This window comes from Sphingobacterium humi, from assembly GCF_009768885.1.
In the GTDB taxonomy this organism is placed as follows: domain Bacteria; phylum Bacteroidota; class Bacteroidia; order Sphingobacteriales; family Sphingobacteriaceae; genus Sphingobacterium; species Sphingobacterium humi.
Window position 1 is genome coordinate 1 of sequence record NZ_WSQA01000003.1, and the last position, 57,671, is coordinate 57,671.

45 protein-coding genes (1 of these 45 running past the window's edge) are annotated in these 57,671 nt (G+C 43.5%); 20 read left to right on the forward strand and 25 right to left on the reverse strand.

The features are described 5' to 3' along the window. Nucleotides 1-726: 726 nt before the first annotated feature. From GQF63_RS04235 to GQF63_RS04245, 3 genes are all read right to left on the reverse strand, one after another. Nucleotides 727-1,956, reverse strand: a complete 1,230-nt coding sequence (locus tag GQF63_RS04235; RefSeq protein ID WP_160367874.1) for a type II toxin-antitoxin system HipA family toxin — start codon at nucleotides 1,954-1,956, stop codon at nucleotides 727-729. Next, the gene (locus tag GQF63_RS04240; protein ID WP_212592466.1) at nucleotides 1,953-2,261 is read right to left on the reverse strand and encodes a helix-turn-helix domain-containing protein; all 309 of its coding nucleotides are present in this window, start codon (nucleotides 2,259-2,261) and stop codon (nucleotides 1,953-1,955) included. The genes GQF63_RS04235 and GQF63_RS04240 overlap by 4 nt, the downstream gene beginning before the upstream one ends. A gap of 293 nt (nucleotides 2,262-2,554) precedes the next feature. Further along, a complete protein-coding gene (locus GQF63_RS04245) occupies nucleotides 2,555-3,175 on the reverse strand; it encodes a hypothetical protein (protein WP_160367875.1) in 621 nt (206 codons plus the stop codon). A 932-nt stretch (nucleotides 3,176-4,107) separates the two neighbouring features. Between GQF63_RS04245 and GQF63_RS04250 the strand changes: the two genes are divergently transcribed. The 6 genes from GQF63_RS04250 (at nucleotide 4,108) to GQF63_RS04275 (ending at nucleotide 13,096) form a co-directional block, all read left to right on the forward strand. Further along, complete coding sequence (locus GQF63_RS04250; protein ID WP_160367876.1) at nucleotides 4,108-5,097, forward strand: LacI family DNA-binding transcriptional regulator; 990 nt, start codon at nucleotides 4,108-4,110, stop codon at nucleotides 5,095-5,097. 96 nt (nucleotides 5,098-5,193) lie between these two features. Further along, entirely contained in the window at nucleotides 5,194-8,301 is a 3,108-nt protein-coding gene (locus tag GQF63_RS04255) for a SusC/RagA family TonB-linked outer membrane protein (RefSeq protein WP_160367877.1), read from the forward strand. Nucleotides 8,302-8,304: 3 nt separating this feature from the next. Then, nucleotides 8,305-9,765 carry a RagB/SusD family nutrient uptake outer membrane protein gene (locus GQF63_RS04260; protein ID WP_160367878.1) on the forward strand — a complete coding sequence of 487 codons (1,461 nt, stop codon included), beginning with the start codon at nucleotides 8,305-8,307 and terminating at the stop codon, nucleotides 9,763-9,765. 3 nt (nucleotides 9,766-9,768) lie between these two features. After that, complete coding sequence (locus GQF63_RS04265) at nucleotides 9,769-10,935, forward strand: glycoside hydrolase family 130 protein (RefSeq protein ID WP_160367879.1); 1,167 nt, start codon at nucleotides 9,769-9,771, stop codon at nucleotides 10,933-10,935. A gap of 4 nt (nucleotides 10,936-10,939) precedes the next feature. Continuing rightward, on the forward strand, nucleotides 10,940-11,791 hold the full coding sequence (locus GQF63_RS04270; RefSeq protein ID WP_160367880.1) for an ROK family protein: 852 nt from the start codon (nucleotides 10,940-10,942) through the stop codon (nucleotides 11,789-11,791). A 24-nt stretch (nucleotides 11,792-11,815) separates the two neighbouring features. Further along, the gene (locus tag GQF63_RS04275) at nucleotides 11,816-13,096 is read left to right on the forward strand and encodes a sugar porter family MFS transporter (protein ID WP_160367881.1); all 1,281 of its coding nucleotides are present in this window, start codon (nucleotides 11,816-11,818) and stop codon (nucleotides 13,094-13,096) included. Between the two features lie 18 nt (nucleotides 13,097-13,114). Here the strand turns inward: GQF63_RS04275 and GQF63_RS04280 are convergent, their stop codons facing one another. After that, nucleotides 13,115-14,410, reverse strand: a complete 1,296-nt coding sequence (locus GQF63_RS04280; RefSeq protein WP_160367882.1) for a serine hydrolase domain-containing protein — start codon at nucleotides 14,408-14,410, stop codon at nucleotides 13,115-13,117. A gap of 182 nt (nucleotides 14,411-14,592) precedes the next feature. On the opposite strand from GQF63_RS04280, the gene GQF63_RS04285 reads away from it, so the two are divergent. The 4 genes from GQF63_RS04285 to GQF63_RS04300 all read left to right on the forward strand — a co-directional run bounded on the left by GQF63_RS04285 (nucleotide 14,593) and on the right by GQF63_RS04300 (nucleotide 21,397). Then, nucleotides 14,593-15,153: an RNA polymerase sigma factor gene (locus GQF63_RS04285; RefSeq protein ID WP_246163296.1), complete on the forward strand. Its 561-nt coding sequence runs from the start codon at nucleotides 14,593-14,595 to the stop codon at nucleotides 15,151-15,153. A 91-nt stretch (nucleotides 15,154-15,244) separates the two neighbouring features. Next, entirely contained in the window at nucleotides 15,245-16,351 is a 1,107-nt protein-coding gene (locus GQF63_RS04290) for a FecR family protein (RefSeq protein WP_160367883.1), read from the forward strand. Nucleotides 16,352-16,524: 173 nt separating this feature from the next. Continuing rightward, a complete protein-coding gene (locus GQF63_RS04295) occupies nucleotides 16,525-19,803 on the forward strand; it encodes a SusC/RagA family TonB-linked outer membrane protein (RefSeq protein WP_246163298.1) in 3,279 nt (1,092 codons plus the stop codon). Nucleotides 19,804-19,816: 13 nt separating this feature from the next. Continuing rightward, nucleotides 19,817-21,397, forward strand: coding sequence for a SusD/RagB family nutrient-binding outer membrane lipoprotein (locus GQF63_RS04300; protein ID WP_160367885.1), 1,581 nt, complete (start codon nucleotides 19,817-19,819; stop codon nucleotides 21,395-21,397). Nucleotides 21,398-21,470: 73 nt separating this feature from the next. On the opposite strand, the gene GQF63_RS04305 is transcribed toward GQF63_RS04300, so the two are convergent. The 13 genes from GQF63_RS04305 to rplM all read right to left on the reverse strand — a co-directional run bounded on the left by GQF63_RS04305 (nucleotide 21,471) and on the right by rplM (nucleotide 38,602). After that, nucleotides 21,471-22,034 carry a hypothetical protein gene (locus tag GQF63_RS04305; RefSeq protein WP_160367886.1) on the reverse strand — a complete coding sequence of 188 codons (564 nt, stop codon included), beginning with the start codon at nucleotides 22,032-22,034 and terminating at the stop codon, nucleotides 21,471-21,473. Nucleotides 22,035-22,115: 81 nt separating this feature from the next. After that, nucleotides 22,116-23,705, reverse strand: a complete 1,590-nt coding sequence (locus GQF63_RS04310; protein ID WP_160367887.1) for an ABC-F family ATP-binding cassette domain-containing protein — start codon at nucleotides 23,703-23,705, stop codon at nucleotides 22,116-22,118. A 133-nt stretch (nucleotides 23,706-23,838) separates the two neighbouring features. Beyond that, complete coding sequence (locus tag GQF63_RS04315) at nucleotides 23,839-24,441, reverse strand: alpha-ketoglutarate-dependent dioxygenase AlkB family protein (RefSeq protein WP_160367888.1); 603 nt, start codon at nucleotides 24,439-24,441, stop codon at nucleotides 23,839-23,841. Further along, nucleotides 24,428-25,297 (reverse strand): methylated-DNA--[protein]-cysteine S-methyltransferase, encoded by an 870-nt coding sequence (locus GQF63_RS04320; protein ID WP_160367889.1) that lies wholly within the window; start codon nucleotides 25,295-25,297, stop codon nucleotides 24,428-24,430. The genes GQF63_RS04315 and GQF63_RS04320 overlap by 14 nt, the downstream gene beginning before the upstream one ends. A gap of 163 nt (nucleotides 25,298-25,460) precedes the next feature. Further along, nucleotides 25,461-27,185 carry an FAD-dependent oxidoreductase gene (locus GQF63_RS04325; RefSeq protein WP_160367890.1) on the reverse strand — a complete coding sequence of 575 codons (1,725 nt, stop codon included), beginning with the start codon at nucleotides 27,183-27,185 and terminating at the stop codon, nucleotides 25,461-25,463. Between the two features lie 18 nt (nucleotides 27,186-27,203). Continuing rightward, the gene (locus tag GQF63_RS04330; protein ID WP_160367891.1) at nucleotides 27,204-29,009 is read right to left on the reverse strand and encodes a RagB/SusD family nutrient uptake outer membrane protein; all 1,806 of its coding nucleotides are present in this window, start codon (nucleotides 29,007-29,009) and stop codon (nucleotides 27,204-27,206) included. Nucleotides 29,010-29,019: 10 nt separating this feature from the next. Then, nucleotides 29,020-32,310 carry a TonB-dependent receptor gene (locus tag GQF63_RS04335; protein ID WP_160367892.1) on the reverse strand — a complete coding sequence of 1,097 codons (3,291 nt, stop codon included), beginning with the start codon at nucleotides 32,308-32,310 and terminating at the stop codon, nucleotides 29,020-29,022. 463 nt (nucleotides 32,311-32,773) lie between these two features. Beyond that, nucleotides 32,774-33,517 carry an SDR family NAD(P)-dependent oxidoreductase gene (locus tag GQF63_RS04340; protein WP_160367893.1) on the reverse strand — a complete coding sequence of 248 codons (744 nt, stop codon included), beginning with the start codon at nucleotides 33,515-33,517 and terminating at the stop codon, nucleotides 32,774-32,776. Between the two features lie 1,171 nt (nucleotides 33,518-34,688). Further along, nucleotides 34,689-35,741: an AI-2E family transporter gene (locus GQF63_RS04345; RefSeq protein WP_160367894.1), complete on the reverse strand. Its 1,053-nt coding sequence runs from the start codon at nucleotides 35,739-35,741 to the stop codon at nucleotides 34,689-34,691. Between the two features lie 129 nt (nucleotides 35,742-35,870). Continuing rightward, complete coding sequence (gene tsf, locus GQF63_RS04350) at nucleotides 35,871-36,707, reverse strand: translation elongation factor Ts (RefSeq protein ID WP_160367895.1); 837 nt, start codon at nucleotides 36,705-36,707, stop codon at nucleotides 35,871-35,873. Nucleotides 36,708-36,935: 228 nt separating this feature from the next. Next, nucleotides 36,936-37,742 (reverse strand): 30S ribosomal protein S2, encoded by an 807-nt coding sequence (gene rpsB, locus GQF63_RS04355; protein WP_160367896.1) that lies wholly within the window; start codon nucleotides 37,740-37,742, stop codon nucleotides 36,936-36,938. Between the two features lie 18 nt (nucleotides 37,743-37,760). Then, on the reverse strand, nucleotides 37,761-38,147 hold the full coding sequence (gene rpsI / locus GQF63_RS04360) for a 30S ribosomal protein S9 (protein WP_149525067.1): 387 nt from the start codon (nucleotides 38,145-38,147) through the stop codon (nucleotides 37,761-37,763). A gap of 11 nt (nucleotides 38,148-38,158) precedes the next feature. Continuing rightward, the gene (rplM, locus tag GQF63_RS04365) at nucleotides 38,159-38,602 is read right to left on the reverse strand and encodes a 50S ribosomal protein L13 (RefSeq protein WP_160367897.1); all 444 of its coding nucleotides are present in this window, start codon (nucleotides 38,600-38,602) and stop codon (nucleotides 38,159-38,161) included. A 328-nt stretch (nucleotides 38,603-38,930) separates the two neighbouring features. Here rplM and GQF63_RS04370 point away from each other — a divergent pair, with 328 nt between their 5' ends. The 6 genes from GQF63_RS04370 (at nucleotide 38,931) to GQF63_RS04395 (ending at nucleotide 45,530) form a co-directional block, all read left to right on the forward strand. Further along, on the forward strand, nucleotides 38,931-39,614 hold the full coding sequence (locus tag GQF63_RS04370) for a hypothetical protein (RefSeq protein WP_160367898.1): 684 nt from the start codon (nucleotides 38,931-38,933) through the stop codon (nucleotides 39,612-39,614). A 160-nt stretch (nucleotides 39,615-39,774) separates the two neighbouring features. After that, nucleotides 39,775-41,487, forward strand: coding sequence for a tetratricopeptide repeat protein (locus GQF63_RS04375; RefSeq protein ID WP_160367899.1), 1,713 nt, complete (start codon nucleotides 39,775-39,777; stop codon nucleotides 41,485-41,487). Beyond that, nucleotides 41,465-42,250 carry a lipoprotein insertase outer membrane protein LolB1 gene (lolB1, locus tag GQF63_RS04380; RefSeq protein WP_343031030.1) on the forward strand — a complete coding sequence of 262 codons (786 nt, stop codon included), beginning with the start codon at nucleotides 41,465-41,467 and terminating at the stop codon, nucleotides 42,248-42,250. The genes GQF63_RS04375 and lolB1 overlap by 23 nt, the downstream gene beginning before the upstream one ends. A 108-nt stretch (nucleotides 42,251-42,358) precedes the next feature. Beyond that, nucleotides 42,359-43,636, forward strand: a complete 1,278-nt coding sequence (locus GQF63_RS04385; RefSeq protein ID WP_160367900.1) for a murein hydrolase activator EnvC family protein — start codon at nucleotides 42,359-42,361, stop codon at nucleotides 43,634-43,636. Nucleotides 43,637-43,709: 73 nt separating this feature from the next. Next, a complete protein-coding gene (locus GQF63_RS04390) occupies nucleotides 43,710-43,925 on the forward strand; it encodes a Sec-independent protein translocase subunit TatA/TatB (protein ID WP_160367901.1) in 216 nt (71 codons plus the stop codon). Nucleotides 43,926-44,078: 153 nt separating this feature from the next. Then, nucleotides 44,079-45,530: a lytic transglycosylase domain-containing protein gene (locus GQF63_RS04395; RefSeq protein ID WP_160367902.1), complete on the forward strand. Its 1,452-nt coding sequence runs from the start codon at nucleotides 44,079-44,081 to the stop codon at nucleotides 45,528-45,530. 38 nt (nucleotides 45,531-45,568) lie between these two features. Here the strand turns inward: GQF63_RS04395 and GQF63_RS04400 are convergent, their stop codons facing one another. After that, nucleotides 45,569-46,084: a phosphoribosyltransferase family protein gene (locus GQF63_RS04400; RefSeq protein ID WP_160367903.1), complete on the reverse strand. Its 516-nt coding sequence runs from the start codon at nucleotides 46,082-46,084 to the stop codon at nucleotides 45,569-45,571. Between the two features lie 124 nt (nucleotides 46,085-46,208). Then, nucleotides 46,209-46,790: a C40 family peptidase gene (locus GQF63_RS04405; protein WP_160367904.1), complete on the reverse strand. Its 582-nt coding sequence runs from the start codon at nucleotides 46,788-46,790 to the stop codon at nucleotides 46,209-46,211. A 464-nt stretch (nucleotides 46,791-47,254) separates the two neighbouring features. Here GQF63_RS04405 and thrA point away from each other — a divergent pair, with 464 nt between their 5' ends. The 4 genes from thrA to GQF63_RS04425 all read left to right on the forward strand — a co-directional run bounded on the left by thrA (nucleotide 47,255) and on the right by GQF63_RS04425 (nucleotide 53,333). Next, the gene (gene thrA, locus GQF63_RS04410; RefSeq protein ID WP_160367905.1) at nucleotides 47,255-49,705 is read left to right on the forward strand and encodes a bifunctional aspartate kinase/homoserine dehydrogenase I; all 2,451 of its coding nucleotides are present in this window, start codon (nucleotides 47,255-47,257) and stop codon (nucleotides 49,703-49,705) included. A gap of 15 nt (nucleotides 49,706-49,720) precedes the next feature. Beyond that, complete coding sequence (locus GQF63_RS04415; protein WP_160367906.1) at nucleotides 49,721-50,719, forward strand: homoserine kinase; 999 nt, start codon at nucleotides 49,721-49,723, stop codon at nucleotides 50,717-50,719. 7 nt (nucleotides 50,720-50,726) lie between these two features. After that, complete coding sequence (gene thrC, locus GQF63_RS04420) at nucleotides 50,727-52,034, forward strand: threonine synthase (RefSeq protein WP_160367907.1); 1,308 nt, start codon at nucleotides 50,727-50,729, stop codon at nucleotides 52,032-52,034. A 114-nt stretch (nucleotides 52,035-52,148) separates the two neighbouring features. Next, nucleotides 52,149-53,333, forward strand: a complete 1,185-nt coding sequence (locus tag GQF63_RS04425) for a class I SAM-dependent rRNA methyltransferase (protein ID WP_160367908.1) — start codon at nucleotides 52,149-52,151, stop codon at nucleotides 53,331-53,333. Nucleotides 53,334-53,393: 60 nt separating this feature from the next. Here the strand turns inward: GQF63_RS04425 and GQF63_RS04430 are convergent, their stop codons facing one another. The 6 genes from GQF63_RS04430 to GQF63_RS04455 all read right to left on the reverse strand — a co-directional run. Next, a complete protein-coding gene (locus tag GQF63_RS04430; protein WP_160367909.1) occupies nucleotides 53,394-54,152 on the reverse strand; it encodes an SGNH/GDSL hydrolase family protein in 759 nt (252 codons plus the stop codon). Nucleotides 54,153-54,197: 45 nt separating this feature from the next. Next, nucleotides 54,198-55,385 (reverse strand): aspartate aminotransferase family protein, encoded by a 1,188-nt coding sequence (locus GQF63_RS04435; protein WP_160367910.1) that lies wholly within the window; start codon nucleotides 55,383-55,385, stop codon nucleotides 54,198-54,200. Nucleotides 55,386-55,503: 118 nt separating this feature from the next. Next, nucleotides 55,504-55,755 (reverse strand): hypothetical protein, encoded by a 252-nt coding sequence (locus GQF63_RS19755; RefSeq protein ID WP_246163301.1) that lies wholly within the window; start codon nucleotides 55,753-55,755, stop codon nucleotides 55,504-55,506. 185 nt (nucleotides 55,756-55,940) lie between these two features. Beyond that, nucleotides 55,941-56,879, reverse strand: coding sequence for a hypothetical protein (locus GQF63_RS04445; protein ID WP_160367912.1), 939 nt, complete (start codon nucleotides 56,877-56,879; stop codon nucleotides 55,941-55,943). A 34-nt stretch (nucleotides 56,880-56,913) separates the two neighbouring features. Further along, the gene (locus GQF63_RS04450; RefSeq protein WP_160367913.1) at nucleotides 56,914-57,459 is read right to left on the reverse strand and encodes an RNA polymerase sigma factor; all 546 of its coding nucleotides are present in this window, start codon (nucleotides 57,457-57,459) and stop codon (nucleotides 56,914-56,916) included. 6 nt (nucleotides 57,460-57,465) lie between these two features. Continuing rightward, on the reverse strand, nucleotides 57,466-57,671 hold the 3' portion of the coding sequence (locus tag GQF63_RS04455; RefSeq protein WP_160367914.1) for a transketolase family protein. Its footprint extends 748 nt past the window's final position; the window shows 206 of its 954 coding nt (coding positions 749-954); its start codon lies off the right edge, out of view; the stop codon is at nucleotides 57,466-57,468.

Genomic DNA, 57,671 nt, shown 5'->3' on the forward strand with positions numbered 1-57,671 from the left:
TTTCAATGCAAAACTTAAGGCTTTTAGAAGTGTATTTCGAGGAGTTAGAGATACTACCTTTTTCTTATATCGGGTGATGAAATTGTATGCTTAAAAATTATTACCCCCCAAACTTTCGGTATGATCCCAAGTATTGTCATCGTGAGCTGTCATCCTGAGCGAAGTCGAAGGACTGGTACGTCAAATACAATCAGCAATATCTTAGAAAGGGCTTAATTAACGAAAACAATCTAGTATAGTAGGAAGTTAGTTTCATCCCTTCAAGATATATGTCGTCAGCGTTTCAAGGTCTTAGCACCGCACAGCATATAAAAAAGAGATATGCTTCAAAAATCAAAAAACCTCGATGGAAAAAGTATGGTTATTTTTTAGAGATGGAAAGCTTTCATTAAAAGGTACTTTGTCCCTACAACACTATGTCTAAAGACTTAGGAAATTCATACCTGTAGTTTGTGATGGCAAAACACATTCTTGGTCACAAAATAAGGTCAATAATTAAGGCAAAATGCTAAGAACAGCAATTACCGATGCGGGGGCATACGACATCTTTGTTAACCAAATAAGGTATATTTAATATTCGGCCTGAATGATTTTTGTCATCAGGGAAAGGGTGTATCGCTTCAAAGAGGTAATGAACGATGCACATTTATAACAGAAAATCCTTTGGCTTATAGAAGTGCAATCGTATTAAAAATCATGAAAGAAATTTCTCAACGCTAATGATTTTTAATGCTTTTTTAGAAAGTTTGAAATGAGTTTGATGTTTGAATTTTGCACATGATACATTTTAGATAATTCTACCCACCTGTCTAATGCGCTCTTTGTCTGCTCAATAACTTCCTCTATAAATTTTTTAGATAATTTTGATTCCTGCCCTAGTTTTCTTAAATGTTCGATATTAGGGGTCTTACCTTGCCCCATGACCATCGTGCTTTGCTCACCATTTGGCCCACTTGAAAAAGTAAGATCGTAAGCAGGGGCAACCTTCCATTCACCCTGTTCATCCATGAGGAAGCTGAAGTTCTTGGCGTGGTCGTCTCTATTATGAGCCAACACATTAAAAACAGCAAGACGGTACATTTTTTCCACTTCACGAATATCTTTGGTTAGTGCTCCTGTTAAATTGAGCAAATCTTCATAGTCTAATGATGGTGTTCTGAAATCACTGTGCAACAAGCCACATACTGTATGCATGTGTAATCGCCTATCGCTTTCTCTATCAAAACGCTTTACTGCAAAATAACCAGCTCCTTTTTTCGATGAAAATAAATGCACTTCCGGCATGAACACACCTGCTTCTTTCGCCAAAAGCGCATAAACATATTCAATAGCACCAGCGTCGTAACCATCTTGGGCATTAGGAAACTTAACCAACCATGGTTCGAAGTGATTTTCAAGCTCTTTTGCTCCATATGAAATACTATTTCTATCTGCACTTAAACCAATCAAACCTTTGGGACGTGCTCCTCCAGAAGATCCGTTTAAAGCTAATAATTCTGGAAGAACATCTTCGGATGTACCTTTTAATACATTTTCTGTTTGTGTGGCTAGACAATCTAAGTCAATTATCTCATGCTCATTTGTAGGGCTATAATCTGGTTCATATACCAAAGCTCCCATGCCAAATAATCCGACATGTGCCAAACGCTCCAACGGAGAAATACTTGCAGGTAATATACCTTGCGATTTTGCCATCCGGTCAAAAAGTAAACGACCCCAGCCATCAGGTAAACTGTCGCTAAACACGCCAGCCAATCCTTCAAAAGGACGCATAGGAAGCTCTATAATACCGGTTTGAAGAGGCAAACGGAAAGGAGAAATTTCCAGGCCTTTTTGTAAGAATTCAGGATCATACTCAAAATAAATAACACGATCACGTATAGCTAAACGCCCTACTTGTTGAATTCCAGAGCCAAAATTCAACCCAACCTTAACTTCTGAAGTGGAATGGATCATTTTTTACGCCCTCTTTTTCGTGAAACAGTACGAGTGTCCTTTAAAACATCGTCTATGGAGGTAAAAGTTGGTTTTGTAGGTTTGAGCACGTTAATTATATCTTCTAATCCGCCAACAACCAGGAGAAGCTTCAAAAGAGATTCTAATGAAATAGCACCCTTTTGCTCAAACTTTCGCAAAGTAGCTAAAGGTACGCCCGAACGTTCAGCTAAGCCTTCTTGGGTTAATTCCATCGAAAGCCGCCTAGCCCGAATGTTTTCTGATAATTTTTGCTGTGCTTTTGATACGGATATAAATGATATCATTATATTTGTTAATAAACTTTAACTATGTTTACTAATACTATAGTATTACAAATTTAATAAATTTTAAAGAGAAAACTACTTCGACTGAATAGTTTATCGTGTTACAAAATCTTCTGGCACAATGCATGAAATATCATATTAACGTAGATCATGCAAAACCCTCAACAAAAATATTATGTTTCGTGTCAGATAAAGATGCTTTTATTAGCAAAGCTTTTTATTAACAATAAAATATTCGTTTTATAAATCAATGGCGAGAACAAGTTAATACCTAGTCATATCCCCACCCAGCCTTACTTCGTCATCACGTCTATCAAAGGCCTTCTATAATCATGGTCCTTTTCCGATAACTCCAATTCCCGATCTGCCAAATCGATATTTAAGAACAGTTCCGAATACAATTCCTCCTGATCCTCTTCAAAAAACAACTTCAACCGATAGTATTCACTTTGATTTAAATCTACCGGCATTTCGTTTAAGCTAAAAGCCGTGGCATATACTGGATCTTTAGTAAATCCTTTCGTCGTAGCTACACCATATAATTCCGCCAAAGCCTGAATAAAAGTATCGCTTTCTGCACCAATTGAACTTAGTTTAACACCATTCGGAATAAAAGAACCTTCAGCCGATATATCGCCATCCACAATTCCGGCAGGAATGTTTGCATTAACTTCTATCGCTAAACCAATAGTTTTGTCTTTATACAGTCCTTTTGCCAGGTAGATATGCGAGGTATCCGTCTTTGTTTCATCAGTAATTTTTAGGAAAACATCAATAAATCCTTCTTCCGGATCAATACGTTGGGTAATATCTTGTAATTGCATAAGTGCTGCCTGTTGAGGTTTATTCGTATTGCCGCAGCCAAGCATAAATAGGAAACTAAAGAATAGGGGATAGGTAATTTGTTTTTTCATGGCAATGTGCAGCTGTGCTATAATTGTTTTTCTTTTAGGCCACAAAAATGGTTCCTTAATTTGAAAATTAAACGATTACAGTATAAAGTGAGTGACTTTGTAGATTGTTGTAGCAGTCGTAGTGGTTCGACTTCGCTGCCAATTACATGTTTTTGCAACATGTTGCTAATAAACATATTAAGTATTACTGATTGCATTGACGCACCAGTCGTTCGTCCTTCGACTTCGCTCAGGATGACAGTTCACGATGACATGTTTGCACAAAACGCTGTAAGTAAGGTGGTTATGCATTGTTGTTTGCATTGACGTACCAATGGTTCGTCCTTCGACTTCGCTCAGGATGACAGCTCACCATGACAACCCTGGCCACAACGCGACACAAAGCGGGCCGCAGTTTACTAGCATAGCGTGCCGTAGTTTGTAAGCAATGCTTAACAAGCAATGCTACTTAATGTCATCACCTAACAATAAATTTTGCAAACATTTTACCCCCTCACGATGACAGCTCAGGATGACAAATCGATGACAGCACTGACCAAAACGCAGTACAAAGAGGGCCACAGTTTACAATATAGCTAACCAAATGTCTCACAGCTAGGTCTAAATACTAACTACTCCATACTAACTACTAACTACTTTATACTAAATACTATTCTCCCCCCTTTCTCACCCCTTTCACACCCCTTTCAAACCCCTTTGCCAAGGGTGCTGAATGGGGAGTGAAAGAAGCCAAAGTAGCCTTTGCAAAAAACTGGAGTCCTAGGATGTTCTAAGTTAATCTCAACCATTGATTTGCAAGTTAACATCGATTACTTTATGCTGATTTTACCATGAAATCCGATGAAATGCTTTATTTTAGTAAAAAATACGTGTAAAAACTTTATCATTTGTTGGCTGAGCGGATAGCCAACAAAATTTAGCGCCTATATAAGATGTCAATTAGTGAGATTGCCAAGCATTTAAACGTATCGAAGTCCACTGTTTCTCTGGTTATTAATGGGAAGGCAGAGCAGGGGCGTATTAGTCAGGAATTGGCTAAGCGCATTATGGACTATGTCAATGAAATTGGTTACAAGCCGAATGCCTTGGCAAAAAGCCTGGCAACCGGCAAGACCCATACCATTGGCTTGATTGTTGAAAATATTGGCGACTCCTTTTTCGGGCCTATTGCCCTGCATATTGAGGAATACCTGCGCCAGCACGGCTATTATGTGCTGTATAGCAGCACCCTTGGCGAGGAGGATATTGCACGCAATATTGTGCAGGCCATGGTAGATAAGCAGGTGGAAGGTCTTATCCTTTCGCCAACCATTGGGCAGGAAGCCCAGGTGATGCAGGTATTGAAAAATAAAATGCCGCTGGTGATCTTTGATAGACGTATTCCGGGTGTGGAAACCAATTATGTGGGAACCGATAACTACACGGCCAGTAAGAAGGCCGTAGAACACCTGTTTGACAGTGGCTTTTCGCAAATCGGGATGATCACCATTGATTCCCAACAGCCGCAGATGCTCGATCGTTTACGTGGCTATCATGAAATCATCGCCAAGCGAAAAGCAAAACCTCAACTGCTGCAACTTTCTTATACCCTGGAGCGGCCAGATCGCATACAGGCTATCAAGGAATTTCTACAAAATAACAAACAGTTGGATGCTTTGTATTTTAGTACCAACTACTTATGTGTCTCTACCCTGAAGGCTATACAATTGTTACCAAAGGCAAAGACCTATGGCATGCTTGCCTTTGACGATCATGAGCTTTTTGAACTGTTAAACCCTAAAATCTCCTGTATCCGTCAACCCTTGGAAGATATCGCAAAAGCTATCGTAGCTACCTTAATTGCCCAAATTAAGGAGCCCAAAAAATCATTTACCGACCAAGTTATTCCTTCCGATTTAATAATCAGGCAGAGTTCTCGCTAAAAAAAATTTGGAACTTATTCGTTTAAGGCATACCTTTATTCTAATTGCAAAACCGGTTTTGCAAAAGAACCTACTATTTACCATTATAAATCGACTATGTCAAATGCAAAATTTTCAATCTATTTGGGAACGATATGTAGCTATATTGTTTGTGCGGCCTTAAGCGCTCCACTGTCTTATGCCCATGGGGGATTTGACGCGGAAAATACAGCAACCAAATATGTACAACAACAGTACAGCGGTCGGGTTACAGATCATCAGGGCGCAGCTTTGCTGGGCGCTTCGGTTCGAAATCTGAACTCCAATGCCGTCACCTTAACCGACGATGCAGGTCGGTTCAGCATCTCCGGAAAAGTAGGAGATAACCTCGAAATAACCTACACTGGCTATGAACGTGTGACCGTTCAGCTTCAAGGCAATACCGAGATACAGGTACAACTGACCTCAACCATGCAAAATGTGGAAGAAGTGGTGGTGATGGGGTATAACAGCCTTCGCCAATCGAATATCTCCGGGGCGGTAAGCCGTGTAGATATGAACGTTGCCGATAAACGCCGCGTGCAGGATGTGGGGCAATTGCTGCAGGGACAAGCTGCGGGTATTTCCGTCACCCAATCTACCGGTCAGCCCGGTGATGCCATCGATATCCGCATTCGCGGGGTAGGAACCATTGGCAACAATTCACCTTTATTTATTATCGATGGGATACCAACGACGAACTTCAGCTTTATTAATCCGGCCGATATCGAATCCTTGTCCGTTTTAAAAGATGCCTCAGCAGCCTCCTTATATGGTTCACGCGCTGCCGCAGGGGTCATCTTAGTAACCACGAAGCGGGGTAAATCGGGGCAAACCCGCATCGATGTCAATGCCTATACCGGTATTCAGCAGGCCAGCAACTTGCCGACCATGATGAATACCGAGCAATACCTGAATACCATGGAGAAAGCCTGGCGCAATACCAATGCCACAGGCAGCAATCCCTATACCGTGCAAAAAACACGTACCGACCTGGCCAATACCGATTGGTTAAATGAACTGTTTGAAACGGGGAAAACCAACAGCTTTCAGCTCTCGGCTTCCGGTGGGTCTGACAAAGTAACCTACATGTTGTCAACAGGCTATTACGGTCAAAATGGTATTGTGGTTAATAATAACGATCGCTATCAGCGCTTGGAAGCACGTTCCAATATCCATGCGAAATTGAGCGAGCGCGTCGAAGTTAAGAGTAATATCCTGTTGAATCATCAGGATAAAATGGCGGTTTCCTCCCGAGGCGATGCACCGGGCATTATTCGCCATGCCTTGTTACGGCCGCCAGTGCTGGGGGTATATAAAGACCCGAGCGACCCGACCTATCGTGTGGATAATCCCTATACAGATTTACCCTTCTATAAAGGGCCAAAAGACTTCCAATCTGGCTTGTACGAATGGTCTCAAAACCCAGTAGCCTTGGCTAATTTCTCTAATAACAACCTGAAGCAATTCAAGGTGTTTGGTAATGTGGAAGCGGCGGTGAATATTTTAAAAGATAAATCTTTACGCTTTCGTTCCAATGTGGGTTTGGAGTTGAACTTTAACCATAACAAAGCCTTTTTCACCAACTTTGGCGATGATGAACGGGTAGACCCAACGGTGGATGTGGGGCAGGGCAGGGTCAACCGTCCGAATGGTTTAAATGAAGATCGGGGTGAAGATTATACCTTGACTTGGAATAATGTGTTAAACTATGATAAGACCTTGGGCGACCATCAGATTAATGCTTTGGCGGGTACTGAATTTATCAATAACCAAAGCAGCTCCATCAATGCCTCCCGCAGAAGATTTGAATATACCTTAGATAGGTTCCAATACATGGACTTGGGCGGCACTTCGCAAGATCTATGGAATGGGGGCTTTGCTCAGGAATGGGCTTTATTCTCGCTGTTTAGCTCAGCAACCTATTCCTATAAAAATCGCTATACCCTAACGGGAAATATTCGTGCAGATGCTTCCTCTCGTTTCGGCTCCGACAATAAATGGGGTTATTTCCCATCGGTAGCCCTAGGTTGGATTTTGACCAACGAAGATTTCTTCCCCAAGAATGAAGTGCTCAATTACCTGAAATTAAGAGCAAGTACCGGTAAGCTGGGGAACCAAAATATTACCAACTATGCCTACCTCACGTTATTTAGCCGCGAAGGAAATATTACTCGATACGGAAATCCTGCCTTAAAATGGGAAACTACCCTGCAAGATAACCTGGGTTTGGATATGCAATTGTTAAACAATACCCTGGAATTGAATGTGGATGTGTTTAAAAAGAAAACCAAGGATATTTTATTAGCCGTAAGCCTCCCAACTTTCGTGGGCAATGTAGATGCCACCTATGTGAATGCCGGACAAGTGGAAAATACAGGCTTCGAATTAAACCTGCGCTATAAAAACAGCCTAGCCAATGACGGGCATTACAGCTTTGGGGGGAACTTAACCCATATTAAAAATAAGGTAGCTGCCCTGCACGAGAATGTTCCACGTATCATTGGTGAGGTATCGCGCGCGGAAATTGGCCAACCCTTAGATGTGTATTACGGATACCAAATGGATGGCATCTATCAAAATGCAGCCGAAGTAAAAGCTCATCAGCATGGCGTCACTACGCCAGTAAGTAAACCTGGGGATATCCGATTTAAAGACCTCAATAATGATGGTATCATCAATGATGCCGACCGCACTTTTATCGGTAATCCGATTCCACGCTGGTCTTATGGTATGTTTGCTGCGGTAGATTATAAAGGATTTGACCTGAATGTGTTCTTCCAAGGGGTAAAAGGAGTAGACCGCTACAATGACGGTATGCGCATTGTAAACTTCGATTCCCGCCCGTTTAACTATACCACCCGGATGTTGGATGCCTGGGATGGCGAAGGTTCCAGCAATAGCCTGCCACGAGTTGCCTTTGAAGATACCGGCATCAGTAAGTTCTCTACGCTTTACATTGAGGATGCTTCTTACCTACGTTTGAAAAATGTGGAACTAGGCTATTCCTTTGGCAAGTTTTTGAACAACTGGGGCGTAAATGCTGCGCGCCTGTATGTATCGGCACAAAACCTATATACCTGGACCAAGTATACCGGATTAGATCCGGAGACGACAGACTTAATTGATAAGGGAACCTATCCCCAATCAAAAACCATCTTATTAGGTCTTAACTTTAATTTCTAAGTCATGAAAAAATTAACCCTCTATACGCTAGGATCGATGCTGCTGTTCAGCAGTTGTTCAAAATGGTTGGACAAAGAGCCTATTGGTATCCTGACCAAGGAACAGGTGCAGGTAGACCCCACCGAAGGAACCGTAACAACAGGTATTGACAATGCCTACAGACCCCTCTCTTATACGTTGAATTTATTTGGAAACTGGGATTGGATCGGTGGATTAGTAATTCGCCCGGATTTCTTACTGGAAGATATTGCTGCTGGCGATGCCAATAAAAAATGGGCTCCCGATGGCGACCAAGCCTGGATGGATGATGTAGCCAATTATAATTTTACCGCAGAGAACGGCGCTTTTGCCGGTATTTGGAAATACAATTATGAGGGGATCTCTCGTTGTAATATGGCGATATTCCAATTGACCGATGCGACCACCCTTTCCAAAATAAACATGGCCGAGGGCAAGCGGAAGCAGCTATTGGCGGAAGCCTCCTTCTTACGGGCTTTTTTCTATTTCGATTTGCTGAAATACTTTGGCGATGTGCCGATGGTCTTGAAACCGCTGACCGATTTTAACGAGGCCTATGAAGTGGCAGTACGGACGCCGAAGGCTGAAGTATATCAACAAATAAATACCGATCTGCAGGTTGCCATTACGGGTTTTCCCGACGGCCGTTTCAGTAACCAATCGGAAAAATGGCGCGCCTCCAAAGGAGCAGCATTAGCCTTGGCCGCCAAAGTAGCCCTATTTCAGGAAAACTGGAAAGAAGTGATTAGCAAGGTGGCAGCCATTGAACAAATGGGCGTATATGACCTCAATGCCAATTATTTCGATGCCTTTGACGATAGTAAAACCTATGTGGAAAAGGAGAATATTTTTATCTATGACCACGAGCCGGGGAAACAACCTAGCAAAGGCAATGGATTTACCGCCCTACAGGGTTGGGGTTTTATGGCACCATCGGCCAACTTCTTAGCGGCCTTTGAAACAGGCGATCCGCGGAAAGCATTGACGGTAAATACGGCCGATCAGGCGGTTTACAAACTCTTAGGGGCACAGAATGCCAATAACAAGGGAAATGATAATTCTCCGGTCAACCGGATCTATATTCGTTATGCCGATGTGCTGTTATGGAAAGCGGAAGCCTTGATTAAAGATAATCAGGTGGCTGCCGGCGTTGCAATCATCAACAAAATAAGGAAACGGGCGCGGGGTGCCAATGCGGCGGTATTGCCCGATCGTGCCGCGAATACCACGGATGCCAATGTGGCCATGGGCTGGTTGCAACAAGAGCGCCGCGTGGAACTGGGCTTGGAAAGCCATCGTCTGTCGGATTTACGACGCTGGAAAATTGCCAAGGCTACCTTGAATGCCATGGGCAAATCCTTTGCAGATAAGCACGTATTATACCCGATTCCGCAGGCAGAAGTAGATAAAACAGTAGGTAAAATTTCACAAAATAATGGATATTAAGCTATGATTAGATTCGTTAAGTTCACTTTCTTACTCCTCATCACGAGCTTGCTTGCATGCCGTGATGCAAAACTCGTTCAATCAACTACAAGGCCGGCCTGGACCTTGGGTGGTTTCCACCGTCCGGAAGGCATCAATCCGATTATATCTCCCGATTCTACAACCAGCTTTCTAGATCCCATGTCGGGCAAGCAGGTGCATTGGGAGGAAAATGACACCTTTAATCCGGGTGCCGTGGTGAAAGATGATACCTTATTCGTGTTGTACCGAGCGGAGGATAAATTTGGCATCGGCATTGGCTTTCGCACGTCCCGACTGGGCTTGGCTAGCAGTACCGATGGTCTTCATTTTAACCGAAGCAAAGAACCGGTACTCTATCCCGCAGCAGACGGGCAGAAGAAATACGAATGGCCGGGTGGGGTCGAAGATCCCCGCGTGGCGGTTACGGAAGATGGTACCTTCGTGGTATTCTATACGCAATGGAATCGGGATACGCCGCGCCTAGGGGTGGCTACCTCGAAAGACCTACGAACCTGGGTAAAGCATGGTCCTATTTTCGCAAACGCAGCCTATAAACCTTTAATGAGTACTTCCCATAAATCGGCCTCCATCTTGACGACGGTAAAGAATGATAAGCTGGTAATTGCAAAAATCAATGGAAAATATTGGATGTACTGGGGCGAGCATGGTGTAAAAGGGGCAACTTCCGACAACTTGATCGATTGGGAACCGGTGCTAGACGCGAAAGGTGAGCTGGCTAAATTCATCGAAACCCGACCGGGGTATTTCGATAGCGCATTAACGGAATGCGGCCCACCGGCGGTACTGACCGATAAGGGAATCCTGTTGCTTTATAACGGTAAGAATCATGATGAAAAGGAGCAAGCCGATCCGCGGTTTACCTTAGGTACTTACAGCGCGGGGCAGGTTTTGTTTGATAAAAATGATCCTACGAAAGTATTGGAGCGATTGGATACGCCGTTTTTGCGACCTATGGAAGATTTTGAAAAAAGTGGGCAATATGTAGATGGAACGGTGTTTTTGCAAGGCTTGGCCTATTACAAATCCAAATGGTTTTTATACTACGGCAGTGCAGACTCTAGAGTGGGGGTTGCGGTTTATGATCCGAAAAACCCAAGTGCATTTGATCCATTGCCAACTAGCAATTAAACCTATGAAAAAGGAATTGATTCTTTGTATCGATATTGGAGGAACGCATATTACCAGCGCTGTTGTGGATAGGGATGCCATGCAACTGGTTGATCGTTCCTTTTGTTATCAGCCGGTGGATAGTCAGGGAAGCCGGCAAGCCATCCTCGCCGATTGGGATCAGGCCATACAACAAAGTTTAGCCAGCATAAACAAGCCGCTGGAGGCTATGATGATCGCAATTCCAGGCCCTTTTGATTATACCCAGGGTATCTGTTTAATGGATGGCATGCATAAATATCAATCTTTACTGCACTTGGATGTGAAAAGCTACCTAGCCGTAACCTATGGCATTCCAAAATCGGCTATCTTTTTCTTCAATGATGCCCATGCCTTTCTATTGGGTGAAATCTACCATCAGCACTGGTTTGCAAAGCGGGTGGTCGGCCTGACCTTAGGAACAGGATTGGGATCGGCTTGGTATGATAAAAGCCAGCTGAAAGACTTGAACTATGGCTCGGCATCCTTTCGGGAGGGCATTGCGGAAGATTACATCTCTACCCGGGGGCTTTTGGGCTTCCTGGCCGGTAAATCGAATAGGAGCTTTGCCAATGTGAGGGAATTGGTGGAAGATGAGGCGGCAGCAACAGAACAAAAGCTAGCCTTTGATTTTCTTCGGGAAGCTTTACGGGAGTTTATACAAGCTTATATTCTTCCTTTGGAACCGGATGCTATTGTGATTGGGGGCAGCATTGCTAAGGCAGAACGTTTCTTCCTGGCACAATTGCAGGCCGAGGTTCCCATTCCTATACAATTGGCTTCCATGGACGAGAAGAATATATTTTATGGCATGGCGGCAAGCCTGCCAAACAGCTAATTATTGAACTAAATCTGAAATTATATGAATAACGTTTGGAAATATGCTTTGATAGCCTCTCTCGGGGGCTTTCTGTTCGGCTTTGAAACGGCCGTCATCTCCGGAGCAGAACAAATTATACAGCGCTTATGGGCATTAGATGCGTTTTGGCATGGCCTAACTGTTTCTATTTCTTTAATAGGTACCATTTTGGGAGCGTTGCTAGCAGGTCGCATTTCAGATCGCTATGGCCGCAAGCCGGTCTTGCTGGTGATTGCTTTGTTGTACTTGTTTTCAGCCATTGGCTGTGCCCTTTCGCCCTATTGGAGTTTCTTTTTGCTCTTCCGATTGCTGGGCGGGCTAGCCGTCGGGATCAGCTCGGTGGTAGGACCGGTATACATCTCGGAGATTGCCCCTTCTAAAGATCGTGGTAAACTGACCGGGCTCTTCCAGATCATGATCGTCAGTGGTATTTTTATTGCCTACCTCACCAACTTCTTGTTTGCCGATACGGGCGAAGATTCCTGGCGCTATATGTTGGGGATTATGGCCTTGCCCGCACTCTTGTTTTATGTGCTGTTGCGGAGTATTCCCGAAAGTCCGCGTTGGCTTTTGTTGCATAAGGGTAAGGAGGAGGCTGCTCAGGTGTTTCAATTGCTGGGACAGCCGGTACAAGCTGCTCCGGCTACTAGCAAGGGACAAGTTTCCTTGTTTCAAAGCCAATATATGAAACCTATTGTTTTTGCAGTGCTGCTGGCCTTCTTTAATCAGATGACGGGGATTAATGCGATTCTGTATTATGCACCACGGATTTTTGAAATGGCCGGCTTTGATGCGAAACTTAGCTATTTACAGCCTATTTTTATTGGGGGTACCAATGTGTTTTTTACCCTATTGGGCATGAGTATTATCGATCGGATTGGCCGGAAGAAGTTATTGCTATCCGGTGCAATCGGTATGTTTATCTTTTTACTGCTAACGGCCTTTGGTCTGAAGGGTGAAAACTCAGGCATGCTGCTGTATTATATTATTGGATTTATCGCTTCCTTCGCGCTATCGCAAGGTGCGGTGATCTGGGTGTTTTTAGCCGAGATCTTTCCCAATGAGGTACGTGCGCAGGGCTCGTCTTTAGGGAGCACTACGCACTGGGTATTTGCGGCTTTAATTTCCTGGATATTCCCTGTTATTGTGGAGTCCGTGCCGCAAGGGGGTTATTATATCTTCTTGTTTTATGCCATTATGGTGGTCTTGTCCTTTATCTTCATCCTGTTTATTCCCGAAACGAAAGGGAAATCTTTGGAAGATATGGATAGCATCGTGCATTAATCAGCGACCCGATTGCTTCTATTTCTTTTTGAGGTAATCGGCAATCGCCTGATAAGCGGGCAGAGAATACGGATCATTGGCTGTATTGCTGGCGGTATGGTGCGAGGCTAAGCGCACCAGCACCATTTCGGCAGCCGGGTCGATGTAGATGGCTTGGCCATGTACGCCGCGGGCGGAAAAGGCACCGTCTTCATTATGGGCCACCCACCACATGTTGCGGTAGCTCCAATTCTTTAAATTCGTGTAGCCCGCTTTGGCGAAATCTTCCTGACGTCCTCCTTTTCGAATGTCATCGATTACCGCCTTCGGCAGCACTTGTTTCTTATTAAAATAACCGTTGTTACGGATCATCTCCCCAAACATCGCCAGGTCGCGGAGGTTGGCATTGAAGCCTCCGCCGGCAAAGGCAATACCCGATCGGTCGATCTGATAGTAACCATCATGATGCGCGCCAATAGGTTGCCAGATTCGCTCGGATAACAGGTCCGGGATGCTCTTGCCGGTCACCTTGCTGATTATCCAGCCCATGGCATCGGTATTGATAGTTTTATAGCCAAAGGCTTGGCCATGGCTACCCGCCTTATGTACGGTTTGCAGAAATTCATAGTAGTTTTTAGGGCCTTTGTAATCTGCAGGAAGGGGAACCGGATTGCCAGCCGCAGAGAATACCCATACATCGGCTTTGGGGTCAGCATAATCTTCGCTATAGTCCAGCGAAGTTGTCATGTCCAGTACCTGCCGGATCGTGGCATCACCGAACGCCGAATTCGCCAATTCCGGCACGTAATCTTTCACCAGCTTATTTTCATCCAGCACACCCTCGGCCAGCAAAAGGGCGCCCAGCGTGCCTGTAAAAGTCTTACTAACCGACATCACGGCATGCGTACCTTCGGGATCTAACTCGCCAAAGTAACGCTCATACACTACCTTGCCTTTGTGCAACACGATAAATCCGTCGGCATAAGTCTCGGCCAGGGAAGTTTCTATACTAACTGGTTCGTCTTTCCCTAGGGGAATAAATGTTATATTGCCGATTTTAGCGTCGAGTTTTTGTTTGAAGGAATAGTTGCCTTGGTCTGCAGAGCGCACCACCTTGGTCGGGAAGAACTCCCGCATATGGCAAACGCTATAGCGAATGGCTGGAAATTCAAAAAAACTCCCGTCGAAAAGGGAGACCGTGCGGTTGGCTGCCGGTGGAAATCCTTGCATCCAACCCAGGATTTTAGGGTCCGATTGTGCGGCAGTTAAAGGTTCTTGTGCGTTCAAAGTGGTAGAAATAGTTAAAGCCAGTAGGCTGCTGTAAAGCTTGTTCATCTGTGCTAAGTGTTGTCTACTAGTATAAGGAAAAAGAAGGGGAATTTGTTTGTTAGCGGTTACAATCTTTGTTTTTACGCTATATTTAAAAATAATACCGCCAATTATTGAATAATGGTAAAAAAATTATCAAATTAGTCAACATTCAAATTAACTATTAATCGAGAAAATAATTAAACAGGATGATGGGTGCAAAAATGCAGTATAGATTGTTGTGGGAACGGGTAAGAACCGGCGATGAGCAGGCTTACTTCGACCTGTATGCACAATTGTATCCAGAATTGGTCCGCTTCGGGGTAAGAACCTTTGCCGATAGCGATCTGGCTAGTGATGCAACGGACGCGGTATTTCTCAGTATTTGGGAAAAAAGAGATAGCTTAGATCGGGTGGAAAATGTGCAGTCTTATCTGCTGACCATGTTGAAGCGCAAGATGATACGTTTGCTAGAGCGAAAGCAGAAACTTAGCAATGCCCTTAGCAGCATGCTGGACCAAGATGAATGGACCGAAATGCCTTATGAGGAGTTTATTATCCGCGTGCAGACCGATGAACTTGTGCAGCATAAATTGAAGAATGCCCTGGCCAAATTGTCCTTTCGCCAAAAACAAGTCGTCCAATTAAAGTTCTTCGAAAACCTGAGTTATGAACAGATTGCCGAACAGACCCAGATGTCGGTAAAGACCTGTTATAACACTTTATACGATGCATTAAAATTAATGCGTAGTGTTTTTTATGATTTTTAATCCATTCACTTTCAGTTTGTTGAAAAATAGTTTGCATTTTTCTTAGGCAAAATATCCTTTCTTGGGCACTATAGTATAAATGCCTAAAAGTATGCGTGATAATCCCATAAAGGAAGTTGAAGATTTCTTGATCGATCCTACTTTTCAACAGTATTGTGGAAAAGAGAACGAGCTCAGCATGCGTTATTGGCAGCGTTATATCCAAGCACATCCCGAACAATCGGAAACTATCGCACAGGCAAAAGAACTCTATCATATCCTAACAGCGAATCGGAAGCCTATTCCGCAACAGCTTGAACAGTTGAAAACAAAGCTGGCTAATCAGGCTATTCCACAACTGAACGTTCGGAAATTTCCTTGGGCAACTTGGGCGGCCGTTGCAGCTTTGTTTATCCTGACGCTAGGGGTATCCTATTGGTTTCTGCAATCTCAGGATACAGCGACCCAGCAAGAGGCTGCTTCGAGTAGTTTGCAAGTCGTGGAAACCAAAAAAGGGGAGAAGAAGCGATTTGCTCTTAGCGATGGTACTTGGGTAACTTTAAACGCTGCGAGCCAACTAACCATTCAAGAAGATTTCAACAAAGCAACCCGTAAAGTGAAACTCATAGGCGAGGCCTATTTTGAGGTTGCAAAAAATAAAGAGAAACCATTTCAGTTGGAAACTGCTGATTTTGATATCCATGTCTTAGGTACGGTCTTCAATGTTAAATCCTATCCGGGGGAAAAGGAATCTGAAGCCTATTTGCTGGAAGGGTTAATTGAGATGCACAGTAAGGGGAAAAATAATAACGCCATCTTAATTAAGCCTAACCAACGGGTCTCCGTACTGCGGACTACCTTGGAGGATGCACCTGCATTGCAGAAAAGCAATCTCCAACAGATGCCGAAACTAGCAGCACAGGAAATCGTGATTCAGGATATCCGCCCGCATGCTGTGGCTGCGGAAATCCCAGACATCGCCTGGAAACATGGCCGATTGGTGATGGATGAGCAACCCTTTGAGGAGGTGATTGCCATGTTGGAACGCTGGTATGATGTCGATATTAGTCTGGATGACCCTCAGTTGTTAGACTATCGCTTTACCGCCACCTTCCACAAAGAAAACATCCAGCAAGCCTTGGAAGCCCTTCAAAAAGTACAACCTTTTAAATTCAATAGCTATGGAAAAAAAATAACGATCTCAAAACAACAACACTAAAAAAGGACGGCGTGTGAACACCATCCTTTAGCACGATTAAAATTTTAGAGGCAAAAGCATCTGACCATGCCCATGCCTAGTAGTAAACTTTAACCAAGTACTAAAATATGATTAAAAATGACTTGTTGCAAGTGCATTCAAACCGGCATTTGTACTTTAGATTCATTATCCGAATGAAACTAACCCTAATTATGATATTATTCTTTCTGTTTAACGTGAAGGGAAATGTGTTTTCCCAGCAGAAAGTCAGCATTTCAGTGCAGAAAACGAAGCTTAGCAAGGTGCTTAAACTCATCGAAGCGCAAAGTGATTATTACTTTGTCTTCAATCCGGGTTTAAAGAATTTTGCAAAAGAAATAAATATTGCGGTGGATAATGAACTGGTAACTGAACTGTTGCCAAAGTTATTCCGCCGGAGTGGCTTGGCCTATACCGTAGAGGAGTCGGGCTTGGTGGTGGTTAATCAGCAACAGACGATTAACGTACGGGGCCAGGTTGTCGATCCGGAAGGCCATCCGCTAGCAGGAGCTACCATTCGTGTAAAAGGATCAGCCACAGGTAAATCAACCGATTTAAACGGACAGTTTGAAATCGAACTTCCCGCGGGGAGTATCCTGATTGTTTCCTATACCGGTTTCTTATCCAAAGAAGTAACGGTAAATACAGGTGCCGCCTTGAAAATTCAGTTGGAACCAGACCAGATGATGCTGAATGAAGTGGTGGTAACAGCCTTAGGCATTACCCGCGAAAAAAGAACCCTAGGCTACTCGGTAACCCAGGTGAACGGTGAAAGCCTAACACAAGCCCGGGAAAATAACGTGGCTAATGCCTTGGTCGGTAAGGTGGCAGGATTGGATGTGACTTCTACAGCCGGTGGTGTAGGGTCCGCGACAAGTGTGGTTATCCGCGGTGCATCCAGCTTAAGCCAAACCAACCAACCTTTATATGTCATTAACGGTGTACCGATGGAGAATGCGCCGCAAGGGATTACCAATAAAAATCCGAATGGAAATAGCGGTAGCCAATGGGATAATGCCCCGGATATGGGGGATGCTATCGGGAACTTAAATCCCGATGATATCGAAAGTATTTCCGTGTTAAAAGGTGCTGCAGCATCAGCTTTATATGGCTCGCGTGCGAAAGCAGGGGTTATTTTGATCACCACAAAATCAGGTAAAGGATCAGGTATCGAGTTCAGTAGCAACTACGTGGTCGAACAGGTAATGGATAGAACCAATTGGCAATATGTATATGGCCAAGGTGCTAACGGGGAAAAACCACGGGACGGACAAGCCGCAGCGCAGGTAGGTGGTTCTAGCTGGGGTGCTAAATTGGACGGCAGTTCCGTGCCCCAATTCGATGGCGTATCCAGACCATATGTAGCCCAAAAGGATAATATCGAGAACTTCTACCGCAATGGCCACACCTGGACCAACTCCTTAGCCTTGAACAAAGGCTTCGATAGCGGAACCTTGCGCTTGTCGATAAGCGATGTTCGCAATCAATCGATTATGCCGAACTCCGGACTTGACCGCCAATCATTTGCGCTTGCGGGTACCTTCGAGCCTATCAAACGCTTGAAAATTGATGCCAGAACAAACTACATCATTGAGGACGCAAAGAACAGACCGATGCTATCTGATGGTGCTGGAAGTGCCAATTACAACGCCGTATTCTTACCGATCTCGGTCGATATCCGCAGCTTAAAGCCTTGGAAAACCGAGGATGGTCATGAAATCGCTTATAATGCCGGTAATCCATGGGATACCAATCCTTATTTTGCTGCGTACGAAGTCGTGAATAATACCGATAGAAACCGCTTGATAAGCTCCTTATCTGCGCGATATACCCTCGACAATGGCTTGTTCATTCAAGGACGTGCCGGTCAGGATTTCTATACCAATGCCTACTTAAGCGTATTGCCAGAAGGCCTTGCCTATTCTGCTCCGAATAACCTAGTATCGCAGAAAATGCGCTATTCAGATATCAATGCCGATGTGTTAGTGGGGAAATCCTTTAAAGTTAATGAGGATTTCGTCGTGACGCCTAATGTAGGAGCCAGCTACCGGAATACCACCTCAGACTTAACCATTAACCAAGGAAACGAATTCTTAGTGCCAGGTGTGCATACCATTACCGGCTTGAAAAATAAATCGCTGGTTTACGTAGAGTCTGAAATGGAAACACAATCCACTTACGCCACCTTAGAATTGGCCTATCAAGATTATTTATACCTGACGGGTTCTTGGCGTACCGATTGGTTCTCGACCCTTGCCGCGCCAGGCTTCGACAACAAGCTGAGTGTCACTTACCCTTCCATCAGTGGATCCTTTGTGTTTTCAGAACTGCTATCTTCTGATATCATGAACTTTGGTAAACTACGTGCCGGATATGCGGTGGTTGGTCAAGCCACAGTACCCTATCAAACCTCCTTGACCTATAATTTCATGAGTCAATCGCTGAATGGTAATCCGCTAGGACAGATTTCTTACGATTATATCCCGAATTCCGGATTAAAAGCTTCGAAAGCAGCCGAATTGGAAGTGGGTACAGATATCCGTTTCTTTAGTGATCGCTTAAGCCTTGACCTAACCTGGTATAAGAAACGCTCTTCCGATGAGATTGTTAGTGTCACCATTCCAACTACTTTGGGCTATAGCCAAGCGGTGTTAAACACAGGATCTATCGAGAACAAAGGGCTGGAAATGTTATTGACAGGAAGACCGTTCAAACACGATGATTTTAGCTGGACGACTTCCTTGAATATGACCTACAACAAGAATAAAGTAGTTTCATTAGCCGATGGATTGAAGGAGCAATTGTTAGCGACTTCCCGCTCTGGCGTTGGCTTCCTGAAAAATTACCCTGGATTAGCCATGGGACAGATTGTAGCCTATGATTATGCTTATGATGAGCAAGGCAATCGCCTGACCAACGATGATGGATCACCGAAGAAAGGGGAGCTGAAACCTTACGGATCGGCCTACAACAAATGGTTTGCAGGCTGGAACAATGAGTTTTCCTACCGTAACTTCAACTTAGCGTTCTTAATCGATGGCAAGTTTGGTGGTAAACTATTCTCGGGAACAGATTACCTAGGTTACATCAAAGGATTACACCAGGCAACCTTAGAAAATCGGGAAGAATTAGGAAACAAAGCCGCGAAATTCTACGAAAATACAGCGAATAATGCCTCTCATCTGTTTGTAAATGATGCGAGTTTTATCAAGTTCAGACAGCTTACTCTAGGCTATAATTTCCCGACGAAATTATTTAATGAGCGCATCAAGAGCTTAAACGTAAGCTTGGTAGCCAGAAACTTATTTATTCTGATGAAGAAAACCGATAACATCGATCCTGAATCGAGTTATAATGCGACCTTCCCAGGCCTTGAGCTTGGTGGTATGCCGCCGGCACGCACTTTCGGTTTCAATCTAAATGTTAAATTCTAAATCTTCGCTCCTCATGAAAATTACATCCTTAAAAACAATCGCCTTCCTACTGCTTACCGGCGCAACTTGCCTGCAAAGCTGTACGAATGACTTTGATAAAATCAATACGGATCCGGTAGCTTATAGTGCTCAGAATTTCGATCCTAACTTTATGTTCAGCACTGCGCAATTAACTTATACAGGCAGTACGGACTTTGCTTACGAAACCTGGCGCGCAAACCTGATTTATGCAGGAACCATGATGCAAGGGATTTCCTCCGTGGTTAGTTATTGGGCAGGTGATAAATACCTGAATACGCCTTGGTACACCTCGGCGTATTGGGAAAGAGCCTATGCCGAGCAAGTGAAACCCATTGTTGATATTGTGGAAGTGACCCGCACAAAAGACAAATATAAAAACCTGCATCAGGCGGCACGCATCTGGAAAGCCTTAATCTTTGCCCGCATTACCGATCTCTATGGTGATGTGCCTTATACCGAAGCTGGCCTAGGTTATTATGAGAAAAATCTAGCTACCAAATACGATAAGCAGCAAGCCATCTACACAGATATGCTGAAGGAACTTGAAGATGCGGTATCCAAATTAGATGCCAATGCAGATAAGATCTCCGGCGATGTTATCTACAAAGGTGATGTCGAAAAATGGAAAGAATTCGGTAACTCCCTGATCCTTCGCTTGGCGATGCGCTTAACGAAGGTCGATGAAACCACCGCCAAATCCTACGTCAGCAAGGTTGTTGGCAAAACCTTAAGCAGCAATGCCAATAATGCCTTCCTAAAGCATGATGAATCCGGTGCGCGCATTACCCAGAACAGAAATAGCCAGGTGCTATTAGGCGATGGGGGGCAAGAGCATTATTACGTGAAATGGTCCGATACTTTTATTAAAGCCTTAAAATCCACTAACGATCCACGTATTAATGTTGCGGTATCCAATCTATGGTTAAACCCGACGATAAAGGAGCAGAATAGCAACTTCATCGCTGCAGCTAACCAACAAAAAGGAATGCCGAATGGCAAGGATTTGGGAACCAATGCAGCCTATGCCATAGCCTCCGATCCTTCTTATACCACGATGCCCGCCTATTCATCGCCGCATCCGGGCATGATCAAACGTGACGGTGTGACCTTTATCCTTACCTATGCTGAATCAGAATTACTGGCAGCCGAAGCAGCGCAACGCTGGGGAATCGGTGGATCAGCGGCTAGCCACTATAAAAATGCCATCAAAGCTGGTATCACCTTCTTAGGCCAATACGATGCCGCCTTACAAATTACGGACGCCGCTGCAGAAGCCTACGCTACGGCCAATCCATTGACCGATGGCTTAAAACAAATCGGATTGCAGTACTGGTTGCATCAGAATACCGCCTTGAATTTCTATGAATCCTGGTCTAATTGGCGCCGCACGGGCTATCCGGAACTGGTACCTGTTAAGTATATCAACAGCGATACCAAAGGACAGATTCCTCGTCGCTTTCCGTATCCGGATGCCGAAGCAGCGAACTCCAATGCCGCATACTACAAGGAAGCCGGAGCTGCCATCCCGGGTGGGGATAACCTGACCGGACGCGTATGGTGGGATAAACAGTAAATTTTAATTTAATATATATAGCTGATGGAGGCAATACATTTCGGTGTATTGCCTTTTTTAGTAGAAAAAGGTCTTATTTTGAAATGGCGGAAAAGGTGATGATGGGGTTTGTACCATCAATCTGCATATCCGATAGGGGCTTAAGCTCCAATTTACTATCGGTAAGTTTCAGGATCTTATACGTAGAACTAATGGCTACAGAATCTGCCGGAACGTTCCAACGATCCCACAGGTGATTCTTCTTCTGGATATGGAAAACCAAGGTCGAATCGACGGTGGAAACCTGGTAGCCGCCCCATACTTCGGAGTTTTCCAAGGCCGGGATAAAATTAACATCGCCCATTTTCTCAGGCTTGCTGAGTAAATAGGACTCCGTTTTATGGGTAAATTGAATCTCGTTAAAGTTCAATACCATCTTCTTGGCATATTTATAAATCCCAATCTGATCGACGGCTTGCTCTTCCACTTCCGATCTGTTTTCCCAGTTAAATTGCTGTAATCGACCAATGTTCAAGGAGGTTTCAATAGGCGTAATGTCCTCTTCCTTACATCCTAAGAGTAAGCCTAAAGCTAGGAAAAGGGTACATTTCACGTTCATGGTCGTCTTTGGTATGGAGAAGCCATAAGGATGGTTCATTCTCAGTCGTGAAGTTACGCCAAAGATTTTTTAAAACAAAAGGAAAACTGTTAATTTTAACTTAAATATTAAAGATATTTCTTATTTTATAAATAAAGTGCGATTCACACCGATTTCTTCCAAGAAACGGGCATCATGCGAAACAACCAACAAGGTTCCTTGAAAACCCAACAGTGCCTCGGTCAGGATTTCCATATTCGGGATATCCAGGTTGTTCGTCGGCTCGTCCAGAATAATCAGGTCGGGAGCCTGGCTGGCAATATGCAAGCAGCATAGCAATAGCCGCATTTTCTCGCCACCACTTAAGCTCAAGCAAGACTGATCCCAGCTTTCCTTCGCAAATAGAAAGCGATTCAACCTGATTTTAAGCTCATGTTCCTGCAAGGCCGATTGATTAAAAGAAGCCGCCATCTCGTAAACCGATTGGTTAGATTGCATCAAGGAGTAATCCTGATCCACATAGATAGCTTGGAATGGATTGTCCTTTAACTCACCTTCTGAAGGAGGGATTTTGCCCAAGATAAGTTGGATCAAGGTGGTTTTGCCGGCTCCATTGCGACCCTGAATCGCCATCCGGTCGCCGTGATATAGCGCAAAGCTCAACCCTTCTTCCCAAAGCGGTCTATCGCCATAGCGGTAATTCAATGCTGTTGCTTCCAACAACTTCTTGCCTTGATGCGTATTCGATTGGGCAAAGCCTACCTTCATCTGTTCCAAATCCGAGCGGCTAGCCCGTAGTTGTTGCAGATCTTGGCGCACGCCGGTAATTTTCTCCTGGTGCACCGCCTTCAATTTCGCGCTACTGCCTTCCGCTTGATTCCGCAGGGTATTCATCATAATCCGGGCAACGCCGGCTTTTTCCTGTTTTCCTTTGCCGCGGGCATTCAACTTCTGCTGGCGTTCGTTCGCTTCCCGCTCTTTATCTTTAGCCTTGCGCAGTGCCTTTTCCTTAGCCAGCACCTGCTGCTCTAAGGCGTTGCGTTCCAGGTCTTTTTGTGCTGTGTAAAAGCTGTAATTCCCCCCGAAGCGTTGCATGCCCTGGCTGCTCATTTCTGCCGTCAAGGGTATGCGGTCTAACAGCTCGCGGTCGTGGCTCACCAATAGCAAGCTTGCTCTTGTGTTTTCCAACAAGGTCATCAGCTTTTCACGTGCCGGGCGATCTAAGTGATTACTCGGCTCATCCAACAGGAGGAGGGCAGGTTGATGGACGCGGATCCCCGCCAAAAAGACCTTTACTTTTTCGCCGCCACTGAGCAAATCAAAAGGCTGATCTAAATCGCTAAGAATTAAATCCCATTCGGCCAAGGCTTCCAAACTCGCTTCTTCAATATCCCAACGGTCGTTTAACTGGTCATACAGTTCCGGTGCTACCTCACCGGCCAGAATCCGCTGTAAGGCCTCTCTCATGTCGGCAATGCCCAATACCTGGGCTACAGTTTGTCCGCTGTAGGCAGCAAACTGCTGCGGCACATAGTAGGGTTTTTCCTCAAGGAATAGCGTACCGCTGCTCAAGGGCAATAGCCCAGCAATGATTTGCAATAAAGTGGACTTCCCGACGCCGTTTTGGCCGATCAGTGCAATTTTCTCCTGTTTGTTTAAGGTAAAATGGATATCCTGAAATAGCATATCCTTATTGGGATGTATATAGCTTATGTTTTGTAAATGAACCATAACTTTCGTTTAAAAATGAAACCATACACCAAAGCCGAATGGCTGGTGTTGCATTGTTAAATGGAAAGAAATGGGGTATTACATGTGCTATATTTTTTACAAAAGTACACATTATTTCGGAAATGCCTAAAGCCTATCCGTTTAGTATGGTTCTAAAGGTGAGGTTGATGCGAGGGCCATGCGCCATTTTGGTGGGCGGCAGGCGATGCAGCCAATGGCTTTGCGTGCTATCTTTCATCAGTAGTAAGCTGCCGTCCTCTAGCAGGATATCCACTTTTTCCTTGCTGTTTTTATGCTTAAAAGAGAACTTACGTTCCGCGCCAAAGGTTAAGGAGGCAATGGCACCATTGGGTTTGAGGTCTTTCTCGCCATCGCTATGCCAGGCCATGCCTTCCGAACCATCGTGGTACAAATTCAATAAGCAGGAATTAAAGCTTTCTTGACTGATGCTTTCAACTTGCTTTTTCAGATCCAGCAGGGCTGGCGTCCAGGGCAGGGCGCGCTTCAGAATACCCGAGTAGCTGTATTCAAAAGCCCGATCGCCATACCAGGCCACCTTGCGTTTGGTTACCAAGTGTTTCCCAAAAATAACCGCCTCATCGTTTTTCCAGGCAATATGTTGCCATAATTCCTGGTAATAAGCGGCTGTGTCAGGAATCACTACGCCATAATAATGCACGGTGCCGTCATAGGGCAACCAATTGCGTTTCGGGTCTGCGGAATTAACTAATCTCATCGCTTGTTTTTGCTTCTTTAAGAGCCATTTCCCATCCAATGATGGCTGTTTTACGGTTCGGATCCCAACGGTAGCCACCGAATTTGCCCGAGGACTGGATGACCCGGTGACATGGAATCAGGTAGGCCACTGGATTTTGCCCGATGGCGGTTCCTACGGCGCGGGATGCTTTTGGATGGTCGATGGCTTGGGCAATCTCGCCATAGCTGGCCAGTTTGCCTGCAGGAATCTGCAATAAAGCCTCCCATACCTTCAGCTGGAAAGGGGAGCCTTTCAAATGTATTTTCAGGGGTTCGCCCGAATGGTCCGCTTCCGGGTCAAATATAGCCATTGCCGATTGCTGCAATTCGCTATATTCCTCATAAAAGCTAGCCTTGTCGAACTGCTTTTTCAGCTGCTCCAAGGCAGATGCTTTTTCCTCCGTAAAGGCCATAAAACAGATGCCCTTGTCGGTGGAGGCAATCAGGCATTGCCCAAAAGGAGTATAGGGGAAGCTGTAGGCTATTTTAAGGCCCGCTCCGCCATTTTTATACACCGCAGGGCTCATGCCCTCAATTTGAATAAACAGGTCGTGTAGCCTGCTTGTACTGCTCACACCGGTTAGCATATGCGTGTCAAACAAGGTGCGTTGTTCTTGCTTCAACAGGCGCTTGGCGTAATCGAGCTGAATAAATTGCAGGAATTTCTTCGGACTCGTACCGGCCCATTCCGAGAAGAGGCGTTGAAAGTGGTAAGGACTTAAATGCACATGGGCAGCAATTTCTTCCAGGCTGGGTTTCTGCTGAAAGTTATCCTGAATGAACTGTATAGCTTCCGCTATGCGTTCATAATTGATGGCTTGTTGTGTCTTTTCCATATACAAAGATGCATCGAAATAAGCGTCGCTAAAATCCGATTCTTGCTAAGTTAGCTAATTTCAAAAAATAAACGCGCCTTCAGCATGGCCTCCATTTGTTGGGGACAACGCCAAAGGCGAGTTTGCAGCTTTTTAGCAAGCTTCTATAAATCGCGTGTAGGAATTAAATTCCTTTCCAAATGGTTTCAATCCCTTGTTTTTGAATAAAGGATTGGAAGTCGGCCAGCGTATTTTTGTTATTGCGCACCTGACGTGCCGGAATTTTATGCTGATCGGCATAGGCGACCAATAGGCCTACGGCTTCACCAATTCCCCATTCGGTAGGGTGCAGGCGATAACAGCCATTGGTAATATGCGTGGTACCGATGTTTTTGTTCGCCGGGAACAGGTTGTTCATGCGAACAGGTAATAAGGAGCCCAAAGGAATCTGATAAGGCAAAGACCCGAAGTCGATGTAATTATCCCCTTGGTTACTTGGGTGCAAGTCGATATGGTAATAGCCCACCCCTACAGAATCATGAAACTGGAAGGCTTTTTTCCCTTCTTTCGGGCCTGCCACCTGCAGTCTGTTTTCAGCACCTACATGTTCCTCCAAGACGGTGGTCTCGGCTTTAATACGTCTGGCTTCGCGGATGTATGGATATTTGGCCATACCATCGCTGGTGCCCATAATATCGCCACGCAGGCGTAAGCCTTTCCAGCCTTGCCCACCATCGGCACGCGGTGCCTCCGTTTGCAACCAATAGAACAGGGCCATGTTTAAGTTCCGGGCATCGTCTACCGTTTTCTTGAATTCAGCATCCGATACATCGATCAGATTCCCCATCATATAATCGTTTTGTGGCCAGTTCACGATGGTGATATCACCGCCATAAAAACCCGGCGTGAAATTATCTTTATGAATCATTCGGCGGTAATTCCAGAGGTTTAAAGCACCGGGCGTATCGATGCCTCGTGGATCAAAGCCTAAACGTTTGGGTTTCAAATCGCGCGGATTGGAATAGCTCAAATCCAATAAGCGACCCGACCAAGCCGGACTCATCTTCGGCACAAAGTTGCGCCATTTCTGATAGTCGGCTGGTTTATCGATGGTATTGTCTACCCCATCTTGATAATCCATGGCAAAACATAGCGTAAAGGCCTGATGGTTTTGCGGTCTTTTTGTATTTGCTGCATGCAGCTCTTTGGTTTCTTGTTTGGATTCTGTACCGGTGATATATTCCGTCTTGGTCATCGGCAACAAATCACCACACTCTGTGGCATCCACAAAATAACGAGCTTTGATATCCAGGTTCGGGCCGCCCATTTCCGAGCGTAAGGTTATATGCTTCACCAGATCGCCTTGTGTATCTGCTTTCTGTGCTTTGTAGCCCAAGAATATTTGCAATTGACCCGAGCTGAGGTAAGGCATCAGCATCTCATACAGCACAGCCACACAAACTTTTGGTTCATGACAAATGCGCGAAACACTGCCATTGCCCGGGTTGAGGTTTTCTCTGCTTTTTGCATCCGCCGTAAGGGGGTAATTACGTTTGTAGAAATCGCGAACACGGGTTCTATATTCACGGTAGGAGCTAGGTGCACCATGCGTCTCAATCCAGGAGTGCTCATCCGGAGGTACCCCTTGTTGGGAAATCTGACCACCCAACCAATCGGTTTCTTCGGTCAAGATGGCGCGCATACCATTGCGGCATACCGCTAATGCGGTGGCACAGCCACCTAAGCCGCCGCCAATAATAGCGACATCGGTTTCCAGACCCGAACCTGCTGCCAAAGCAAACTGATCCGCATCTGCTGTAATTGCTAAAGGATTTGCCGAACTAAAAGGGAGGTTAAGGCTGCCCAGTCCGGAAAGGGCAGCCAATTGTAAAAAGTTTCTTCTCTTCATGCTTGATAGGGAATAGGTTTAGTAGCCATTATTTTGTCCTAGTGCTGGCGCTAAATCGAGCTCGCGCTGCGGCACTGGGAATAAATAGAATTTATCGTTCCAAAAGCGGTTCTGATCACGCACTTTTAGTTTATTCTTATAGGCGTCGTAGTTTGCAATGTCGTTTAAGTCATGGCGCGCCGATTTCTTAAAGTTAGGAACCATATCCGGAGTTACCAAATCATAACCCTCCTGCGTGATGGTACCATTTGGCGCACGCGATGCCAATGGATAGCCATATGAAGGGCCTTCGTTTTCTAAATCGCCGATTTTCCAACGACGCAAGTCTACAAAATGCAAGCCTTCTAAAGCCAGTTCTACTTTTCTTTCACGACGAACAATCTGACGCATCTTTTCCTGGTTTCCTTGGCGCTCTATCCCAAAATTCGGCATCTTTGAACGCTTTCTTACCTGGTTAATCGCGTCATAAACAGAATTGTCCAGCTCATTTAATTCTATTTTCGCTTCTGCGTAATTCAGTAAAATTTCCGCATAGCGCATCACAATAGAGTTACAGGTTTGCGCACCTATAGATTCAATTTTTTCATTGCTGTATTTTTTCCACATCAGGCCCACACCGGCATTGGCAAAACTGGTCCAGGCAGCACCGGAATTGATATCGGCATTGGTGCCCGTATTCCAGGTATTGGTCGTGAAATTAAAAATCTTCGTGGTCGGTTGATACACGTCCAAAATCATTTTAACACGGCCTGTTTCCGTACCATTGGTATTTCCTTCCACGGTATCTTTGTGCATCCAAAGGGTATAGCCAAAGCGAGGGTCGCGGTTGGCCCATGGTTTCTTCGGGTCGTAAAGCGGTGATTCGTCGATACGTAAACCGTCTTTACATTCGTAGGTGTCGGCTAACAATTGACCGGGGTGGCGACCGGTTTGTCCATAATTTCTAGACACCTGCCCAAAACCAATCATATGTGTTTTTTTAACCCCTTTGTCTGAATAGATAATTTCAAACATGGATTCATTGCGCACATCGGCTTTTTGTTGTCCGGCTTTATTGAATAAGTCTTCAAAGTTGTTGGCCAATACACGTTGGCCAATCACCTGCTTGGCTGCTTCTGCCGCAACTTTAAAATATGCAGGGCCTTTATTGGCATAGTTTAAACTTCCCGCTAACAAACCTAAGCGCGATTTTACGCCATAGGCAACACTGCGATCCACACGTCCACGCGCTGTCGCTATCCAAGGCAGGTCGTTCATAATACCATCCAGGTCCGTCAATAGAAAATCAACAATAACAGCCTCATCAGTACGGGTACTGTTGTATTCTTCCGGGGTCACCGGTTTGGTAAAGAAAGGAACCTTGCCAAATGCAGCCAATAAGTTGTAATAAGCAAAGGCGCGTAATACTTTCGCCTCGGCCAGGTATTGTTTTGATTTTCCTTGAAGTTTTTCCAGGTGAGGTTCCGCTCCGGTTAGCACTCCGTTTGCACGGGTAATAATGTTAAAGTTGGCTGTCCACCATTGCGAAACCGATCCATTGTCTGGGTTTAAGCTTCCTCCGGCACCAATGGTGGTGTTCTCTGCCCGTTCAAAGGCTAAGCCTGTCCAGTGGTCAAGCATAATATTAAAGGGCAGGTTGAACGCAAGGTTTATATTCAGGGCAGCATATACCCCGGAAACCCCATCTTCAACGGCCGCTTCCGATTGGTAGAAACCCGATGAGGAATAACTGGTCGGCTCTCTATCCAAGAATTTATCACAAGAGGTGAAAAATCCACTTAGAATAAAGCCTAATATGTATATAGATAGTTTAGACGTTTTCATAATCGCAGCATTAAAAATTAACATTTACACCGAACGTAAAAGTCTTCATCAATGGATAAAAACTTCCGTTAGAAACGGCATTCTCAGGGTCATATCCTTCATAAGCTTTCGAGAAGGTCAATAGGTTTTGTGCATTCACATAGAATCTCACTTCCTTGCTCTTCATGCGTTCTGTTAAGCTCTTCGGCAAGGTATAGCCTAAAGTCACGTTCTTTAAGCGCACAAAGGCACCGCTTTTCATCCAAAAGTCTGAAGGGATGTTGTTCGGGTTATTTCCTGATCCATCAATCAACAAAATTGGGAATTCAGCTCCGCGATTATCTTCCGACCAATAATCTAATTGGTATTTAAACATGGAACGACCAACTAGGAACGGACGCACGCCATAGCCTTCATACAGGAGGTCTTTTTTCCCGATGCCTTGGAAGAAAAGATTCAAATCAAAACCTTTATAATCAGCTGAAAGATTTAAACTGTATTCATAACGGGGCATGTTTGAACCCAAAATGGTACGGTCATGGCTATCGATTATACCATCTGGCGTGCCATCAGGGCCACTTAAGTCCATGTAGCGCACATAACCAGGTTTTGTGTTTTTCTTTTCACCGTATACGGCATTGTTATCAATTTCTTCCTGCGATTGGAACAGTCCGTTTGATACATAACCATAATAAGAATATAAGGCCTCGCCCTCTTTGGTAATGGTAGATCCACCGATGTATTCATTACCATAAAGGTTTAACACCTTGTTACGAATATCGGTTACATTGGCCGTTACGGAATAACCAAAATCATTGACTTTGTCGCGCCAGGTTGCCGAAAGCTCCCAGCCTTTGTTTTCAATATCACCGCGGTTTTCCCATGGTGGTGTTAAACCCACAAAGTTTGGAATAGGGAAGCGTTGCAACATATCAAAGGTTTTCCGACGGAAAACATCCAAGGTTAAGGATAACCTGGAGTTTAATAAAACAGCATCTACGCCCACATTATATTGGCGAGATTTCTCCCAAGAGATATTCTCGTTCGCCACTTCCGTTTGTGCTACCCCGGTTCCTTGGTTGTAATCAAACCAATAGCCTTGGCCGGCATAAATGGCCGCCGCGTAGGGGTAATAGCTGAAAATAGCCTGATTCCCTAAGGTTCCCATGGAACCACGGATTTTTAAGTCGTTAATGCTGTTTTTGATGCCTTGAAAGAAAGGCTCTTCCGAAATACGCCAGCCAGCAGATACAGAAGGGAAGAAGCCCCATTGGTTATTTCCTTTGAAACGGGTCGATGCATCCCAACGGCCATTTACCTCCAATAAATAACGCTCTTTGAAGTTATAATTCAAACGACCATAATACGACAACATGGCCCACTCATAATGTGATCCGGAGTTCGTCATCGATAAGACATCGCCATTATCTAAATCTTCAAAACCTTCGTATTTATAAAATTTACGGCCTGCAGCAAAAGATCTTCCTAAAATTTCATCGGTCTGCATACCGCCCAATACCTTTAGGTAATGACTACCTAAAGTACGCTCGTAGGATGATTGTAAGTTGAACTGATTGCGAATCGTTTGTCCCCAAGACTCCGATTTCGCATTTCCCGTGGTAGGGTAAGTTACTTTGTAAACCCCAGTTTCGTAGGTGTCATAAGGTCTTAAGAAGTAATCACTTTTCGACTCTAGGCGGTTTGAGCTATAATTTGTAAATACCTCAAAACCTTTAAACGGTGTTAAGGTTAAGAAACCTTTGATGGCTAATTCAGGGGATGTTCCTGTCGATACGCCTGAGGCTTTAGCAAGGGCAATAGGGTTGTCACCATTCTGTCCATAGCCCCAGGTACCATCAGAGTTGATGGCCGAGAATACCGGTACAAAGGTGGTCACCTTATTGAAAAGAGATTCCGGAGAATCGCCTGCCGGACGTGTTTCCTTCGATTGACGGATATTTAAATCGATACCCCCACGCAACCAGTCGGTAATGGTAAAATCGTTATTCAACTTCATGGTTGAACGATGGTATTTATTATTCGGCAGGTTACCGTCTTGGTAATAATGCGCCACGTTCGCAAAAGTGCGGATGCGCTTATTTCCGCCAGAGAAGGTAATGGAGTTATTATGGGTAAGGGCATTGTTTTCTACCAATAGATCTTTCCAATTGCTATCGTAAAGGTTGAAATTATCTGCGCCTTGGGTTTTGTAAATATTAATGGTTTCATCGCTGTACTGCGGCGTTTGGTTATTGTTTGCCCGCGCAACGTTAATAGCTTCCATATATTCAATAGCACTTACCGGTTCCGGAAAGTTGGTCGGTATATTCGTGCCTACATAGCCACTGTAGTTAATATTTAAGGATTCACTATTTCCGCGTTTGGTTGTCACTAAGATTACCCCGTTGGAGGCTCTGGAACCGTAGATAGAAGCCGAGGCAGCATCCTTCAGCACCGTAATACTCTCAATACTGTTCGGGTCTAGGTAGTTCATATAACCTTCCACACCATCGATTAAAATCAAAGGGCCATTCTCAGAGTTTAAGGAACCCGTACCTCTAATTTTAATGCCGGCACCATCGTAGCCCGGTCTTCCCGAAGTTGTAGCCACTGTTACGCCTGGTACCATCCCTTGTAGGGCAATGGAGGTGTTAGAGGCATTTCTTTTCAATAAATCCTTGCTAGATACTTGTGCTACGGAACCCGTTAAGTTCACTTTTTTCTGCGTACCATATCCTACCACGACCACTTCATCCAAATCGTTTATGGAAGAAGATAAGCTGACTTGAAAAGAACTTCTCGTCCCGATTTCCTCTTGCTTATTGCCGTAGCCCATTAAGGAAAAAGTTAAGCTGCTGGCATCGGCGGGCAGGGTTAATTCGAAATAACCATTTTCATCGGTCTTGGTTCCAACACTGCTGTTTAGCACCTGAACCGAGACGTTCGCTAATGGTGCGCCGCTATCATCCTTTACCGTTCCACTGATTTTTCGCTGTTGTTGAGCCGTAACAGCACTGCTGCTGCTTGGCTCCGTGACTTTGCGAATTGCAATAGCCCCGTTTTGCAGTTCATAACGGTAAGGGGAGTTGGCAAATAATTGATTTAAGGCTTGTCTTAATGGGGTGTTTTTAAAGTCGATATCGACCTTCTTCTGGCCATTGAAAATCTTCGCATCGTAAACTAAGTCATATTGTACCGTTTGGCTTAATTTCAATAAAACTTGATCCATGCTCACATTTTTCATGCGCAGATTTACTTGCTGGCTCAATACATTGCTGGCATATAATACCGTAAAGGCACAACATAGAAATAACGCTTTCATCACAATTAGAATTTTTAGATAGAACCTAGTAGATTCTGTTCTCCAAGGTATTTCCATAAAGATAATTGGTTTTTAATAGGTAAATGAAGGGGATAGCTAAAAAAATTTAAGTAAGACTAAATTTTTTTAGAACCCATATGTTTGTTTATTAATAATTAGCTGTTTCTGTTTAGGTAATGTTTTTGAAATAGGCCTCCTTTCTGTTATTTTAATAGATGTTATGCATGTGATTTAGTTTTGTTTAGATTTATAAGTTGATGTTGCATCATAGTAGTTTACTACTATTACAGAGTCCTATTTTTAAGATATCCCCCAAAAGATTTTTGATTTTTTTTAGATTTTATTTTCCCTGCATTTTATCGCTGTAATAGCCTAATAAACGGGTACTGCCACAGTGCCAAAAACAACAAAAGCACCCAGCCGTAGCCAGGTGCTCTTAACATATTAAATAATTATGGGTGTGCTATTTTGCTAAGTAACCTCCATCTACCGGATAGTAGGATGCGGTTACGAAGGAAGATTTATCGGATGCCAACCATAGGGCTAGCTCGGCAACCTCTTCCGGTTTGCCTAACCGTTGAAAGGCATGCTGCGTTTCCAAGAATTTTAAGGTGTCTGCATCTAGGGCATTATCTACTAGAGGCGTGGAAATAAATCCGGGGCCAATGGCATTGATCCGGACGCCCTTGGTCGCATACTCCCAACCGGCAGTTTTTGTTAAGCCAACGACACCATGCTTCGCCGCCACATAGGCCGAAGAATGGGCAAAGCCTACTGAACCTAAAATTGATGCCATATTGATAATACTACCGCCTACTTTTTCCATTTCTGGAAGCTGATAGTGCATGCCATAGAACACACCGTTTAAGTTGATGTCTATCACTTTTTTCCAGCCCTCAATGGATAAGTCGCCAACAATAGCAGCCTCACCACCAATACCGGCATTGTTTACCGCAATGTGTAAAGCGCCGAAGTTTTCAATGGCCACCTCCACTATTTTCTTATTATCCTCGGCAGAGGAAGCATCTGCTTTTACAAAAACAACATTTCCCTCGCCTAGACTGTTGAGGAGTTCATTCCCCAATTGTTCATTCAAATCGGCAATTACAACCTTAGCACCTTCTTTCACAAAAAGTTCTACAATGGCCTTCCCAATACCGGAGGCACCTCCAGTTACAATCGCTACTTTATTCTCTAATTGTTTCATATCAATAGCTTTTAGATTTCTGATAACAATGTACAAAGAAGCAAGCAGGAATGTAGTGATGTAAATCACAGTTTCCATTGATTATGACAGAATTACGGGAATCGTTAAAGAACCTTACATTCCACCGACATTCGGTAACAAACTTTCCGATCAAAGCTTTTTCTGTGGGTATGATGGGGCTATTATTTCCTCTTTCACTTCCTATGTTGCGCCCATTGCAAAGGGGATTGATACGGGTGTGAAAGGGGAGTGAAAGGGGAGAGAAAGGGTGTTATGGAGTAGTTAGTATGGAGTATTTAGTAGTTAGACCGTTTTGTCATCGTGTTTTCAACGCGCTGTCATCAGTTTGCCATTGATTTGACATCGGTTTTGTCACCGGTTTGTCATCAGTTTGTCATCGTGAGAGGGTAAAATGTTTGCAAAATTTATTGGAAGGTGATGACATGAAGTAGCATTGCTCGTTAAGCTTTACTGGCAAACTACGGCACGAAATGTTGGTAAACTGCGGCACGCTTTATTCATTGTTTCGGCAAGTATTGTCATCGTGAGCGGAGTCGAACGACTGGTACGTCAGTACAAACTACTATGCATAAACACCTTACTAACAGCTTGTTGCAAAAACATGTCATTGGTAGCGAAGTCGAAGGACCAAAGACTGCTATGTCAATGCAATTATATGACGTTTTTCGGAAACCTATAATTGCTAGCGAAGAGGAAGGTATCTCCCCAGTCTGGGTATAATGATTGTGAGTATACTACATGTAATCCCATTCATAATTTATACTAAGAAAAAATATGTAAATTGTAACCTTTCAGAACATTTGTTTCTTAAAACAATATATCATGAGTATAAAAAGGGTTATCTCAATAATGTTATTCATATTAATATTTGGGGTTCTGATTTACTTTCTTTTTTTTAATAGAGAATACAAGGGTATTGGCTATGTTTCCTTTGTAATCAATCTAGCTGCATTTGCTGTGAATTATAATTCACAACCTAAGAATAGTAATACGTCTGTATAACTGTTAGGGAGGGGTAAGTATTGCTAATTGCATTGACGTACCAGTCGTTTGACTCCGCGATGACAAAACGATGACAGCACGATGGCAAATTGATGACAAATCGATTTAAAGTAGAAAACAATTCCCCTTACCAACAACCTTTCCACTTTTACTTTACATCTTCCGGCAAAATAAGGTTTTTGCTTTTTCCGTATTCGTTTGTGTATACTTTTATCAATACCCCTACGGATGAAATAATCAGTGGGCCGAAAATAAGGCCGAGCATGCCAAAGAGCTTTAAGCCCAGTAGCACCCCAAATACGGTGATTAGTGGGGGCACATCGCCTAGGGTTTTCAGGATGGTAAAGCGGAGGATATTATCGATACTGCCGATTAAAATAAGGCCGTAAAGGAAGATTCCAATACCGTTTGCTGTATCGCCGGAGGCCATGGTGATTAAGGCCAGAGGCACGTAAATGGTCATGGTGCCTAGAACAGGGACAATGGAGGATACCCCGGTCATGATGCCCATCAGGATAAAGTTGTCCACGCCGAAGATATAGTAGCCTAGCATGGCCACAATGCCTTGGCAGAGGCCTAGGATTGGAATACCAATGGCGTTGGAACGCACCATCAGGTGTACCTCATCCCAAATCTCTTGTTTGCTCCTTGGTGAGAAAGGGATGGCTTTAATTACATAGTCTTCCATCTTTTTATTGTGCACCTGCATAAAGAAAAGCACAAAGAAGGTAACCAGGATATTGACCGCGACTTCGGCAACGGAGTTTAAGATGCTGGGCAGGTATTTCGTTAAGCGTTGCAGCGAATTGATTAAGGCCTCATCCGACATGTCGATGTCCTTCAGTAAAGGCTTATCGGCCATGTAATCCTTCAATAAATTGAATTGTTCCACGATTTTATCGGTATTGCCTAAGAGGGCTGATATTTGAGGTGCCAAGTAATCAACCATGCCCCAGATGGGGAATACGATAAACACCAAAGAGATCAGGATAAACAGGAGGGAGGTGAGGGATTTATTCCACTTTTTATCTACCGTGAGTTTAATATACCATTTGCGGTACAGAATATATAAAGTAATGGCACCAAGAAAGCCCGGGAAATAGTAGAAAAGGTTGGTAAATATCAGGATGCAGATCAAAATAATAATGATGATCAGCATGATCTGATTGATGGAATTGTTATTAATCTGTTTGTACTGCATAGTTAGGCATTTCGATAGAACAAGTTTAATGATTTTTTATTAGTTATGCTTTATGCCGGGGAGGTATAAAAAAGAAAAATCCCGTTCTGTAGCGAACGGGATTTTCTAAAGCCTACGTTTGACTGCAGCTTACGCGCCTAATTGGATACGTTTGAAAGCAGTAACGGTTAATCCTTTAGATACTGAATCTAAGAATTGAGCGATATTTTTTGAAGAATCTTTTACGAACTCTTGGTTCAATAAAGTAGAGTCTTTGTAGAATTTGTTTAATTTACCTTGTGCAATTTTTTCTACCATTTCTTCTGGTTTACCTTCTGCACGGATTTGCTCTTTAGCGATTTCTAATTCACGCTCGATAGTTTTAGTGTCAACACCGTCTTTATCGATCGCTACAGGGTTCATCGCAGCAATTTGCATCGCTACATCTTTTCCAGCTTCGTCTGCACCAGCAGCATCAGCAGAAAGACCTACTAATACACCTAAGCGGTAGTTACCGTGGATGTAAGCAACCACTTTCTCAGCACTTACTTGCTCGTATTTAGAAACGTCGATTTTCTCACCGATTTTACCTGTTTGGTCGATCAATAAGTCAGCGATTTTAACACCGTCGATTTCAATAGCTTTTAAGTCTTCTAAAGAAGCAGGTTGGTTTGCTAATGCTTTTTCTGCTACTTGTTCCGCGAAAGCGATGAAGTCAGCATTTTTAGCTACGAAGTCAGTCTCACAGTTTACTTCTACCACAACACCTGATTTACCATCAGCTGCTGCTTTAGCAATGATTACACCTTCGTTAGAGTCACGGTCTTGACGGCTAGCAGCTACTTTAGCACCTTTTTTACGTAGGTAATCTACAGCAGCTTCGAAGTCTCCATTAGCTTCGATTAATGCTTTTTTACAGTCCATCATACCAGCGCCAGTTTGTTGACGCAATTTGTTTACATCTGATGCAGAAATTTGTACTGACATAGTATTTTTTTTGTTAAAATTACGATTGATGTGTTAACAAACTCTTGTTGAAATAACAACAGCATGTTAATTTTAATGTTATAATTCTTTCTATCGATGTTTCGATTGAAAATTCTTTTCTGTTAATCCGATTGTATTAGCAGAAAAAAACCGGATAGACAGGGGTAGTTTGCGGAAGCTAACTTCCAGAAACCAACACTTGTCTATCCGGTTGACTTGTATAGAATATTATTCTACGTCTTTTGCTTTACGAGTGCGTTTTCCTGGAGCAGCTTCAGTAGCTTCACCATTGTCTACTGCGGCTTTAGCAGCTGCAGCTTCTTTTTCCGCGTCCTCTTCTTTATCGCGCTTGCGCTCTTCCAAACCTTCGGTGATTGCTTTACCAATTACAGCAGCGATTAAGCTGATGGATTTAGTAGCGTCATCATTCGCAGGGATAGGGAAGTCGATGTTTGTAGGGTCAGAGTTTGTATCTACCATTGCAAACGTAGGGATGTTTAATTTTAACGCTTCCGCTACAGCAATGTGCTCTTTCTTCACATCGATGATGAATAATGCCGCTGGTAAACGGTTTAAGTCAGCAATACCACCTAAAAGGTTTTCTAACTTAATACGCTCACGTTGAATCATCAATTTTTCTTTTTTAGACAATACATCGTATGTACCATCTTTTTGCATTTTATCGATGTTCGACATTTTTTTGATAGACTTACGCACAGTAGCGAAGTTAGTAAGCATACCGCCTAACCAACGCTCTGTAACGAAAGGCATGTTTACCGCTTTTGCTTGTTCCGCGATAATTTCTTTCGCTTGTTTCTTCGTAGCTACGAATAATACTTTACGACCAGATTTAACGATTTGTTTGATTGCTGAAGCAGCTTCCTCTAATTTGGTTAGAGTTTTGTTCAAATCGATAATGTGGATACCGTTGCGTTCCATGAAAATGTACTTAGCCATTTTCGGATCCCACTTACGAGTAAGGTGACCAAAGTGAACACCTGCATCCAATAATTCTTGATATGTTGTTCTTGCCATTTTTTGACCCTCCTTAAATTAACGTTTACTGAATTGGAATCTTCTACGAGCTTTACGACGTCCTGGTTTCTTACGCTCAACCATACGGTCATCACGTGTTACTAAACCTTTAGCACGTAAAGCAGGTTTTACTTCTGGGTTAAGCTCTACTAAGGCTTTAGCAATTGCTAAACGTACCGCCTCAGCTTGACCTTTTACACCACCTCCTTGAACGTTTACTTTGATGTCAAAATTTGCAAGGGATTCAGCTACCAATAAAGATTGAGTAGCTACATATTGCAAAGGCAAAGTTGGAAAATAGACTTTGTAGTCTTTTCCATTTACAATGATGTTACCATTACCAGCAGTTAAGTAGATGCGGGCAACAGCAGTTTTTCTTCTTCCTGAAGTGTTAGTTGTTGACATAATCGTTCTCCTTAAAATTTAACTGATTTTGGATTTTGTGCCTCATGTTTGTGCTCATTTCCAGCATAAACAAAAAGGTTTTTAAATAATTGACGACCTAAACGGTTTTTAGGTAGCATCCCGCGTACCGCTTTCTCGATGATGCGCTCAGGGTGTTTTGCCAATAACTCTTTCGGAGAAACGAAACGTTGACCACCTGGGTAGCCTGTGTAGCGAACATAAACTTTGTCGCCTAATTTGTTTCCTGTCAATTTAACTTTGTCTGCATTGATAACAATCACGTTATCACCGCAGTCTACGTGTGGGGTGAAAGTAGGCTTGTGCTTTCCACGGATTACTTTCGCAATCTCGCTGGCCAAGCGCCCCAAAATCTCGCCTTCAGCGTCAACAACGATCCATTCTTTGTTAACGGTGTTCTTGTTAGCAGAGACAGTTTTGTAACTTAACGTATTCACTTGCTTTTATTTAATTAATTAATAATATTTAAATCCTATTGTAATCCCTACAATTAGGTTTGCAAAGGTACACTATTTACTTTGAATTATCAAAGCGTTTTGTGAAATCTATTTAATTGATTTTTATTTAATTAAAACTTCTTTTGGGCTGCATTTTAAATCGTGCCCCCAAGTCGCTTAATCGGCCTCGGAATTTCTTGTGGCTGTTAAATTTCTATTCTGCTCATTAGGTTTACTTTCTTTCGAAATGCGTTGAATTAACTAGGAGCTTTGGCTGCTTTCTTTTATTTTTACGCTTTTAAAAAAAACGTACCATTTAGAATAAACTATGAGAAAGAGATTTTTACTATTTGCCCTATCCCTGGGTGCTGTCAGCCTGAGTTTTGCGCAAGAGCAGACGGAACAAGCTTCTACAGCAAGCCGGAAGTACTGGAAATTCCGCGAGCGCTTAGATAGCTATTTCGGGCTAATGGCCGCTTATAATAGCCCAACGAATTTAAATGCCTTAGTGCGTTCGCATAATTTTAAATCAGCACCTAATTTTCAATTTGGCTTGGGGCTAGGTCTAGGCTACGATATCAAGCCCATTGTCCTCGGCTTGAATCTGGATGGGGCCCTTACATTTTCTGAGCAGTCTCGTAGTCATTTTACCTATATAGGGATTTATGCCTCTACCAATGAATGGAAAGCCAAAAGTACTGTTATTAGTCCTTTTGTTGGTTTTGGTTTGCAATCTGCTGTTTCGCGGTATCGAATAAAAGAGGATAACTTAAACGCCTCCGATCTGTTTGCGAGCAATCGGGGTAATATTATCGAATTAAACCAAGATAGCCCGGTGCTAGATTTTGGTATTGCCTTAAAAAAGCATAAGCCCGGCAAGGGGAACTTTCAGTTTCTACGGCTGGGGTATAGATTAGGCTTGAAGGATGCGGACTGGGATTTGGCAGGCAATACGCAGTATGCCGGCGTAACAGATAGAACCCAGATGGGCTACCTATTATTGTCTTTTTAAACCGGCATTTAGGAGTGCCTAACAGCTTATTTAACATTTATTAAGGGGAAGAGCTTAAACTTTTCCCCATTTTTGTACTCTTTAAATTAATTTATTACCTTGATTTACCTAAAACGCATGGGTAAAGTACCGATGGGTGATAATCGATAAGAAAGAACACATGAGAAGAATGGTTACGTGGAAGATAGGGATAACAGCAATGCTGCTCTATACAGGATCAGCGGTCTTTGCGCAAACAAAAACCAAAGACGATAAAGGCTATCGGGCAAGCTTGGCATCTATTGAAAGCCAATTGAAAACCGGGGAGGTTGGTTCGGCTTTAGCCAGCATTGAGGAAACCATTGCCAAGTATCCGGATGGCGCCGAGGTATATTATGCGAAATCTTTATTATTTGCGCAGGCCCGTAATTTTGAGGTGGCTATTCCTGCTGCCGAGAAGGCCGTGGAAATAGAACCTAAGAACATGATGTTCGGAAATCACCTGATGGAACTGTATAAATCGGAGGGTGATTACGGTGCTGCCGTTGGCCTTATTAATAAGGTGATAGAAGAGCATCCGAAAACTCCACAGCTTTTTCGTGAAAAAATTATGCTACTGCATGCCAGTAAGCAGTCTGAAGCCGCTTTGCAGGTGTATGATGAAACCAAAGCGAAGTTTGGCAGCTCGGATACCTTAGATGTATTGAAAGCCGAGATATTAATGGATTTGAAAAAGCCGCAGGAGGCGAAACAGCTGTTGCAGGTTTGGGAGCAGAAGAAATCGCCCATTCGGCAGGTGTATAGCACTCTGGGTTATATCTCCCTGGACGAGCGCAATCCGAAGGAAGCTATTCGTGTTTTGGAGAGCGGTTTGCAGATCAGCAAGGACGATTTATTGTACCTAGACTTGGCCGATGCCTACAATGCCAGCGATAAGAGTAAGCTCGCTTTTGCGAATTTAAAGAAAGCCTTTGAATCAGATGATGTCGGCTTTATGGATAAGCATCGTGTGATGATGACCCTGATAAACGGGAAGTCTACCTTCAGCATGGATCAGAAACAAGAGCTAGCGAATGTTTTAGTAGTAAAACATCCGCGTATTCCAGATACGCATATGTTCAAGGGCGATTTATTATGGCAGAAGGGTGCTTTAGCGGAGGCGAAATCACTTTTTCTAACCACGGTAAGTATGAACCCGCGCCATATTGATGCTTGGAGCAAGTTGATTAACATTGATTTAAACCTGAATCAGCTGGATGAGGCCATCGTAGATGGTAATGAAGGCTTAAAACATAACCCGGGTAGCCCGGTGCTGACCTATTTTGTGGGTATGGCCCATTTTATCAAAAAGGATAACGAGCAGGCTCGGAAATACTTGGAGGCCGCATTGGATCAGAGTGCCAATGAAAATAGCTTTGTGCAGTCGATGATTTATGCCGGCCTAGGCGATCTGTACCATGAAATCGATATGGAGTCGGCTTCCGATGTAGCCTATGATGAGGCCATTCGCTTAGACAGCAACAATGTAACCGCCATGAACAATTATGCCTATTACCTGGCATTACGTAAAAAGGATTTGGATGTCGCGGTAAAGCATGCCGCGCGCGCGAATGAATTGGAGCGCAATTCGGGGACTTTTCAGGATACCTATGCCTGGGTTCTTTTTCAAAAGGGAGATTATCAGCAAGCTTTAACCTGGATTGAAAAATCCATTAAAAACTCAGAACCTTCTGCCTTGTTGTATGAACATTATGGTGATATTCTGATGCAATTAGGAAAGCAAAAAGAAAGCATTAAGCAGTGGGAGAAGGCCTTGAGCCTTAGCACGGCAGAAGATGCTGTAGATAAGGATAAGTTAAAACAAAAGATAAGTGAGAAAAAATATATTGAGTAAGCTTAGCCTCATGATGGCCGCAGTGATGTTGTTGGCGGCCTGTGGGACGAAGAAAAATACCGTAAAGAAGGAAAGTCATTTGCCCAAGGCGGAGACCGAAGCGGAATTGCTGAAGAACTATGAGCTGAGCAATTTAAACTTCCATACCTTTAGCGGCCGTGCGAAGGCCAATGTAAAGGTGGGAAAGGAGTCGCATAATGCGACGGTGAATATCCGTATGGATAGGGATAAGGCGATCTGGATTTCCGTAACAGCCCTATTGGGGATTGAAGCTGCCCGGGTTTACATTACGCCAGACAGCGTGAAGATTATGAATAAAATTCACGGCGAATATATTGCGCAGCCTTTCTCGTATTTGGAGCGCTATACCAATCGGGGGATTTCCTTCCGCATGTTGCAGGATATTTTGGTGGGTAATATGACGATTGATATGTTGCGTACCGACCAGCTGCAGGTGGCAACCAGCACCGACGATGTGCAGGTGATCGGGATTAAAGATGGATTAACCTTTCATTATGGGGTGAACCATGCGAATCGTCCTTTTGCTTTGAACCTCATCGAATTGGGGAAAAGCCAGAAGTTAGAAGCGACCTACAGCGAGTTTGCTGATATCAGCGGATATAATTTTCCGCAACGTTTCACGTTAAACATTGAAGGCGCCGGAACAACGGTTTCTGCCGATATGTTATATAATCGGACGGAGTTTAATTCGGCGGTTGAAATGCCCTTTACGATCCCTGCGAGATACAAGGAAATCAAATAATTAAGGGAAGTAAAGCGCAAATAAAAATAGGATTTTATTAACTTCGTATTAAGTATATCCTTATTTTTGGACGTTTTGTATAAGCGATAAGTTAGAATTTAGCAATTCATGGAATTTAAAAAAATTGTTTTAAGTATAGTTTCTGTATTTCTTTTTGTAAGTGTGGGGTTTGCTCAGAGTAGTTTGGAGTTAAAGAAACAACGGGAAAGACTAGATAAAGAAATTGCTGAACTACAAAAGGTGTTAAGTGCAAAAACGCAAGAGAAATTGCTATCCCAACGGGAGGTATCAGCATTAAGCAAACAGCTGGACCTGCGGGAGAATAAAATCAGTACCATCAACAGCGAATTACGCATCATCAACAATAATATTTCTACCAACAATAAAATCGTCGATAAACTCAAAGGCGAGTTGGAAAAGCTACGTCAGGATTATGAGAAAATGATCCTTTTTGCGTTTAGAAATAAGAATGCCTACAATAAGATGATGTTTATTTTTGCCTCCAAAGACTTTAACCAAGGCTTTAAACGGGTGAAATACCTACAGCAGTTTGCCGATGCGCGGAAAGTGAAAGTGTCGGAAATTGAAGGCCATAAAAAACAGATTGAGTTGAAGTTGGCGCAATTGCAACGCGATAAGCAAACCCAGCAGGCCTTATTGAAGGAGCAGCAGGAAGAGCGGAACGTGATTGCCAAAGACCGAGCAACCCACTCGCAGCAGTTGAATCAATTGTCGAAAGAGGAGCGTAGCTTCCGGGGTCAATTAACGAAGAAACAACAAGAAAAACGTCGCTTAGATGCGGCGATTAAATCGGCCATTGCGCGTGAGGTAGAAGCGGCACGTCGGGCAGAGGAAGAGCGCAGAAGAAGATTGGCGGAGGCTGAAGCGAAGAAATCGGGTACTACCGTAGCCGAGGCAGAGAAGAAAATCGAAAAGAAAACCGGTAGTGCGGTATTGAATAACTCGCCGGAAGCAACCAAGCTATCGGCAGGATTCCAATCCAATAGAGGACGCTTGCCATGGCCAGTAGGTCAGGGTAATATCGTTCGTAACTACGGGAATGTAACGGTAGAGCGTGGTGTTCGCGACTTCTATGACTATATCCGGATTCGGACAGCAGATGGCGCTGCTGTGAAGACCATTTTTGAAGGAACGGTAATCCAGGTGATCAACATCGGATCCATGGCGGTTATTGTACAGCACGGGGAGTACCTGACAGCGTATTCTAACCTGAAAAGTGTATCGGTTCGTAAAGGACAAAAGGTAAGTACAGGAACGGTAATCGGGGCGGCAGACTCGGATGCAGATGCTGGATATTCGTATATTGACCTGAGTGTTTTCCGTGGTCAAACACCGATGAATCCTTCCTCATGGATAGCAAGATAGTTACATGCTTTTTCGTAATTAATATTTATATTTGTTAGATACACTTGTTTGAAAGACTAGAAAAATTAAAAATATGTATACATCGGGTTTATTATTTATCGGTACTAACGAGATCATCATCATCGTGGTATTAGCATTATTATTATTCGGGGGTAAAAAAATTCCTGAGTTAATGCGTGGATTGGGTAGAGGAGTTAAGGAATTTAAAGAAGGCCAGAAAGATGGTCCTGAAGCTGAAAATAATCCGAACAACCCAAGCAATAATGATACAGTTAACAACCAACGTTAATATAGTTCATTAAAGACATTTTGAAAGTTTCATCATCCAGGCGATGGCCTTGATTGATGAAACTTTTTTATTTTAAACTAACCATAGCTTTGGCGCAAATTGCCAACGATAAGCGAAGAACTAACAGAACGTGTTTTACCGTATTGACTGGTTATGAACAAAAAAATTAGTTTTCTTGTTACAATAGGCTTAAGTGTTTTGAAATTAAGTGTAGCTCAGGAAATTAGCTCCGATGTGTCTACTTTTAATGAGACGTTTCAAAGCAATATTATTGATCAAGTAGAAAAAGAACGCGGAATAATCTATTCCCAATTGGATTCCATTAAGAAACAGGCCGCCAATGGTACGGAGTTTTCTGCGGAAGATGTAAACATTGCCCAACGCATAAACCGAATCCAAAAAACCATTCCCTTAGAATATAACGATCGGGTGAAGGCTTACTTGGATAAGTATATCTCCCGCAACTATAAACCCTATATGGAGAAATTGTTGGGATTGGGAAATTATTACTTCCCGATTTATGACAAGATCTTCGCCGAGCAGGGGATTCCTGAGGAGGTGAGATACCTCTCGGTGATTGAATCTTCCCTCAACCCGCATACCGTATCGACGTCTGGCGCCGTTGGCCCTTGGCAGTTTATCTATGGCACGGCCAAGATTTATAACCTGACTATGGACAGTTATATGGACGAACGTAAGGACGTTTATTCGACGACTTACGCAGTATCTGCGTATCTGAAGGAAGCCCATGACGAGTTTAACGATTGGTTATTGGCTTTAGCCTCCTATAACTGTGGGCGTGGTTGTGTAAGAAGAGCTATTCAACGCTCAGGCCTACACAATCCGAACTATTGGGAGCTTTCTCCATTCTTGCCAAAGGAAACCCAGAATTACATCCCGAAGTTTATCGCCATGACCTATGTTCTGAACCATGCAGACTTGTATGCCTTGGAGCCAGCGCAGAACGACTTAATGTGCGATCATAAAGTATTGATGGTGGATAAATCCATCAGCTTAAACCATATTGCGGAAGCCTTATCTTGCTCCCCGGATCTTTTAAAACAATTGAATCCCGGCTATAAGCGCTCCATCATCGCCGGGTCAACCGAGAAGCCTAGGCGGTTGATTATTCCATATGAGGAAGAAAGCATGAGCGATTCCTTGATCTATGCCGCATTGAATAACCAGCGTGCAGAAGTATTGCAGGCAATAGCCAGTACAGAAACAAAGGAAGAGCAGCGTCATCAGGTTAAACGTGGGGAGACGGTAGCTACGATTGCGCAAAAGTACGGCGTATCTGCCCAACAGATTCGTTCTTGGAACAGTTTGTCAACCAAAAGTAGCATCGCCGGCAGAAATCTGATCGTAAGTAAAGGTGTCGATAGTGAAATGGCGAAGAATGTGGTGGCTGCAAGCCGTCAGCCGGCTGCTAAGAGCAGCAAAGCAACCTACCTAACTTACACCGTGCGTAAAGGTGATACGCTCTCTGAGATCGCCGGAAAGCATAAGGGCGCCACAGTTAGTCGTATTAAATCGGATAATAACCTTCGCGGTAGTGCCTTGAAGATTGGGCAGAAGTTAAAGATATATAAAGGTAAAGGCTAGGAATAGCAGATCTAAAGGAAATAAAACGCAGATGCGGCTTATGATAAATAAGCCGCATCTTCTGTTTTATCGTATTCTTCTAATAAAACCTCGACATGTTCTTTCAAGATGGTCGATAGTTTTAATCCGTAATAATCACTGAATACCGGGAACTGGTGGTGGCTACGGTCGATTAATACCGCCGTACGCATGCGTTTTAACGGTACATTTAAAAAGACGCCTAAGCCGTAGGCTAATGTTCTTCCGGAGTTTAATACATCATCAATTAAGATCACGACTTTGTCCTGTGCGGTTTCGATGGGCAGGTCGGTGCTGGATTCGAGATTGCGTTTCGTCTTTTGAATGGTTACTTTCAACAATTCAATGGATTTCTGCGGGTCGATTTCCTGCAAGAGCTTCTGCAGGCGCTGGGCAAATACATAACCCCGGTCGGCAATACCAACCAATACAATAGCGGGCTCATCGAAGTTGTCTTCGATAATCTGATAAGCAATACGTTTGGACTTTTGAAGGATCTGCTCCTTATTTAATATAAGCGTTTTCTTAGCTGACATGCTTGGACTTTTGATTGGGGTAAATTTAATAAAACCTGCGGTATTTTACTATCTCCGCAGCCCTAAAAATAAAAATCCCAACGTGGCTACGCTGGGACTTTCTTATTATTCTGAAAAGTTTGGTCTAATTTAAATTGCTTTTCTCTTTCGGATTGGCGTCTGCTGTCATGATGCGTTGTTCATCTTCAACTTTCGGACGTCCGCCGTTGTAGTAATAACGCTTCCAGTAAGCTTCATTTAAGTCGCTCACCATAACGCCACGGCTAGAAGAGGCATGGGCAAATTTATCGTCGCCTAAGTAAACTCCAACATGGGTAATACTTCTGCTTCTGATTTTAAAGAATACCAAATCGCCGGCTTGTAATTCACCTTTGCGAACTGGCGTTACATTTTGGTACTGATTACGGCTATTGTAGCCAATAGTGGTATTGAATACATTCTCATATACCGCTAAAGAGAACTTAGAACAATCGATACCGCGTTTAGAGTCGCCTCCTAAACGGTAAGGCGTGCCTAACCACTCGTATACAAATTGGTATAATTTTGTATTGGTAGTTGCATTGGCTGCAACACCCATTATTTGCGAGAAATATTCTTTTGCTAGATTATCAGGGTCGGATGACTTTGATTGACTATTGGTTTGTGCCTGCGAGACTAGACATAAGCCTATGAAGAGCATTACTGCCACTAGTTTCTTTGTTTTCATTAAATCGCTTTTTTATTACAACCATACCTATCAAAACCTTTCATGTAGTATGTCTTTTTTTAACAGGCTGAAGCAAATGTAATACATACTGTCTTGAATTCAAAACAATTTTAATTCTATTTAACAGAATTTTAACATTTTTAACAGTTGCCAATTTTAAAAAAATGTGGGCTTCCTTTTATTTTTTATCATTTTTTAGGATTTATGGTTAAATAATCCTCAAAAAGCTTGTATTAAAAATTATTTAAGTATTTCTTGATTTTTTAAAAAGAATTGTAATATATTTGGGAAATCATTTTAAACAATAATGCAAAATAACACCATTACTACCACAATTATTATTACCACCGGGATAAAACTTAGGAGGAAGTAATCTATTGTATAGTAATTAGTACAGATATAAGAAGCCTTCCTCCTCGAGAAAGGCTTTTTTTGTTAAGAATCAATAAACACAAATCATAACCATGAAAATTCTAAAATTTGGCGGGACATCCGTAGGTTCCGTAGAAAGTATCCAAGCCGTGTTGAACATCGTAAAGACAGCCTACGATGCCGGTGAAAAACCTTTAGTCGTCCTTTCGGCCATGTCGGGAGTGACCAACCTGCTGACGCAGATGGCAGAAGATGCCGCTGAAGGGAAGCCTTTTGAGGCTGGCTTAAAAACCTTGGAAGAGAAGCATTTTGACGTGGTGAAGAAATTGATCGCCGTAAAATACCAAAACCCGGTATTGACCCGGTTGAAATTGTTGATCAATGAACTGGAAGAATTATTCTTAGGCGTATCAGCTTTAAAAGAATTAAGTAACCAAAGTAAAGACCTTATTATTTCTTATGGTGAGCGTTTTAGCAATTATTTGGTTTCCAAAATTATGGAACAGGAAGTTCCTGAAGCCGAGTACATCAATGCTTCCTACTATGTGAAGACAGATTCGAACTTCGGGAATGCCGTATTGAATGAACCCTTAACCACTCAACTGATTCAGGCCCTCGCTCAGACCCATGCTGATAAACTCCTCTTTGTAACAGGATTTATCGGATCTAATGAGCAAGGTCGTATTACAACCTTGGGTCGTGGCGGCTCGGATTATACCGCTGCTATCTTCGGATCGGTGCTCAATGCTTCCGCTATTGAAATCTGGACCGATGTAAATGGCATGTTGACAGCAGATCCACGTATCGTGAAGAAAGCTTTCTCCCTGCCGATTCTTTCCTATACCGAAGCTATGGAGCTTTCCTACTTCGGAGCCAAAGTGATCTATCCGCCGACAATGGTGCCGGCTTTCTTAAAGAAAATCCCTATTGTCATCCGCAATACCTTTCAACCGGAGTTCGCTGGGACGATGATTCAGTTTGAAAGTGGAAAGTCAGAATACCCAATTAAAGGGATTTCCAGCATCGCAGAGGTATCTGTGATTAACCTAACTGGTAGTGGCATGGTGGGGAAATCTGGTTTCTCAGGACGCTTATTTACCTTATTGGCGCGTGAGCAGATCAATGTCATCCTCATTACGCAATCTTCTTCGGAGCACAGCATTACCTTCGCCGTGAATCCAAGCGATGCCGCGAAGGCCGTTAAATTGATTACAAATGAGTTTGAACTGGAGCTGTTGGCGAATAAGCTATCCATGCCGGTTGTAGAAGAAAACCTGTCTATCCTAGCAATTGTAGGCGAGAACATGAAACGCACGCCAGGCATGTCGGGCAAGTTGTTCAGCGCCTTAGGAAGAAATGGAATCAACGTGCGTGCGATTGCGCAAGGTTCTTCCGAATTCAATATCTCTGTTATTATTAATAAGGAGGATTTAGCCAAAGCCCTAAATGCGGTTCATGATGCTTTCTTCGCCGAGTTGAAGAAAACCCTGCATGTATTTAACTTAGGGACTGGAAACATCGGCGCCACCTTATTTAAACAATTGCACGAGCAGCATGATTTCTTATTGGATCAAAACGATATCGAGATCAAAGTGGTTGGTGTTTCGAATTCCCGTAAGATGTTGTTTAATGTGGAAGGTATTGACTTAGCCCATTGGCAGCAAGCTATGGATGAGCAGGGTGAGGTGGCTGACCTGGCAACCTTTATCCATAGAATGCAAGAAATGAACTTGCCGAACTGTGTATTTATCGATAATACCGCCAGCAAGCTTCCAGCTACCTATTACCTGGATATCTTTAAATCGAATATCTCCATCGTTACATGTAATAAGATTGCGAACTCGGGAGATTTCGCCCAATATAAACTACTTCATGAAACAGCCCGCAAGCATGGCGTCGATTTCTTCTATGAAACCAACGTTGGTGCTGGCTTGCCAATCGTGAGGGTGTTGAAAGACTTAATGCTGAGTGGCGATAGAATCGTGAAGATCGAAGCTATTCTTTCCGGAACGATTTCTTATATCTTCAATAACTTTAAAGACGATGCGTCTTTCTACGATGTGGTGAAGAAAGCTCAAGAGCTTGGCTATACAGAGCCTGATCCACGTGATGACTTAGGTGGTATCGACTTTATGCGGAAGATGCTGATTCTGGCGCGTGATGCCGGTCATCAGATCGAATCATCGGATGTGGAATTAGGAAATATCCTGCCGGAGAACTGCTTGTCGGCTAGCTCAGTAGATGAGTTCTATACGGAATTGCTGAAATCGGATGAGTATTTCAACAACCTGAAAGAAAAGGCCGCGCAAGAGGGAAAAGTAATCCGTTATATCGGTAGCTTAGCAGATGGGAAAGTATCTATTGGATTGCAAATGGTAGATGACAGCCATCCTTTCTATGCGCTGTCCGGTAGTGATAATATCATTTCCTTTACAACAGAACGTTATAAGGAAAGACCGTTGGTGGTGAAAGGACCAGGCGCTGGTGCAGAAGTAACTGCAGCTGGGGTATTTGCGGATTTGGTGAATGTAGGTGCTAAATAATTAGGAACATAGAAGATGTCGAATCAAGAAACCTTACAAAGGGAGCAACATAAAATAGATTGGTCTGCGGTCAAGCAGGAGGTGCGTGTCTTTGCACCGGCAACCGTAGCCAACATGATCTGTGGCTTTGATATATTAGGCTTTGCTGTAGATTATCCGGGCGATGAAGTATGCATGCGTAAAGTAGAAGTGCCAGGCGTACGTATTATCGCTATCCATGGTGATGAAGGCCGCTTGCCCTTAGATCCGGATAAAAATACCGTGAGTGCCTGTGTCAAAATGCTGTTGGAGCACTTGCAGATAGCTGATCAAATTGGCGTAGAAATAGAGTTGACCAAGCATATGCCAATAGGTAGTGGTTTAGGCTCTAGCTCGGCAAGCACCGTGGCTGGCTTATTTGCTGCCAATGCCCTTTTAGGAAACCCCTTATCCAAAGCCGAGTTAATGCCTTTCTGTGTAGAAGGGGAGCGCCTGGCCTGCGGGCATGGGCATGCCGATAATGTGGCCCCTGCCTTAATGGGCGGAATTACCCTTATCCGTGGCTATGAACCCCTCGATATGATTGAGCTTCCGGTGCCTGATGACTTGGTTGCAGGGATTGTATTTCCACAAGTAGATGTCCCGACAAGGGATGCCCGCCAATTGATCAAGGAGAAGGTACTGTTGCGGGATGCCGTGACGCAATGGGGAAATATTGCAGGATTGGTAGCCGGATTATATCGCAATGACTACGAGCTCATCAGCCGTAGCATGCAGGATGTATTGATCGAGCCAACCCGTGCTATCTTAATTCCTGAGTTTTATACCATGAAAGATATTGCCCTTTCTTGTGGAGTATTGGCATTCGGAATATCAGGCTCAGGGCCATCCGTGGTGGCCATCAGTAAAGGAAAAAAGGCCGCGCAAGAAGCTGTAGATAAAATTCAAGCCCATTTAACAGCCCATGGCATCGAGAGCTTACAATTTGTATCCTCGGTTAATGTAGCAGGTCCTAAAGTAATCAACCTCAAATAAATCATAGATGAAATTTTACAGTACCAATAATAAAGCCTTGCGTGTTTCCTTTCAGGAAGCCGTATTCAATTCCCTGCCGAAAGATAAGGGATTATATATGCCGGAAGTAATTCCACAACTTGATCCTTATTTTATCCAAAATATCCAGCAGTACTCTTTTCAAGAGATTGCTTTTACCATTGCCAAAGCTTTTATTGGCGATGATATTCCTGAGAACGATTTGAAGGCTATCGTAGAAGATGCCATCAACTTTGAAGCTCCCGTTAAATTTCTAAATGCTGAAACTGGCGTCTTGGAATTATTTCATGGTCCTTCCTATGCATTTAAAGACTTCGGTGCTCGTTTTATGAGTCGCATTATGGGCTATTTCTCCAAACAAGGCGATCAGCTTTTGGATGTATTAGTAGCTACTTCCGGAGATACCGGAGGTGCCGTGGCTCTAGGTTTCTTAGGGGTTGAAGGTACGCGTGTTACCATTCTTTACCCGAAGGGCAAAGTATCCAAAGTCCAAGAAGAGCAGTTAACAACCAACGGTCAGAATATTCGTGCTTTAGAAGTAGAAGGGACTTTTGATGATTGCCAGGCTTTGGTAAAACAAGCTTTTAATGATGAAGATCTAAATGCTGCTCTACGCTTAACCTCTGCTAATTCCATTAATATCGCCCGCTTGATTCCCCAAACCTTTTATTATTTCTGGACCTATGCCCAGTTGAAATCTCAAGGAATGAAAGAAGTGGTATTTACGGTGCCAAGTGGCAACTTTGGTAATATTGGTGCTGGTTTATTAGCTTATAAAATGGGCTTACCCGTATCACATTTCGTGGCAGCTACCAATGTCAATGATACAGTTCCCCGCTTTTTGCAAACTGGAAACTATGAACCCAAAGCTTCCATCCAGACTTTAGCGAATGCAATGGACGTCGGAAACCCAAGCAACTGGGTGAGAATTCAAGACTTATTCCAACAAGATACTTCCCAACTTAAAGGGATGCTAAGTTCCTATACATATACGGATGAAGAGACCTTAGCAGGCATGGCCGAATTATACGAAAAATATAAATATGTAGCCTGTCCGCATACGGCAATTGCCTATTTAGCTTCGCAGGCGTACCGTGCCGATCATCCTGGTACCTATGCCTCGGTGTTTTTGTCAACAGCGCATCCTTGTAAGTTTCCGGAGGCTATCCAACCAGAAGTATACAGCCATGTGCAGCTGCCTGAAGGCGCTGAAGAATTAGCTGGCCGTTCCAAGCAGACAACGGAGTTGCCGGTTGATTATCATACGTTTAAAACCTATTTATTGGTGAACAATTAATCCATTTTTTTATAAGGAGAGGCATTCGAAAGGATGCCTCTTCTGTAATTTTTTTAGAAAAAAAAACCGCTGTAGATAAATATTTTTTTTTCAATTCTATTTATTTTTGCAGCGATGAATAAAATAATCCTCAACAAAGGTAAGGATAAGGCGGCCTGGCAACTACACCCATGGTTGTTTTCAGGCGCAATAGCGTCAATTTCTGCCCCAACCCCAAATGGAGATATCGTCTCTGTTTATAATCAAGATCAAGAGTTTATTGCTTACGGAATGTACAATGCGAATTCGCGTGTTGCCGTGCGACTCTTGGAATGGGATCCCCGAAAGGAGATCAATGAGCAGTGGTGGCGCGAGCGACTACAAAAGGCCGTAAATCATCGCAGGCACTTGCTTCACGATGAAAACAATACCCTTCGTTTGGTATTCGCGGAAGCTGATTTTTTACCCGGTCTAATTGCCGATAAATACGCCGATTTCATTTCTATTCAAGTGCATGCCGCAGGTATCGAAAAGATAAAACCTATTCTTGTTGATGAGCTGAATAAGCTACTTCAACCCAAAGGAATCTACGAGCGTAGTGACTTGAAATCACGGGAACACGAAGGACTAGCCGATACCAATGGTTTGCTTTCCGGTGAAATGCCACCTTCCTTTGTCGATATTATTGAAAATGGTATCCATTATCAGGTGAATATTGTGGAAGGACAGAAGTCGGGATTCTATTGCGATCAACGCGATAACAGGCACATCACTGCCAAATATGTAAAAGGAAAGCGGGTTTTAGATTGCTTCTGCTATTCCGGTGGATTTACCTTGAATGCCTTCCGTGCGGGGGCTGCTTCCGTGACTTCGGTCGATAGCTCTGCCTTGGCCATCGAAACGCTGAAAAGTAATGTTGCAGCCAACGGATTTGATGCCGAGAAGCATCATGCTGTACAATCTGATGTGAATAAATATTTACGTGAATTGGGCGAACAGGGCGAAGTATTCGATCTGATTGTGCTCGATCCACCAAAGTATGCGCCTTCGCGCTCTACTTTAGAGAAAGCCTCGCGGGCATATAAGGATTTAAACCGGAGAGGATTACTATTATTGAAATCAGGAGGATTGTTAGCTACCTTCTCCTGCTCGGGTGCCATGGATATCGATACATATAAACAGGTGATTGCTTGGGCGGCATTAGATGCGGGCAAGGAGATTCAATTTATCTATCAATACGGCCAACCTGAAGACCATCCGGTACGGGCTTCCTTTCCAGAAGGAGAGTACCTCAAAGGCCTGTTAGTACGGGTCTTGTAAATAACATAAAACAAGTGCGGGGTTTCAATTGAAACCCCGCACTTGTTTTATGTTATTCTTTTAGATCTTCACCTGATTTAGCCATTGCTCAGCCATCAGGTTCGCCCCTGCCCAAGTAGTATGCACGCCATCGGTCGTCCAATAGTCGCCTGTATTGGCTTGTAATGCCCGGTCAAATACCTGCTGATAGGGGATAAATGCGGTTTTAAATTCTTTGGCTAATTCCCTAGCTGCAGCCTGATATTTCGGGAATTCTGGAAACCAGTCATCGGTAATATGTTTTACATTTTTAACCCCGAATGGTTCACCAATAATCAGTTTAACCTGTGGCAAGGCCGTTAATGTTTTTTCTAATAGTTCCTTGTACTGGGCTTTGTATTGCTCTGGCGAGTTATTCGCACCGCGATCCTTCGTCCGCCAGAAATCATTCACCCCAATTAATATGGATAGGATATTTGGTTTCAGATCCAAGCAATCCTTTTGCCAACGGTTCAGTAGGTCTGGAACGCGGTTACCTGAGATTCCGCGGTTATAGACTTTCACATTTTTTGCTGCACATCTGTTGAGCAGCACACCGCCAGCAATCATGGCATAACCCGATCCGAAGGCTTTCATATCGTTGGCTTGCAGGTTTTCCTTATTTCGGCCAGCATCTGTTATCGAGTCGCCCTGAAACAAAATAACATCATTCGGTTGGATGTTTATTCCACCGCGAGCCGCACCGTCACTAAAATCCTCCGCATGCAATAAGCTAGTTCCTATTGCTGTTCCGCCTATTGTCAATATACTTTTCTTTAAAAAATCTCGTCTTGCATTCATGGTTTACTTCTTCTAGGTTGATTTTACCTATACAAGATAAGGAAACTAGCAAAATTTGACAATGGCCTCCCGGATTATTTTACAGGCCGTTTTGATTTCTTCCTCACTAATGGTAAGGGGAGGGGCAATACGTAAGGCCGTTTCGCAATGCAGGTACCAGTCGATGATAAGTCCTTGTTCAGCACAGTAATTACTTACGGCATATACCTGGTCGAAGTTTTCCAATTGCAAGCACATCATTAAGCCTAATCCACGGATTTCTTGAATCTGCGATATGTCCAGTTCTGCACGGAACAAGGCGGCTTTAGCTGCTACCTGTTCGACGAGCTGCTCTTCCTGAATAACGGCGAGGGAAGCACGTGCCGCAGCACAACTTACCGGGTGACCACCAAAGGTAGTGATATGGCCAAGCATAGGATTTGCTTTTATCACATCCATCACTTCTTTACGCGCCACAAAAGCACCTAATGGCATACCGCCACCAATTCCTTTGGCAAGCATTAAAATATCAGGAACTATATCATAATGTTCAAAGGCAAAGAGCTTTCCGGTACGGCCGAAGCCAGTTTGTATTTCATCGAAAATTAATAGTGTCCCAGTTTCATCGCAACGCTTCCGTAAGGCCTGCATATAAGCTTTCTCCGGAACACGAACTCCAGCTTCTCCTTGAATGGCCTCTACGATTACAGCGGCGGTTTCGGTGTTAATCTGATTGAGATCGGCCATTTCATTATAATCAATGAACTTAATCTCAGGGAGCAATGGCGCATACGCTTCACGATAGGCTTCATCGCCAATGAGGCTCAATGCCCCTTGGGTGCTGCCATGGTAGGCCTTTTTCGCCGCAATAAGCTGCCGGCGGCCTGTAAATTTCTTCGCAATCTTCATCGACCCTTCCACAGCTTCGGCGCCTGAATTGGTGAAATAAACCGAACCAAAACTATCTGGCAATACGGCAAGCAGTTCTGTGGCCAGCTGAACCTGCGGGGCTTGCACAAATTCGCCATAGACGGTGACATGCATAAATTTGTCCAACTGATCTTGTATGGCTGCCAGCACACGTGGATGTCGGTGACCGATATTGCTGACATTGAATCCGGACACCAAATCCATATAAGACTTGCCATTCGGGCCATATAAATAAATTCCTTCGGCACGTTCCACTTCAATTAAGCGTGGCGACTCCGAAGTCTGTGCTGTATTCTTTAAAAATAATTCTCTGTTACTAATCATGATAGGGGGATATGCTGGAAAATCTTCCTGTACTAGGAAGATGATCAACAAGCTAAATAAAATGTATAAAAATAGGCTTCAAAACAAAAAAGAAGCTCAGGTGAAGAGCTTCTTATATTTAGTTTTTGTGTTTTCGATCTTTATACTCTTTGTACAGTAATTCAATAAATTCTTGTTCTACAGAAAAGAACTGAGACGCACGGGAGGCACCCACCACATCGCTAAACTTCGAGCGGTAGTTTCTTTTGATCTCTACTTCTTTCGCATCGAAAGAAATCGCATCATTCCCTGGCCTGAAAGAATTTGAATTGCCGCGTACCTGACCTGCCCCTCGGCTTTTTTGGGATTTTAAATCCCTTATTTCTTTCATATACTGATTGTATAAAGGAAAGAACTGCTGGGCTTCAGCAGGGGTCAAGCGTAATTGTTTGGTAATAAAAGCAGCTTTTTGGTTCTCAATTGCCTCAAATCTATCTTGACGTGACTGCGCATTTGCTGAAAAACAAAATATACAGGCCAAAAGAATTGTCGTAAAAATATGTTTCAAACGAACCATTACAATGTATAATTTAAGTATTCTTCTAATTCCTTGTCATCGATTTGGCTACCAATGCCATCCGAATCAACAGGTTCATAGATGTACTCCGCATAATATCCCAAATCAGAACCATCTGAATAACTGGATAGGTAATTTAGGATTTCCTCTTCCGGAATATCATCCAATGACACCGCGTGTGCTGTAGCCTGCGCACTTAGCCCTTGTTCTGGATTATTGGTGAAGGTAGAAACCCCCACAAAAGCAGCTACACAAGCAGCGGCCGCTGCACCAATCCAAGCTATGCGATTTACCTTTTTGCCTTCCGTGGCTTGCGGTTGAGCGCTTGGCATCGAGATCACCTTCTTGTCGTGAACCTGATCTAAGATAGAAGTCGATAATCCTTCGAAATAGCCCGTCGGAACAGCGAAACCATCGGTTTGCACGTGTTCTTTCAAATCAGCCACCGCAATAGATGCAAAAATATCATCTGTTGCAGTTTCGAAGTAACCTTCCGGTACGCTGAACCCTGGTTCTTGTACCAAGTCACGTAATTTCTCTTCTTCCACCTTGGCCATAATGTTCTGACTAAGGTCCTCAAAGTAACCTTGAGGTACGGTGAATTGTTCTTCCTGCAATTGGTCTATTTGTACCTGTGCGAGGATCCGATCGGATAAATCCGTAAAGTAATCGGCTGGAACTGCTAACCCAGATTCTGCATGCAGCTGGTCTATATTGGCTTGCGCCAGCGTTTGTTCGCTCAACTGCTCGAAGTATCCTTCGGGAACAGTGAAACCAGCACGTTGATCCTTGCTTGTACGGTCCAATTTTGCGAAGAACAACAGCCTATTGGTTTGTTCATTGAAATAATTGTCGGGTACAATGAAAGGGTTAACACGCAACGAATCAGGCAAGTTGTTGCTTTCCATGTTGTCGTAATATGTGTTGTTTTCTTTCATAGTACACTAATAGATATTAATTTACCCCAAAGGTTTAATCATGAGTGGCAAAAAAGTTCTCTATCTTCTTAACAGCCAAATGATAGGAGGCTTTTAAGGCGCCGACACTGGTGCCTAGCACTTCCGATATTTCCTCATACTTCATGTCTTCAAAATACTTCATGTTGAAAACCAAGCGTTGTTTATCTGGTAAGATCAATAAGGCTTGTTGTAGTTTCAATTGCGCCTTGTCGCCATTGAAGTAAGAGCCATCGGCCAAGCTATCTGCTAAGTAAGCAGAGCTTTCATCATCCAATGAAACACTCTGCTTTTGTTTTTTCTTGTTTAAGAAAGTAATGCATTCATTGGTTGCAATACGATACAGCCAAGTATACAATTGCGAATCTTCCCTGAATTTCTCGAGATTGCGCCATACCTTGATAAAAATATCCTGCACCACATCATCGGCATCGTCATGGTCAATAACCATTCTTCTGACGTGCCAATAGATCTTTTGCTGGTATTTCTTCAAGAGCTCGCGGAAGGCTTCTTCACGCGTTTTCTCATCGGCAAATTTTGCAATGATCAGGGAGTCTTCCATATTGGATTATTTTCTGCTAATTACTTTTTTCGCCGCCTTCACAATATCGGCAGCCGTTAAACCATATTTTTCCATCAATTGAGCTGGGGTACCTGACTCGCCGAAGCTATCATCTACCGCTACAAACTCTTGTGGAGTAGGTAAAGATTTTGCTAATACTTGTGCTACGCTGTCGCCCAAACCTCCTAAACGGTTGTGTTCTTCCGCGGTAA

Coding starts and splice junctions, on each gene's coding strand:
- GQF63_RS04235 (WP_160367874.1), bottom strand. CDS start 1,956: ATGATCCATTCCACTTCAGAAGTTAAGGTTGGGTTGAATTTTGGCTCT.
- GQF63_RS04240 (WP_212592466.1), bottom strand. CDS start 2,261: ATGATATCATTTATATCCGTATCAAAAGCACAGCAAAAATTATCAGAA.
- GQF63_RS04245 (WP_160367875.1), bottom strand. CDS start 3,175: ATGAAAAAACAAATTACCTATCCCCTATTCTTTAGTTTCCTATTTATG.
- GQF63_RS04250 (WP_160367876.1), top strand. CDS start 4,108: ATGTCAATTAGTGAGATTGCCAAGCATTTAAACGTATCGAAGTCCACT.
- GQF63_RS04255 (WP_160367877.1), top strand. CDS start 5,194: ATGTCAAATGCAAAATTTTCAATCTATTTGGGAACGATATGTAGCTAT.
- GQF63_RS04260 (WP_160367878.1), top strand. CDS start 8,305: ATGAAAAAATTAACCCTCTATACGCTAGGATCGATGCTGCTGTTCAGC.
- GQF63_RS04265 (WP_160367879.1), top strand. CDS start 9,769: ATGATTAGATTCGTTAAGTTCACTTTCTTACTCCTCATCACGAGCTTG.
- GQF63_RS04270 (WP_160367880.1), top strand. CDS start 10,940: ATGAAAAAGGAATTGATTCTTTGTATCGATATTGGAGGAACGCATATT.
- GQF63_RS04275 (WP_160367881.1), top strand. CDS start 11,816: ATGAATAACGTTTGGAAATATGCTTTGATAGCCTCTCTCGGGGGCTTT.
- GQF63_RS04280 (WP_160367882.1), bottom strand. CDS start 14,410: ATGAACAAGCTTTACAGCAGCCTACTGGCTTTAACTATTTCTACCACT.
- GQF63_RS04285 (WP_246163296.1), top strand. CDS start 14,593: ATGATGGGTGCAAAAATGCAGTATAGATTGTTGTGGGAACGGGTAAGA.
- GQF63_RS04290 (WP_160367883.1), top strand. CDS start 15,245: ATGCGTGATAATCCCATAAAGGAAGTTGAAGATTTCTTGATCGATCCT.
- GQF63_RS04295 (WP_246163298.1), top strand. CDS start 16,525: ATGAAACTAACCCTAATTATGATATTATTCTTTCTGTTTAACGTGAAG.
- GQF63_RS04300 (WP_160367885.1), top strand. CDS start 19,817: ATGAAAATTACATCCTTAAAAACAATCGCCTTCCTACTGCTTACCGGC.
- GQF63_RS04305 (WP_160367886.1), bottom strand. CDS start 22,034: ATGAACCATCCTTATGGCTTCTCCATACCAAAGACGACCATGAACGTG.
- GQF63_RS04310 (WP_160367887.1), bottom strand. CDS start 23,705: ATGGTTCATTTACAAAACATAAGCTATATACATCCCAATAAGGATATG.
- GQF63_RS04315 (WP_160367888.1), bottom strand. CDS start 24,441: ATGAGATTAGTTAATTCCGCAGACCCGAAACGCAATTGGTTGCCCTAT.
- GQF63_RS04320 (WP_160367889.1), bottom strand. CDS start 25,297: ATGGAAAAGACACAACAAGCCATCAATTATGAACGCATAGCGGAAGCT.
- GQF63_RS04325 (WP_160367890.1), bottom strand. CDS start 27,185: ATGAAGAGAAGAAACTTTTTACAATTGGCTGCCCTTTCCGGACTGGGC.
- GQF63_RS04330 (WP_160367891.1), bottom strand. CDS start 29,009: ATGAAAACGTCTAAACTATCTATATACATATTAGGCTTTATTCTAAGT.
- GQF63_RS04335 (WP_160367892.1), bottom strand. CDS start 32,310: ATGAAAGCGTTATTTCTATGTTGTGCCTTTACGGTATTATATGCCAGC.
- GQF63_RS04340 (WP_160367893.1), bottom strand. CDS start 33,517: ATGAAACAATTAGAGAATAAAGTAGCGATTGTAACTGGAGGTGCCTCC.
- GQF63_RS04345 (WP_160367894.1), bottom strand. CDS start 35,741: ATGCAGTACAAACAGATTAATAACAATTCCATCAATCAGATCATGCTG.
- tsf (WP_160367895.1), bottom strand. CDS start 36,707: ATGTCAGTACAAATTTCTGCATCAGATGTAAACAAATTGCGTCAACAA.
- rpsB (WP_160367896.1), bottom strand. CDS start 37,742: ATGGCAAGAACAACATATCAAGAATTATTGGATGCAGGTGTTCACTTT.
- rpsI (WP_149525067.1), bottom strand. CDS start 38,147: ATGTCAACAACTAACACTTCAGGAAGAAGAAAAACTGCTGTTGCCCGC.
- GQF63_RS04370 (WP_160367898.1), top strand. CDS start 38,931: ATGAGAAAGAGATTTTTACTATTTGCCCTATCCCTGGGTGCTGTCAGC.
- GQF63_RS04375 (WP_160367899.1), top strand. CDS start 39,775: ATGAGAAGAATGGTTACGTGGAAGATAGGGATAACAGCAATGCTGCTC.
- GQF63_RS04385 (WP_160367900.1), top strand. CDS start 42,359: ATGGAATTTAAAAAAATTGTTTTAAGTATAGTTTCTGTATTTCTTTTT.
- GQF63_RS04390 (WP_160367901.1), top strand. CDS start 43,710: ATGTATACATCGGGTTTATTATTTATCGGTACTAACGAGATCATCATC.
- GQF63_RS04395 (WP_160367902.1), top strand. CDS start 44,079: ATGAACAAAAAAATTAGTTTTCTTGTTACAATAGGCTTAAGTGTTTTG.
- GQF63_RS04400 (WP_160367903.1), bottom strand. CDS start 46,084: ATGTCAGCTAAGAAAACGCTTATATTAAATAAGGAGCAGATCCTTCAA.
- GQF63_RS04405 (WP_160367904.1), bottom strand. CDS start 46,790: ATGAAAACAAAGAAACTAGTGGCAGTAATGCTCTTCATAGGCTTATGT.
- thrA (WP_160367905.1), top strand. CDS start 47,255: ATGAAAATTCTAAAATTTGGCGGGACATCCGTAGGTTCCGTAGAAAGT.
- GQF63_RS04415 (WP_160367906.1), top strand. CDS start 49,721: ATGTCGAATCAAGAAACCTTACAAAGGGAGCAACATAAAATAGATTGG.
- thrC (WP_160367907.1), top strand. CDS start 50,727: ATGAAATTTTACAGTACCAATAATAAAGCCTTGCGTGTTTCCTTTCAG.
- GQF63_RS04425 (WP_160367908.1), top strand. CDS start 52,149: ATGAATAAAATAATCCTCAACAAAGGTAAGGATAAGGCGGCCTGGCAA.
- GQF63_RS04430 (WP_160367909.1), bottom strand. CDS start 54,152: ATGAATGCAAGACGAGATTTTTTAAAGAAAAGTATATTGACAATAGGC.
- GQF63_RS04435 (WP_160367910.1), bottom strand. CDS start 55,385: ATGATTAGTAACAGAGAATTATTTTTAAAGAATACAGCACAGACTTCG.
- GQF63_RS19755 (WP_246163301.1), bottom strand. CDS start 55,755: ATGAAAGAAATAAGGGATTTAAAATCCCAAAAAAGCCGAGGGGCAGGT.
- GQF63_RS04445 (WP_160367912.1), bottom strand. CDS start 56,879: ATGAAAGAAAACAACACATATTACGACAACATGGAAAGCAACAACTTG.
- GQF63_RS04450 (WP_160367913.1), bottom strand. CDS start 57,459: ATGGAAGACTCCCTGATCATTGCAAAATTTGCCGATGAGAAAACGCGT.